Annotated in this window: 50 protein-coding genes; 21 read left to right on the forward strand and 29 right to left on the reverse strand. The window is 55.4% G+C overall.

Annotated features, from left to right (window positions below; translation table 11 throughout):
• The 3 genes from H7847_RS23875 to H7847_RS23885 all read left to right on the forward strand — a co-directional run.
• Window positions 1-185: hypothetical protein (locus H7847_RS23875; RefSeq protein ID WP_227272003.1), on the forward strand; the 185-nt coding region annotated here is incomplete at its 5' end.
• 41 nt (window positions 186-226) lie between these two features.
• A complete protein-coding gene (locus tag H7847_RS23880; protein WP_227272004.1) occupies window positions 227-448 on the forward strand; it encodes a hypothetical protein in 222 nt (73 codons plus the stop codon).
• A gap of 1,367 nt (window positions 449-1,815) precedes the next feature.
• Window positions 1,816-2,019 carry a hypothetical protein gene (locus H7847_RS23885; protein ID WP_227272005.1) on the forward strand — a complete coding sequence of 68 codons (204 nt, stop codon included), beginning with the start codon at window positions 1,816-1,818 and terminating at the stop codon, window positions 2,017-2,019.
• 272 nt (window positions 2,020-2,291) lie between these two features.
• Here the strand turns inward: H7847_RS23885 and H7847_RS23890 are convergent, their stop codons facing one another.
• The 6 genes from H7847_RS23890 to H7847_RS23915 all read right to left on the reverse strand — a co-directional run bounded on the left by H7847_RS23890 (window position 2,292) and on the right by H7847_RS23915 (window position 7,349).
• On the reverse strand, window positions 2,292-2,657 hold the full coding sequence (locus tag H7847_RS23890) for a TSCPD domain-containing protein (protein WP_227272006.1): 366 nt from the start codon (window positions 2,655-2,657) through the stop codon (window positions 2,292-2,294).
• A 56-nt stretch (window positions 2,658-2,713) separates the two neighbouring features.
• The gene (locus tag H7847_RS23895; protein WP_227272007.1) at window positions 2,714-3,058 is read right to left on the reverse strand and encodes a single-stranded DNA-binding protein; all 345 of its coding nucleotides are present in this window, start codon (window positions 3,056-3,058) and stop codon (window positions 2,714-2,716) included.
• Between the two features lie 617 nt (window positions 3,059-3,675).
• A complete protein-coding gene (locus H7847_RS23900; protein WP_227272008.1) occupies window positions 3,676-3,864 on the reverse strand; it encodes a hypothetical protein in 189 nt (62 codons plus the stop codon).
• Window positions 3,865-4,186: 322 nt separating this feature from the next.
• On the reverse strand, window positions 4,187-4,723 hold the full coding sequence (locus tag H7847_RS23905; protein WP_227272009.1) for a thermonuclease family protein: 537 nt from the start codon (window positions 4,721-4,723) through the stop codon (window positions 4,187-4,189).
• A gap of 387 nt (window positions 4,724-5,110) precedes the next feature.
• Entirely contained in the window at window positions 5,111-6,373 is a 1,263-nt protein-coding gene (gene repC, locus H7847_RS23910; RefSeq protein WP_227272010.1) for a replication initiation protein RepC, read from the reverse strand.
• A gap of 355 nt (window positions 6,374-6,728) precedes the next feature.
• Entirely contained in the window at window positions 6,729-7,349 is a 621-nt protein-coding gene (locus H7847_RS23915; RefSeq protein WP_227272011.1) for a hypothetical protein, read from the reverse strand.
• Window positions 7,350-7,771: 422 nt separating this feature from the next.
• On the opposite strand from H7847_RS23915, the gene H7847_RS23920 reads away from it, so the two are divergent.
• The 14 genes from H7847_RS23920 (at window position 7,772) to H7847_RS23985 (ending at window position 21,751) form a co-directional block, all read left to right on the forward strand.
• Entirely contained in the window at window positions 7,772-8,656 is an 885-nt protein-coding gene (locus tag H7847_RS23920) for a lytic transglycosylase domain-containing protein (protein WP_227272012.1), read from the forward strand.
• A complete protein-coding gene (locus tag H7847_RS23925; RefSeq protein ID WP_227272013.1) occupies window positions 8,656-8,958 on the forward strand; it encodes a TrbC/VirB2 family protein in 303 nt (100 codons plus the stop codon). The genes H7847_RS23920 and H7847_RS23925 overlap by 1 nt, the downstream gene beginning before the upstream one ends.
• Before the next feature lie 2 nt (window positions 8,959-8,960).
• Window positions 8,961-9,305, forward strand: a complete 345-nt coding sequence (locus tag H7847_RS23930; RefSeq protein ID WP_227272014.1) for a type IV secretion system protein VirB3 — start codon at window positions 8,961-8,963, stop codon at window positions 9,303-9,305.
• Window positions 9,305-11,683 (forward strand): VirB4 family type IV secretion/conjugal transfer ATPase, encoded by a 2,379-nt coding sequence (locus tag H7847_RS23935; protein ID WP_227272015.1) that lies wholly within the window; start codon window positions 9,305-9,307, stop codon window positions 11,681-11,683. The genes H7847_RS23930 and H7847_RS23935 overlap by 1 nt, the downstream gene beginning before the upstream one ends.
• 22 nt (window positions 11,684-11,705) lie before the next feature.
• Window positions 11,706-12,419: a type IV secretion system protein gene (locus H7847_RS23940; protein WP_227272016.1), complete on the forward strand. Its 714-nt coding sequence runs from the start codon at window positions 11,706-11,708 to the stop codon at window positions 12,417-12,419.
• On the forward strand, window positions 12,419-12,664 hold the full coding sequence (locus H7847_RS23945) for an EexN family lipoprotein (RefSeq protein WP_227272017.1): 246 nt from the start codon (window positions 12,419-12,421) through the stop codon (window positions 12,662-12,664). The genes H7847_RS23940 and H7847_RS23945 overlap by 1 nt, the downstream gene beginning before the upstream one ends.
• Before the next feature lie 24 nt (window positions 12,665-12,688).
• On the forward strand, window positions 12,689-13,582 hold the full coding sequence (locus H7847_RS23950) for a type IV secretion system protein (RefSeq protein ID WP_227272018.1): 894 nt from the start codon (window positions 12,689-12,691) through the stop codon (window positions 13,580-13,582).
• 242 nt (window positions 13,583-13,824) lie between these two features.
• Window positions 13,825-14,502, forward strand: coding sequence for a virB8 family protein (locus tag H7847_RS23955; RefSeq protein WP_227272019.1), 678 nt, complete (start codon window positions 13,825-13,827; stop codon window positions 14,500-14,502).
• A complete protein-coding gene (gene virB9, locus H7847_RS23960; RefSeq protein WP_227272020.1) occupies window positions 14,499-15,350 on the forward strand; it encodes a P-type conjugative transfer protein VirB9 in 852 nt (283 codons plus the stop codon). Before H7847_RS23955 ends, virB9 begins: the two co-directional genes overlap by 4 nt.
• Before the next feature lies 1 nt (window position 15,351).
• Window positions 15,352-16,497 (forward strand): type IV secretion system protein VirB10, encoded by a 1,146-nt coding sequence (gene virB10, locus H7847_RS23965; RefSeq protein WP_227272021.1) that lies wholly within the window; start codon window positions 15,352-15,354, stop codon window positions 16,495-16,497.
• A 9-nt stretch (window positions 16,498-16,506) separates the two neighbouring features.
• Window positions 16,507-17,556, forward strand: a complete 1,050-nt coding sequence (virB11, locus tag H7847_RS23970; RefSeq protein ID WP_227272022.1) for a P-type DNA transfer ATPase VirB11 — start codon at window positions 16,507-16,509, stop codon at window positions 17,554-17,556.
• The gene (locus H7847_RS23975) at window positions 17,553-19,676 is read left to right on the forward strand and encodes a type IV secretory system conjugative DNA transfer family protein (protein WP_227272023.1); all 2,124 of its coding nucleotides are present in this window, start codon (window positions 17,553-17,555) and stop codon (window positions 19,674-19,676) included. The genes virB11 and H7847_RS23975 overlap by 4 nt, the downstream gene beginning before the upstream one ends.
• Window positions 19,677-19,694: 18 nt before the next feature.
• Window positions 19,695-21,308: an LPD7 domain-containing protein gene (locus tag H7847_RS23980; RefSeq protein ID WP_227272024.1), complete on the forward strand. Its 1,614-nt coding sequence runs from the start codon at window positions 19,695-19,697 to the stop codon at window positions 21,306-21,308.
• A complete protein-coding gene (locus H7847_RS23985; RefSeq protein WP_227272025.1) occupies window positions 21,308-21,751 on the forward strand; it encodes a DUF192 domain-containing protein in 444 nt (147 codons plus the stop codon). Before H7847_RS23980 ends, H7847_RS23985 begins: the two co-directional genes overlap by 1 nt.
• A gap of 9 nt (window positions 21,752-21,760) precedes the next feature.
• Here H7847_RS23985 and H7847_RS23990 read toward each other — a convergent pair whose 3' ends face one another.
• The 15 genes from H7847_RS23990 to H7847_RS24060 form a co-directional block, all read right to left on the reverse strand.
• Window positions 21,761-22,528, reverse strand: coding sequence for a relaxase/mobilization nuclease domain-containing protein (locus H7847_RS23990; RefSeq protein ID WP_227272026.1), 768 nt, complete (start codon window positions 22,526-22,528; stop codon window positions 21,761-21,763).
• A gap of 418 nt (window positions 22,529-22,946) precedes the next feature.
• The gene (gene mobC / locus H7847_RS23995; RefSeq protein ID WP_227272027.1) at window positions 22,947-23,393 is read right to left on the reverse strand and encodes a plasmid mobilization relaxosome protein MobC; all 447 of its coding nucleotides are present in this window, start codon (window positions 23,391-23,393) and stop codon (window positions 22,947-22,949) included.
• 352 nt (window positions 23,394-23,745) lie between these two features.
• Window positions 23,746-24,030, reverse strand: coding sequence for a hypothetical protein (locus tag H7847_RS24000; protein ID WP_227272028.1), 285 nt, complete (start codon window positions 24,028-24,030; stop codon window positions 23,746-23,748).
• Window positions 24,031-24,043: 13 nt separating this feature from the next.
• Window positions 24,044-24,985 (reverse strand): ParB/RepB/Spo0J family partition protein, encoded by a 942-nt coding sequence (locus H7847_RS24005; protein WP_227272029.1) that lies wholly within the window; start codon window positions 24,983-24,985, stop codon window positions 24,044-24,046.
• Window positions 24,986-24,995: 10 nt separating this feature from the next.
• Window positions 24,996-25,727, reverse strand: a complete 732-nt coding sequence (locus H7847_RS24010; protein ID WP_227272030.1) for a ParA family protein — start codon at window positions 25,725-25,727, stop codon at window positions 24,996-24,998.
• On the reverse strand, window positions 25,699-25,884 hold the full coding sequence (locus tag H7847_RS24015) for a hypothetical protein (protein WP_227272031.1): 186 nt from the start codon (window positions 25,882-25,884) through the stop codon (window positions 25,699-25,701). The genes H7847_RS24010 and H7847_RS24015 overlap by 29 nt, the downstream gene beginning before the upstream one ends.
• A gap of 293 nt (window positions 25,885-26,177) precedes the next feature.
• Window positions 26,178-27,059 carry an ArdC family protein gene (locus tag H7847_RS24020; protein ID WP_227272032.1) on the reverse strand — a complete coding sequence of 294 codons (882 nt, stop codon included), beginning with the start codon at window positions 27,057-27,059 and terminating at the stop codon, window positions 26,178-26,180.
• A gap of 802 nt (window positions 27,060-27,861) precedes the next feature.
• Complete coding sequence (locus H7847_RS24025) at window positions 27,862-28,353, reverse strand: hypothetical protein (RefSeq protein ID WP_227272033.1); 492 nt, start codon at window positions 28,351-28,353, stop codon at window positions 27,862-27,864.
• Between the two features lie 375 nt (window positions 28,354-28,728).
• Entirely contained in the window at window positions 28,729-29,583 is an 855-nt protein-coding gene (locus H7847_RS24030; RefSeq protein WP_227272034.1) for a hypothetical protein, read from the reverse strand.
• Window positions 29,580-29,906 carry a hypothetical protein gene (locus H7847_RS24035; RefSeq protein WP_227272035.1) on the reverse strand — a complete coding sequence of 109 codons (327 nt, stop codon included), beginning with the start codon at window positions 29,904-29,906 and terminating at the stop codon, window positions 29,580-29,582. Before H7847_RS24035 ends, H7847_RS24030 begins: the two co-directional genes overlap by 4 nt.
• A gap of 61 nt (window positions 29,907-29,967) precedes the next feature.
• Window positions 29,968-31,875 (reverse strand): ParB/RepB/Spo0J family partition protein, encoded by a 1,908-nt coding sequence (locus tag H7847_RS24040; RefSeq protein WP_227272036.1) that lies wholly within the window; start codon window positions 31,873-31,875, stop codon window positions 29,968-29,970.
• Between the two features lie 247 nt (window positions 31,876-32,122).
• On the reverse strand, window positions 32,123-32,458 hold the full coding sequence (locus tag H7847_RS24045) for a DUF1419 domain-containing protein (protein WP_227272037.1): 336 nt from the start codon (window positions 32,456-32,458) through the stop codon (window positions 32,123-32,125).
• 607 nt (window positions 32,459-33,065) lie between these two features.
• Window positions 33,066-33,371: an addiction module antidote protein gene (locus H7847_RS24050; RefSeq protein ID WP_227272038.1), complete on the reverse strand. Its 306-nt coding sequence runs from the start codon at window positions 33,369-33,371 to the stop codon at window positions 33,066-33,068.
• Window positions 33,372-33,375: 4 nt separating this feature from the next.
• Complete coding sequence (locus H7847_RS24055; RefSeq protein ID WP_227272039.1) at window positions 33,376-33,672, reverse strand: type II toxin-antitoxin system RelE/ParE family toxin; 297 nt, start codon at window positions 33,670-33,672, stop codon at window positions 33,376-33,378.
• 85 nt (window positions 33,673-33,757) lie between these two features.
• The gene (locus H7847_RS24060) at window positions 33,758-34,225 is read right to left on the reverse strand and encodes a hypothetical protein (protein WP_227272040.1); all 468 of its coding nucleotides are present in this window, start codon (window positions 34,223-34,225) and stop codon (window positions 33,758-33,760) included.
• 94 nt (window positions 34,226-34,319) lie between these two features.
• Here H7847_RS24060 and H7847_RS24065 point away from each other — a divergent pair, with 94 nt between their 5' ends.
• Complete coding sequence (locus H7847_RS24065) at window positions 34,320-34,925, forward strand: recombinase family protein (RefSeq protein WP_227272041.1); 606 nt, start codon at window positions 34,320-34,322, stop codon at window positions 34,923-34,925.
• A 138-nt stretch (window positions 34,926-35,063) separates the two neighbouring features.
• Here the strand turns inward: H7847_RS24065 and H7847_RS24070 are convergent, their stop codons facing one another.
• The 3 genes from H7847_RS24070 to H7847_RS24080 are packed head-to-tail and all read right to left on the reverse strand — an operon-like array spanning window position 35,064 to window position 36,616.
• Window positions 35,064-35,522, reverse strand: coding sequence for a DMT family transporter (locus H7847_RS24070; RefSeq protein WP_227272042.1), 459 nt, complete (start codon window positions 35,520-35,522; stop codon window positions 35,064-35,066).
• A 3-nt stretch (window positions 35,523-35,525) separates the two neighbouring features.
• Complete coding sequence (locus H7847_RS24075; RefSeq protein WP_227272043.1) at window positions 35,526-36,059, reverse strand: GNAT family N-acetyltransferase; 534 nt, start codon at window positions 36,057-36,059, stop codon at window positions 35,526-35,528.
• Complete coding sequence (locus H7847_RS24080; protein ID WP_227272044.1) at window positions 36,056-36,616, reverse strand: helix-turn-helix domain-containing protein; 561 nt, start codon at window positions 36,614-36,616, stop codon at window positions 36,056-36,058. Before H7847_RS24080 ends, H7847_RS24075 begins: the two co-directional genes overlap by 4 nt.
• A 242-nt stretch (window positions 36,617-36,858) precedes the next feature.
• Here H7847_RS24080 and H7847_RS24085 point away from each other — a divergent pair, with 242 nt between their 5' ends.
• The 3 genes from H7847_RS24085 (at window position 36,859) to H7847_RS24095 (ending at window position 38,833) form a co-directional block, all read left to right on the forward strand.
• Window positions 36,859-37,626, forward strand: coding sequence for a helix-turn-helix transcriptional regulator (locus H7847_RS24085; protein ID WP_227272052.1), 768 nt, complete (start codon window positions 36,859-36,861; stop codon window positions 37,624-37,626).
• Between the two features lie 163 nt (window positions 37,627-37,789).
• Window positions 37,790-38,272, forward strand: coding sequence for a YbhB/YbcL family Raf kinase inhibitor-like protein (locus H7847_RS24090; RefSeq protein WP_227272045.1), 483 nt, complete (start codon window positions 37,790-37,792; stop codon window positions 38,270-38,272).
• A gap of 39 nt (window positions 38,273-38,311) precedes the next feature.
• On the forward strand, window positions 38,312-38,833 hold the full coding sequence (locus H7847_RS24095; protein WP_227272046.1) for a cupin domain-containing protein: 522 nt from the start codon (window positions 38,312-38,314) through the stop codon (window positions 38,831-38,833).
• A gap of 348 nt (window positions 38,834-39,181) precedes the next feature.
• Here the strand turns inward: H7847_RS24095 and H7847_RS24100 are convergent, their stop codons facing one another.
• From H7847_RS24100 to H7847_RS24120, 5 genes are all read right to left on the reverse strand, one after another.
• Complete coding sequence (locus H7847_RS24100; protein ID WP_227272047.1) at window positions 39,182-40,384, reverse strand: IS91 family transposase; 1,203 nt, start codon at window positions 40,382-40,384, stop codon at window positions 39,182-39,184.
• An 11-nt stretch (window positions 40,385-40,395) separates the two neighbouring features.
• Window positions 40,396-41,268: a tyrosine-type recombinase/integrase gene (locus tag H7847_RS24105; protein WP_227272048.1), complete on the reverse strand. Its 873-nt coding sequence runs from the start codon at window positions 41,266-41,268 to the stop codon at window positions 40,396-40,398.
• Window positions 41,269-41,449: 181 nt separating this feature from the next.
• The gene (locus H7847_RS24110; protein WP_227272049.1) at window positions 41,450-42,145 is read right to left on the reverse strand and encodes an N-6 DNA methylase; all 696 of its coding nucleotides are present in this window, start codon (window positions 42,143-42,145) and stop codon (window positions 41,450-41,452) included.
• A gap of 8 nt (window positions 42,146-42,153) precedes the next feature.
• A complete protein-coding gene (locus H7847_RS24115; RefSeq protein WP_227272050.1) occupies window positions 42,154-42,486 on the reverse strand; it encodes a hypothetical protein in 333 nt (110 codons plus the stop codon).
• Between the two features lie 5 nt (window positions 42,487-42,491).
• On the reverse strand, window positions 42,492-42,912 hold a 421-nt coding region (locus H7847_RS24120; RefSeq protein WP_227272051.1), incomplete at its 5' end, for a hypothetical protein.

A 42,912-nucleotide genomic window follows, 5' to 3' on the forward strand; every position in this document is an offset into this window, starting at 1 on the left:
AAAAATCGTCAGCGCCCCTAGAGCGAAGCGGCGGGGGCGATGTCCGCTGTCACATCGATCTGCGCACCCTGCGCGGATCTCATCTGATCAATGCAGAAGATGACACGTGTCGGCTGTCCATCGCCCGTTTGGCTTGGTTTGCCGCAATAGAGAGTTCTGTTCTTCGAATGATCAAGATAGCCTAAGCTTCCACTTTAGGCATCTTTTCACATGACAGGTATGACAAATGAGAGATGAGTATGCGGAAGTTCTCAAGGTGTTTTCTGATCATGGCGGCTTGCCGATCAACGACGATGATTTGGCTGCATCGACCGTGAAAAACCTTGTTTTGGATATGGGATATGATCCGATTTGGGCGTCGAAAATACTCGTCTCAGCGCTCAACAAAGTGAACGAGACCTTTGACAGAGAGCCGGTCAAAGTCGTCTCCGAGAGCGTGGCCAACTGATCGACGCAAGACACGGGTGAGGATCGATCCCGCACCCGCGTCTTATACAGCGACTTAGTCTCGTCGCTTGATCGTGATGGCGATTTTGACAACCAGTAGATTGATTGAAATCGATAGGCTCAGATCGATCTTCCGGAGCTGCTTTCTGATCGTTTTCAGGCGTCTTGCTGCTCTGCGACGAAGGGCTTTGGACTTTTTGCGAATGTATTTCATGACTGTCTCCTAAGTGATTAAACGAGCCAGCCAGACACGGCGGATAAGAGGGCCAGTCAACATGCGCGCAGCGCCCCGGAGGGCTTGGTGTTGACAGGTTCTCGCGCCGTGTAGGATTGGCTCAGGTGATCACGGAGACGGCATGGACACTTTGCATCGGGCTAATGTCACAGCACAGCGCAGCGTCTCGGACAGTCGGTCAGATAGGCAGCGGCAGTTCATCAATGTTTGCCCCAGGCGCTCACCATATCAGTCTGACGCGCCTATTGTGCCTGGCCCACAAAAGCCGACGCGTAGCGGAGGGAACGATCGTCACCCGCAAGGGCGAAGACACGCTGCCCTGGGCGACCATGAGGCCGCGGTGAAACCTGGCTCGGCCGAGACGGGTTACACCGCTTTCCGGCTGCAGGGAGAACAGGGCAGGGGGGCTTCGGGCGAAAGCCGGTCTGCCGGCTGAAGCCTAGAGCGCGGTCCTGTGCGAAAGCGCAGGATTTGCCCATATCAAATACCACTGGAACCGCCACATATGTTCTTGTTATGTTCCGTTCTTATGGGAACGAAATCACCACATCGCTATGAGATTATGGACAGGGAGTTTCCTGTTCGTTTGAGTGTGAAGTCCGATCCCGCGACGAACGAGCTGACGCGGCAATGGCTTCAACGTCATGTTGGTACAGGAAATTACGCTAGCAAGCCTCATACGCTGTGGTCTGATCGGAAGGCGCATTGTATCTATTTTCGGTCAGTTCACGCAGCGATGAATTTCCTTCTGGGATGTCCGCATATTCAATTGGCCTTCGAGCCTTATCGGGGACCATTCAGGTGAAAACGTGGCCACGAAAAACGATCTTCGAATTTGGAGCATGATGGCTGTCATTGTGCCGGCTCGTTCTATCTAACCGCGCGCCACTGATGATCGCGCAGGTTTCCTCTCAAGACGACTGATTTATGGAAAACGGTTGTGTAATGGCAGTTGGGTCTTACCTGCCTTGTTTCTGCAAAGATGAGAGGTGACGCATCGCGGGCTTGGCGTACCCTCCGCTGCGCTCCGGCAAGCAGAAAAACGGCTTCCGGGGGAGCCTCCGTTTTTCGGCCTGCACCGCACCCTCATTCGATGCGTTTTGCCACCTTCATCGAAACAAGGAGAGACCCAAATGGCGCATTACACCCTCACCGTTCCTGTCAAATTCGAAGTCGATGGCGTCGAAAAAACCGCATATCGTCGGGTCGGGGCAGTGTTCGAAAGAACAAAGAACGGCACTGATGAAACCTTTCTGGCAATCCAGCTCGACTTTCCAGTCGGTGCGACTGAGCTGGTCGCGTTCCCACCCTCAAAGAAAATCCCAGATAGGGACTGAACGCGAAGGGCCGCCTATGGCGGCCCTTCCGCATAAGGACCTTTCTTGGTCATGATTCTGATGCCGTGCTGCACAGCGATTTCATCATGTGGCCAGATCTTCGTTGCCTGGTCCTGGCACGCTGCAGCCAGATCAAAATGAGCGCACTGTGCGAGTTCCTGGATCAAATTTTCGTCTGTGTCGTATCGGACGACACGGTAAGGGTGATCGAAAGCTTTGCGCATGAAACTTCATAGATGTTCATGTAATGTTCGTGCAAGGAATTTCGAAAATCAGCCTTCCAGAAGGGATGCCGTGATCAGCTCGTCGGCTATGAGGCCGATGATGCTGCCATAGGCAACGTCGCCGGTCGGTTGTTCAACGCGGGCGAGAGACTTTGCAATCTCTGGGGGGCGATGTCCGTGTTGCAAGAGCAACGAAATCAGAACGCAGGCGTCTTGGATTTGAAATTCGAGCTGCGAGCCGGTTCTGAAGCCGCCGGAATAAAACACCTCGCGCACGCGCCCTTGATCGCGCGGATCGTAGCCAATGGTGAGATGAACTGTGTGGCCTTCGGGGGTGACGATCTTTCGGTTCTCGCTCGGGCGTCGACCTGGAAGGCTGTGGCGCGGTGTCGGGGTATCTTTGAAGTCGTCCATGGTTTCCTCCGGACAGAGAGCGGGGGCAGGCGGGCCTTTGATGGCCCGCCGGGGCTTTAGCCCTCTTGCCGCTCGATGGATCGTTTGACCGCCTGTGTCATGTTGTCGAAATCGTTCGCTGCGAGTGTGATGTCGTACACGGTTTGACCGTCCTTTTCGTAGGATGACTGGCGCATCGTGCCTCGCGCATGAACCACGTCGCCGGCGGTCACATTGTCTTTGGCCCACTTGATGACGTTCTCGTTGAAGATCGTGACCTCGTTCCAGTAGGGCTTCGATTGAAACTCGCCGTTGTTGTCCTTGCGGCCGTACTCAGAGGCGAGGCTCACCCGGAGGGTGGTGCCGACCTCTTTGACTTTTCCAACCCGGCCGATGATCTGAAATTCTGCGAAGGTTCTCATTTTCTGTCTCCTGCATTTGAGTGTTTCGATGAAAAACGGTCATGTCAGAGCCTGATGCGATCAAACCAAAAAACGGAGGGTCCGCACGGCGGAAACCGTTTTTTTGTTTGAAACGGAGTGCTTTAGCCGGAGTGCTCGCCAAGAGGGATCTGAAAAATGTTCCGTTTGAGAAACACGGTTGCAGGTGACAATGAGATCCTGGACGCTCGGTTTTTAGAGGCCGGGGGAAAAGTCAGAATGAGGCCAATCCTACAATGCCTCTACATGCGGACCGTGCAAAGACAACAACGGCAGTTTCTCGATCCTGGGATGAGTGTGGCTATCTTCAATGACGGCAAGACTGGCGACAATTTGTGACCAGCGACGTGCTTCAAGCGGGAGGTTCATTTGTGACCCCGCAACAATCCAAGTAAGGCGAGCAAACCCGCACGACCTGACACGACGAATTTATTTCATCAACATCTTAAGCGGCAAATGATTATGCTAGTGCTGAACAGCACTTAGGCGAGATTCAGCGCAATCGCCTATGGACAAGCTGGAGGATTAAAATGGACAGACTTGGGGCTGACTGCCCCAAACCCCGTGGATATTTCTAGAAGGTGAAAGCTTGAAGAAATTCAGTCGAACCGGATGCGGGCTTTCCACATCGACCAGGCCCCGAGGACAGCACCGCCCAGGACACCAATGAGTGTGACTTCATCGAGGTAGCCGCGCTCGGCCATCAACTCGATCATGATGCTTGCGATCCAGCCTGTGGCGGCGATGAGGATGACAGCGTAGACGATGTCGAAAACTTTTTGTGCCATGGTGCGAGCTTATGAGGCGACATGCCGGTTGGCAATGTTGCGCCGCTGATCTGACGATTTCTGGCATTTCTCTGCGCAGAACTTCATCGAGTCCTTTGAAAATACCGGGTTTTCGACTATCTTCTTTAGCGTGGTACAGGCGGGGACGCCGATGGCCACGAAGGTGAAGCGCTGGTGCCCAGAGGTGCCAGCGTTTTCGTTTGGCGGCATGGTTCCGGCGCGACTTTATTAGGTCAACATGGCTGACTTATTTAACATAACAGGTGTTATCAGATATTTATGTCGGCACTGATCACGAGTGGTTTTGCGATGCAAAAGACACTCATTCTTGCTGGACAATGGCACCACGCCATGCGCCCCTTCCAGAAACTTGTGCTAGTGTTTCTTCGTAGATGTATCTAGCCGCGAACAAGCCTGTCGCGTGGTCTGTAACAGTGGCCCATCCGGACATTACTGCGAAGGCACCGATGTCATTGTCTATCGAGGTATAGTCCTGACCAGCGTTCACAAAGCAGCGGGCAACAATCCTGCCGTAGCTTCGCGACCCCTGATCATGGCAGATCACGTGGTAATCCTGGATAAATCGTTCCACAAACGATTTGGCGAAAAAGCCGCAATCCAGCGGCTGTTCATATCCATCGAAGGTGATGGGCTGGCCCATTTCACAAGCGTCTACACCGACCAAGCGGAAGCGGTTTTCGCCGTCGCTTAAAGTGTCACCGTCAATGATAACGGGTATAAAAGGGCCAAACTTTTGCCCTCCGATCGCCTGAGACATGTTAGGCGCGAAGTATAGGCCAGCGACGCCAAAGGCGACTGTGAGCACCAGCACTGTTGCCAAGGATCTCATTGGTGTCATAGCTGTGCCCCTACCCTTGCGGTGACAGGATGATCGATCCACTGTCCCGCATTTCTGGTCGAGCTGGCGCATCGAACTGTTCCTCTTCGGGCTGAACCGTCCATGGTGAGGGAGGCAATCGATCTAACAGCCTGCCATAATCGTTCGCCGCTCTCTGCCCCTCGGCGCGGATGCGAGCTGATTCAGCATTCAGGCAATTCAGATAGGTCTCAACGTCATCGAAATAGGTTTCGAATGACGCCCGAAGCCCCTCTGTGTCGCCGCGGTCAAGGAAGTCCTCGGCAATAGGCGGGAACGGTCGATAACACTCTGTTTCGACAGTGGTTCCGTGTGCGAGAGCGAGGCTTGGTACAAGCCAGCACGCAACCAATACGAGGCAAAGCATGGTCATTGGTTTCCGGTTTTGAGACGTTCGGACAGTCCGATCAAGCTTCCAACAATCTGAAGGTTTCCGGCCGCCGCGCGCCGGGTCATGGCTCGCAATGCGCCTCCAGGTCGCCGGATGGGTGTTGTTGGATGATGTCTGTTTTGATCGATGACTAGGATGCATAGCGCAGCTCCTAGGGCAGTCATTTGGGTGACAGCATCCCGGTATGCCGAGGCGCTAATTCCAAGCTCAGGCACTCGCTGCGATGCTGCATTTATGAAGTCATCTTGGCTGAGTGGCCCAAGTGTACTCTTGAAGGCGTCGATGTACAAACGCATCTCGTCCGAACAAAGCGCTCTCAGGCGCTCCGGCGTCAACCTGCTGATAAATTTGCTATTGTGCGCTTCCGTTTCAGCCCGCACACTTTTTTCTAGGCAAATAACGGAGCCGTCAGGCTTCGTTTCAGAAATTTTAGTGTCCGCCTGTTTGCAGGCGGTCATTTTATCCACAGCTTGCTTACAAGGTACAAGAATTTCTTCAGTTGTATCTTGTATATAGGGGCGGAACATTGCTTCCGGTTCACCGGAAGTATTTTCCTTAAAATTAGAGATTCGGTTCACGGTCTCTAACATTGTGACCAGCTCGTCATGGTGAGCGTTAAGCTGGTCGATTGTCTTATAGCTGCCATACCCATGAGGCCATTGATCGGCCTCGGTGATCAGATCTTTGACCTGTGTGTTCGATGGGCGAGCATGGGCCAATTCACGCAAACACACCTTGATCTTGCGGCGTAATGAGCTGCAATGGCGGCGCAGTGTCAGTGTTGTGGCGCGCGCCCGCGCACGTTCATCTCTGATGGCGACAAGTGCTTGATACGCCTCGATCAGCGGTGTGAAAACGATGCCTTGGCGAAATTCGCTGCCGTCAGGGTGCCGGATGCGGCCCCTTCCCCCGTTCCCCGCCACGTTCTTTGTCGCCAACTTGAGCTTGCAAAGCGCGGCTTCATCATTCCGAACCTGACGCTCTGTCTTCTCTAGGCGTTCTGCGATTTTGGTTTGCTGCATGTAGCACACCGGCTCTACATCCGGACTGGTCCAGTCCGATGGCCGGGTGTCTTTGATCATGCGTAGCAAAGTGATCAGAAGGCTTCTTGAGAGACCTATGGCACCGCCTAGATCAAGTAGAAGGGCCTCAACATGGTGTCTCTGAATACCTTCAGGGAGCGTTGGGAAGCACACAGCGTGCGCCTCCGGACCGTGGATAGCCTGTATTGCGTTGTTCATTCTGTCCTCGCGTGTTGGCGAGACAACAGACCCAGACAAGGCAATATTCTAAGGTTCGCTCAAGAGCGTTTTTTTCTTGCCTTGCATGTCTGGGTGATGGTAAAAATCCATTGTCACATGAGATTTTTGGCAACTTGCAGGTTGTCCATCACCCCGTCGGGCCCGCGCCTCGCGGGGTTTCTCTTTATTTGTGGTTGCTACTCGCTCTGTTTTGTTTTGATTCTTGTGTGCCTAGGATACACATCCTGTGGTCATCACGTAAATCCTGCGTTTTTCGTTGTGTTTGGCACAAGACTATGTGGTCCTTGCGCTTGGATCGGTGCCCATCTGAAATGAAATGGGCACCGATCACCGCCTATCCCTCTGGGTTTGTCGTGGCTTCTTGGTGCGTCGTGAGTGGTGACCCGTTGAGGATTTGCCTCATGTACCCTGTGTTGTAGTTGATCCTGTAGGTTGGGCTAACCCACTGCTGCTCTGTGCCCGGCTCCACGGTGATCTGAATTTGGAAGTTCACCGGGGTTGCGCTTGATCGACCGTGATAGACTGTCCTTGATTGCCAATCGCCGTCGTCGCGCGTTCTGGTGGTAGTCGTGTGTGAGTAGCACCACGCCTCAATGCGATCCCGCCCATGGTCTTCGTCAATGCGCCGGAAGAACAGGCGTTTACCTTCCGGGCAATCCCAGCCGGAAGCGGATCGTGTGTTGAGCCGTGCATACGGCGCGTCGTAGTTTGTGTATTCCTCGCCGTTGCTCATGGGGCAGAAGCCAAACGGCGGCTTCGGGCGAGGTGGGCTGATGCGGTCCAGCATATAACTCAGAGCATCATTGCAGCTCGGCGATGGAAAACCACCGGCCAAGCAAAGAATCACCTTGCAATCGATGTCGCCACCGTCAGTGCCGCTTTGGGCGCTTGCGATGCTTGGCAAAGTGAAGGCGACGGCGAGACCGATGGCCCCGGCAACCCGTTGTAGCTTCATTTCTTTTTCCTTGGCGGCGGCTGCTTAAACCGCCAGACGGACAACCGTTGGTAGCAGTTCTCCGCTCACGCTCCACAGAGAGCTGTTTGACGTTCTCGATCAAACCCGCTCTAATGATTTGGCAAGCTGTTGAAATCTAAGCGATTTGTCGCTCAGAACGTATGCTGAGCGTAGAACAGGCTTCTCACAAATTCAAGTAAATCCATTTTCCTGAGTAAAATCAGTTTGCTCAGCTTTTTGGGTTTACTGGCACACACAGGTTGGTACAATGCCCTAGTTTCCAGAGAAAATCTCTGTACGAACCCTTCTGTGACACGAAAATGCGGGGTCAAAATCTCGCAACATGGGAGGGGGTTTCATGAAAAAGGGAAATGACGGGTCTCGGCCAAAGCTTCATAAGGTAGGACCCAAGGATCTGATACATGAACTCCAGCACGGAGGCTGTGTGCAGTACCTTGCTGTCGGGGTTTCAGAAGACCCCGATGCGTTGGATTATTGGGCAATCAAGGTTTGCTCAGCAGACGGTGAAGAATTTGGGGTCGGTTCCACGGAAACCCCAAGCAAGCCACGGCAATTCAAACAACTCAACGCCCTCTACAATTACCATCGACGTTTGTTTGAAGGCCAGCGCGATCAAGAACTCCATTTGCCACTTGAGTTTGGCGTTTGGAGTCGTGGCCATTACTACGATACAGGCGAAGGCTGACCGGCTTAACGCCGATCAATTCGCTATTGTCGCTGAAAACTGTGCGCCCACAGTTAGCCTCGACATTCTCTCCGGAGTGGCATCGGTCGAAAGTCGATTTCACCCGTATGCCATCGGTGTTGGTGGTTCAAACCCACGCAGCATTTTTCCGGATAGTCAAAGTGAAGCCATAAGCGTTGTACGCCAGCTCATGGCCGCTGGCGAACGTTTCGATGCCGGAATTGCTCAGATCAACGTCGAAAACTGGGATTGGCTGGAATTGTCCGCCGAAACCGTCTTCGACGTTTGCACAAATTTATCTGCCGCAGAAGTGGTTCTGCGAGATGGATATGATCGTGCGCGTCGTGCGGGTCATAGCCGCGATGACGCTCTCCAAATTGCTTTGTCAACATACAACACCGGACATAGCGAGCGTGGCGTGACCAACGGCTATGTCGGCAGGGTCATGAACGATGCAGGGCGAGACGGAGTGCGGGTTGCGGCCTCTGCCTCCCCCACAACCGCCTCCCCTGGAGAAGATGCGTCCCGCCATTGGGACGTTTACGGCAGCACGGACAGATCCTCTGCCATCGTGTTCAGCAGTCAAGGAGACACCAATTAATGAGCACAACCACCACCCCACCGACCAGATGGCAGAAGTTTGGGGCAATGCTGACGTTCTCAGCAGTGCTTTTGATCCATTCTGCGGTTCCTGCATCAGCGCAGGGCTTCACGGATTTCCTGAACAACATTCTGGATGAGTTCAACAACGTCAGGCGGCCTCTCGCACTGATTGCGATCATCCTTGTTGGCTTCGCCTTCATGTTCAACCTGATCGACCTGAGAAAAACCGGTTATGCCATCGTCGGTATCATCGTCATCTTCTCGGCCGTCGAAATCCTTGCCCTGATTACGGGGGCCTAAACATGGCTAAGAGCGCATTCACGGACGAAGAAATTCAGCAGGACAAAGTGTTCCTGGCCTTGACCAGACCAGCAATGTTCAAAGGGGTGCCGCTGGAAGCGGCGGTTCTCTGTTTGATGGTTTCCGGTCTGATCATGATCGTCTTGGACAGCATGCTTTACTTCGGCATCATCGTTCCCCTGTTTGCGCTCTGCCGTCTCATTGTCAAAAAGGACGCCAATGCGTTCCGTGTCATTTTCCGGTTTTTGGAAACGAAGGCGCGTTGTTCCAACCGCAAACTGTGGGGTGGTTCGTCCACCTCACCTCTTCGCCTCCATCGGAAATACTCTTTCGAGGATCATAACTGATGGGCGTTCAATCTCTCAGAAAACGTGAGTTGCTTGCCGAGCCATATCTTCCGTTTGTTCGGCATGCTGATGATCACACAGTGATCACCAGCTCCCGTGGTGCCTTTCGCGTCATGAAACTCCGAGGTGCGTCCTTCACCACCATCGACAACAAGACGATCAACACGCTGCACAGCCGTTTGGCGAATGCACTTAGGCAGGTCGCGGATGATAACGTGATGCTCTACAGCCACATCATCCGGCGTGAGGATAAGTCTTTGCCAGATGGGCAGTGCAAGACGGATTTTTCGAAGTGGTTGGACAAGACGTATACGGCTCAGATCACAAGCAAGCGCCTGTTTGCGAATGATCTGTATGTGACGATATACGTTCAACCAAAGGGGCTTTCTCGCTTGAACTGGAGCCGCGGTGCGAGGAAGGCCCGGAAGACTGACGTTGAAGTGGATGCCGATCTGCTTGAACAGCTCGAAGAGAATAGCGCAAATCTTATGGCGTCATTGGGTCGATACGGCCCTGAATTGCTCGGCCTTGTAAAAAATCGACGTGGTGTCATCTGTTCGGAACCGGTCAGTTTCCTCCGCGAAATCATCAGCGGTCGCCGTGAACTCATGCCATTGACCAATGGGCCGATTGCCAACGCTGTATACACTGATCGGGCGTTGTTTGGTCGGGAAGCCTTTGAAATTCGCCACCCCGGCGGGTCAACCATCGGCGGCGTCCTTGGGATGAAGGATCACACCCCAAATACACGACCTGACATGTTCGACGAGCTGTTGTCTGCCCCCTATCGCTTTGTATTGGCTCAGAGCTTCCGGTTCCTCAACAAAGGCTCCCAGCTTGACGATATGGAGTTGAAGCGTGGGCAAATGTCTAACGCCCAAGATGCTGGCGCGGATCAGGCGGACGATCTGTTGGATGCGCGAAAAAAACTTATGGCAAACGCATATGTCATGGGTGAACACAACCTGTCTCTGACGGTTTTCGCTGACACTCTGAAAGAAAAACAGAACGCCATGAATGACGCTTCCCGCGTGATGTCCGATTGCGGGATCGTTGTTGCACGCGAAGACCTTGGCATCGAAAGCGCCTTCTGGGCTCAATTGCCCGGTAACAGATCGCAGCGCCTACGGCCCGGCACTCTCAACAGCCGAAATTTTGCCGCCATGTCGCCCTTCCACAATTACCCCTCCGGGAAGCCTGACGGCAATCATTGGGGACAGGCCATGGCAAAGCTCAAAACATCATCGGGCGGTCCATTTCACATCAATCTTCATAACGGTGATCTGGGCCATACGGCGGTCTTGGGGCCGTCCGGTTCAGGTAAGACGGTGTGGCAATTGTTCATGCTGTCACAGCTTGAAAAGCTCGATGTGAAGCGCGTCTTCTTCGACAAGGATCGAGGTGGCGAGATTTTCGTTCGAGCGTGTGGCGGGGATTATCTGAACTTCGCTATCGGTAAACCTACAGGGTGTGCGCCTTTCAAGAAGATCCCTCTGAATGCTGAGACAGAGACGTTCTTTATCGCACTGATTAAGTCTCTCCTTCGGGACGATCAGCACCCGTTCACCGCAACGGACAACGCCCGGATTGAGCAAGCCGTGCGCTCTCTGAAGGACATCGAACAACCCTTGCGGTCGGTTGAAGTTGTCCGCGAGCTGTTAGGGCGTTCGTCCGATTTCGCAGAAGAAGACATTTCTACTCGGCTTCAGAAATGGTGTGAGGGCGGACGCCTTGGCTGGGTCTTCGATAACGACGAAGACAAAATTGGCTTTGATGCTGATCTGATGGGCTTCGATATTACTGCCTTCTTGGATGAACCCGAAATCCGCAGTCCGATCATGTTCTACCTGCTGTATCGCGTCCGCCAGCTCATCAACGGTCAGCGTCTCGCCATCTTCATTGATGAGTTTTGGAAAGCGCTGGACGATCCATCCTTTGTCGAGTTTGCAAAGGATCTGTTGAAGGTTCTGCGAAAACGTAACGGCTTTATGGTGATGGGCACGCAAGATCCTTCTGACGTTATTGATAGCTCCATTTCACGTACAATCATCAACCAATGTGCCAGCGCTCTCTTCTTCCCGAGCGATAAGGCACAAGAGGATGAATTGATTGGAGAGTTTGGGCTTTCACACCGTGAATACACCATCGTCCGGACAGAGCTAGAAAAAGGTCAGTTCCTCTTCAAGCAAGGTCAGGATGCAGTGGTTTGTGAGCTTGACCTGCGCGGACATGATGAAGCTCTGAACGTCCTTTCAGGAAAGGACAAAACCTTGACCATCATGGAAGAAATCATCGAACGGGAAGGCACCGATGATCCATCGGTTTGGCTTCCCATTTTCCACTCAACCATCAAGGCGCGACCAGAATTGCTCGCGTGACCACCAAAAGGAGCTAAGACCCATGAAGAACATGCTGTCCATCGCGGCTTTGAGCGCCGTTCTCAGCGCGCCCCTGACCGGGCTTCCGGTGTATGCCCAAGGTATCCCGGTCATCGACGGATCAGCGATTGCGAACGCGCGAGCCGAGTTCACCCAGGAAATTGCACAAATGGTAGCGGAACTGGAAGAAGCGCGCCGTCTCTATGACTCGGTGAATGGGTTCACCAACATGCACGAGATTGCTGACGCGCTGAACGATCCGGCTGTCCGCGAATTGCTTGGCCCAGATTTCATGGAGGTGGCCTCGTCGTTGACGACGCCACTTGATGAGCTTGGTGATCTGGCAGGCACAGCGCAAGACTTGGCTGATTTCACATCAATCACCACGGAAGAGCTGAACGCTGAAGACTTCTACCGGACAGAGCTTGATCGTATCACCGAAAATGCCGCGCGTGATGGCGCTGTTGGCGATCGCATCCTTCAATCTGCTGACGAGCGGTTGGCCGGCCTCGAAAGGCTCCGCGAAGAGCTGGGCAATGCCGAGACACAAAAAGACATGGATGCTCTGAGCGGGCGTATCCAGATCGAAACGGCCATGCTCCAGAATGATGCAAACCGCATTTCTGGTCTTGCCATGCTGCAACAAGCGCAAAACCAGCTCTCGGACTCACGGTCAACCGAAGCGACAATTCAGCGATGGGAAGAAAACCGCGCGATGTGGGAGTCTGAGTTCTAATGAAGACTCAAGTAACACTTGTCGCGTTCTGTCTCCTCGCTCTCTCTGGCTGCAAGCAAGATGAGGTTTTCACGGTTCAATACTACCAAGAAAACCCCATCAAGCGCGCTGAGCGTCTGGCTGAGTGCGAGCTGACCAATGCTGCGGATCAGGACGCAAACTGCGTCAATGCTCTCGAAGCAGAGTCGCTCGCGAAAATCGATGACACACAACAACTCTGGCGTGATCAAATCACCAACGAGTGACCTCTTTCTCTCCTAGGATTGTCAATGCTTCAGACTTTATATGACGGTTTCCTCGCCTCGATGCTGGTTACAGTGAATGCGATCACTGGTCAGATGGCGGCGGCTCTGGCCGGGCCGATTTCTGTTGCGGCGACGATCTACATCATTGGATATGGGCTTTTCTTGATGCGCGGTGGCCCGACGGGTGGTGCACTTGATTTCGCTATCCAAGCGCTGAAATTGGGCATCATTGTCACGCTCGTATCCAATGTTGGAGAATACAACACTTGGGTTGGCGACACGATCCTGACTGCGATCCCCGATTTCATATCGTCGCTGACTGCCGGACCCGGCGCGACTGCCCCATGGGACGGTGTTATCGCCCGTGCTGGGGCTGTGGCTGAGGAAATTAAGTCTCAATACGGTTCATTCAATCTGGCTGGTCAGATCTTTGCAGCCGTGATGAGCTTCGTTCTTTATTGCTTCGCCATTGGCTTTGCGTCCGTCGCGACCGTCGTCACGTTGATAGCCAATTTTGGACTGGCTCTCATGGCGGCCTTGGGACCGCTGTTTGTTGCATTTGCTCTCTTTGAGTTTACGCGAGGATGGTTTTTCAGTTGGCTGGGTCAGGTCGTGAACTTCGCGATCCTCCAGCTCCTTGTGACCATCCTGGCCATTTTCACCACCGCCTTCATTGGCGATGTGTTCACCTCCGTTGATGGCATCGAAGCAACTCAGGCCGTGATCTACATGGCGATTGGGCTGATGATTTGCACAATCTTCTTCTTTCTCCTTCCCGGCATAGCTGCGGCTTTGAGCGCGGGCGCGCAGTCATCCACTGGCGCCGCGCAGCGCGTCGCAGAGCGGGCCTTGTTCCGTCGCGGTAGCGGTGGCGGTGGCGGAGGTGGTGGCGGCTCTGGCCGCGCTACACGAGCTTAACAGACGCAGCGGACACATTCGCTTGCCAACCCATAACTAAGGTAATCCCCGATGCGTAAACAATCGTTGTTGGTCCTCTTTTGCGCGGCATTGTCGGTCTCTGCATGCGCAAACATCAACCCCCCGCAAGCACCAGATCTTAGCGGCGCACAAGTCGTTCCTCTCAACCCGAACAGATGGGATCATGAGGAAGCTGTACGTCTCCGTCAGCAAGCCTTGGCCAACCTGCCGAGGGAAGTCCAATGATGACAGACGATGAAGATCTGAAGAGATACTTCAAGGAAGCGCGTTCATTCGACTATGACATGCGCTTGCGTTCTGATCGATCACGACGCCTTGCCTGGACTATCGCCGGAATTTCGTCGGTGGTCGCGCTCGCGGCCTGTGTTGCGGTCGCATCGCTTACTCCTTTGAAAACGGTCGTCCCCTTTGTCATTCGAGTGGACAACGCTACCGGCGTTCCAGAAGTCATGACGTCCCTGAGCGATGGCGAAATGGAGTACGAAGAGGCTGTCGGGAAATACTTTCTTGCGAGGTATGTCCGCACTCGTGAAGGTTACAATTTTGCGTCTCGCGAGGCGATTTTCGAAGAAGTAATGTTGCTGTCTTCAACGGCCGAGCAACAAGAGTTCAGCGCCTTTTACAATGCAGGCAATCCAGAGTCGCCTCAGTTTATCTATGGAAGGTTCGATACCGCAGAGGTGGATATTCGATCCATCTCGTTCATAGGTGACAATCTCGCGCAAGTCCGGTTCGTCCGGACCGTTACTCAGACGCAAGACACGGTGCGCACCCAATGGGTGGCAACCGTTCAGTTTGAGTACCGCGCCGATGCAACGATCAGTGATCGAAATCGTCTGATCAATCCCCTTGGCTTCGTTGTGACAGACTATCGAGCTGATCCGGAGGTCGTAGAATGAAACACCGTTTCGCTTTTCTGATTGGCATTCTTATTTTCGCATCAACGCCTGCGCTGTCCTTGGATGAGCCAAATCCAAGCAGATACGACACTCGCATCCGTTGGGTTGAATACAATGAATGGGATGTAGTTCGTGTTGTTGGCACAATCCGAACATCGGTGCAGGTCGTCTTTGCTCAAGGCGAGGAGATTGTCGATGTAGCCGCCGGTGACACCGTTGCCTGGGAAACGCAGCCGCGCGGAAACGTTCTGTTCCTCAAAGCGCGTGAGCCTCACCCGCCCACCAACCTTCAAGTTGTAACCACGCGCGGCGATGGCACCACACGCTCATATAACTTCGAACTGCTGACACGCGAAGGCGAAATCATGGACAACGATAGAAATGTCTATTTCGCTGTTCGGTTTCGGTATCCGCAGGATGAAGCTGCTGCACGCCGAGCCGATCAAGCCGAACAACGCGCAGCGGCTGAGCAAGCTGCTATTGACCGCCGTTTGACCAACGCTGCGCTCAATGCTGGTCCGCGGAATTGGATGTACACCTACGCCGGTCCCAGCTCATTGCGTCCGCGTGAGGTCTACGACAATGGCACGACGACTGTGATTTCCATGGGAAACAGTCAGCGGATGCCGTCGGTGTATTTGGCTGATGAAAACGGCCAAGAGCGTCTTGCAAACACCACGATCAGCAACAACCGGATCATCGTTCAAGGTGTCGCCCACAGCATCATTCTAAGACGCTCTGGACAGGTCGCAGGCATCTTCAATGAAGGGTTTGGAGGTCCAGGCCATTTCTCAGAAACAGGCACTGTCTCACATGGCGTGGGTCGCGAAGTAATCGGAGGGCAATAAGATGTCAGATCAAAACACAAATGCCGATCCGGTTGTGGATGGCGAGAGAACGATCGCGTCAGTCACCAGTGAGAACAGTGGCAAAAAAGGGCTCGATACCCAAAAGCTCTTTGTCTTAGTCGGTCTGGCTGTCGGCATGGTTCTATTGGTCTTCACGTTGTGGCCAGGTAGCGAGCCTGAAGAACCTGTGCCGGACAACGTTCGCGATACACGTATCCGGCCAACCACAGAGTTCCAACCGGCGGAAATTCTGGAACCTGAGCCCGCTCCTGCGCCAGCTCAGGTTGAAGAGACCCCTGCCCCGCAAGAGCCGGTCGGTCCCATCCAGCGCATCAGGGAACAAGAACCAGCAGCCAATCAAGAACCGACTGAGGCTGAACAGCTTCTTGAAGCCAGCCGGAGAGCGCCGGTCGTTGCATTTGGCGGCGGCGGCAATCCTCAAGCTCCGCCTGTACCAGGTGCAACTGGCACGGGCGCGGGTTTCATTGATCAGACTGAGGGAGTTGTCGAGGACCTGGGGAACTCCCTTGCTGGGAACCTTACACGCACGCCGTTGGAAGGATCGCGGGCGTCGGTCATTCCTGCACCGCATCTGACTATCACGCAAGGAACCTCAATCCCATGCAACCTGAATACTGCAATGGATTCCACGCTTGGTGGCATGGTCACATGCACGGTCACAGATGACATCTACGGCACAACCGGCAGGGTGGTTCTCCTTGAGCGTGGAACACGTGTTGTTGGGGAATATCGTGGCGGGGTCCAGCGCGGCCAAAACCGTCTGTTTGTGATTTGGACCCGTGCTGAGACGCCAGAAAGCGCAATCATCTCATTGGACTCGCCAGGGACGGATGCGCTTGGTCGAACTGGTTTTGACGGGCAAATTGACACACAGTTTTGGACACGTTTCTCATCGACAATCCTGCTTTCGATCATTGACGACGCGCTGGCCATCGCAGCCCAATCTTCTGATGATGATGATCTAGAAAATACGAGAGGAGCCGCTGGTGATCTGGCAAATACTGCTCTCGAAAGCACCATCGATATCCCCGTCATTTTGAGAAAGCCGCAAGGTGAGGAAGTCTCCATCATGGTCGCAAGGGACCTTGATTTCTCAGACGTCTACCGCCTCGTGAGAACGCGATAGGAGTAACCAATGAACCATCACTCACGGAAACCAGAGAAGGCCCCAGTGGGGCTTTCTTCATTATTGGCACCTTTCGCGAGCTTCCTTGAGAGGGAAGACGTGACGGAGATTTGCATTAACGAACCGGGGCACTTTTACGTCGAGACGTATGATGGCTGGGAACTGCACGAAGAACCAAAGCTGACGTATGACTATCTTATTGGTCTATCAACGTCTGTTGGATCTTCGACCAACCAAGAAATCTCTTCCAAAAAGCCAATCCTCTCTGGGACGCTACCTTTCGGTGAGCGGATACAGATTGTTCATCCGCCTGCCGTGCCCAAGGGCACCATAAGCATCACAATAAGAAGACCATCAACACAGCGTTGGACCCTAGAAGAGCTGCGAGACAAAGGCATGTTTGATCATGTGGCTCACAAGCCACTGACGCTATCAAGTGACCTGCCTCTGACAAGCCACGAAGAACGCTTGATTGGCCTCTACAATGAATGCGCGTGGATCGACTTTTTGAAGTTGGCCGTCAAAGAAAAGAAGAACGTTCTCATATCTGGCGCTACAGGCACGGGGAAAACCACGTTCTCGAATGCCCTCATCCCCCTGATCCCGGATCACGAACGGATCGTCACAATCGAAGACACGGTAGAGCTTCAAATTCCGCACGCAAACACTGTGAGACTGATCTATTCGAAGGGCGGGCAAAGCGCCACTGAGGTTTCCGCGCGAGAGCTTCTTGAAAGCTCGCTTCGGATGCGACCGGATAGAATTTTCCTCCAAGAGCTTCGTGATGCAACAGCGTTCTACTACCTGCGCAACGTGAACACCGGCCACTCAGGATCGATCACGACCATCCATGCTGACACAGCAATGCTCGCGTTCGAACAATTGGCCCTGCTTGTGAAGGAAAGCGAGGCCGGGCGAGACCTGACCCGAAACGAGATTAAGGCCATGCTGTTCCAAATGGTCGATGTGGTCATTCAAATCCGCCGAGATGACAACAAGCGATACATTTCCGAGGTGTTTTTCGATCCGGCCCGCAAGCACCAGGAGGGCGCAGGATGATCATCGAAAAATTCCCATCGATGTCACCAGTCCAAAAAGCGCTCGTGATTGCATTCTGTCTGGTCGTTGCCATCGTCGCAGGTCTTGCCGCAGCCGGTTTCGCTCTAAGCATCGCCCTGAGCTTGCCTATATCCTTCCCTGGCCTGCTCGTCCGTTGGCCGGAGATATATTTCGCGGGATACACAGACCCCGAAGTTGTCAAATGGGTCGCCATATCCGGGTATGCTGGTCTCGTTCCCGGTCTGCTGATTGCCATTGGGTTCCTGGTCAACCGGCCCAAGCAGGATGTTCATGGTAAGGCTCGCTTCGCCAACAATCGAGAAATCAAAAAGATGGGGCTTCGCAGTAGCACCGGATTGATCGGCGGGTTCACTGGTTCTCTTCCGTCGAAACACTACGGCACGCCCGTTGGACGCTATGGCCGCCCTGCAGAACAGGGTGGAGCTGTGAAAGTCGCTGAGAAGGGCCATCTCACCCAAAAGAACCTTCTGGTCTATGGTGGGCCGGAACACATGATCCTCTACGCACCCACCCGTTCTGGTAAGGGCGTTGGTGTGGTTGTGCCCAACCTGCTGAACTGGCCTGACTCAGCGGTGGTTCTCGATGTGAAAAAGGAGAACTGGACACTCACAGCCGGTTTTCGAGCTGCTGGCGGGCAAGATGTTTACTTGTTCGATCCTTTGGAATCGAACGGCAAAACACACCGCTGGAACCCTCTGAGCAGCGTCCGAAGAAAAACCGATATGCAGGTTGATGACCTGCAACGCTTGGCTGCAAACTTCATCCCTTTGAGCGACAAAGATCCGTTTTTCGACTTGTCAGCCCGTAACGCATTCGTTGGCGTGGGCAGCTATTTGGCCGAAACGCCAGAACTGCCGTTCACGCTGGGTGAAATCTACCGCCAGCTTACCATGACTGAAAAATTCGTGGAAACGTTTCGCCAGCGTATCAAAGATCGCGACCGCTCTGGCCGCCCGTTATCGCCTCAGACCATCAGCGCGCTTAATGACTTCATGAGCAAAAGCGAAAACACCTTCGAAAGCGTCAAAAGCAGCATCACATCTCACCTTGCGCTCTATGTGAACCCGCTTGTGGACCGCGCCACCAGCGCGTCAGACTTCGAGTTTTCAGACCTTCGGAAGAAGCGGATGACCATCTATGTTGGCATCACGCCTCAAAACATCGCCCGCCTCGCTCCGCTGTTTAATCTGTTCTTCCAAACATGTGTCGATGTGAACCTGGAAGAGCTGCCCGAACAAAATCCTGAGCTGAAGCACACAGTGCTACTCTGCATGGACGAGTTCGCCGCTGCTGGAAAAATGGAGTCCTTCAAGAACGGTATCGCGTTCTTTGCCGGGTACGGTCTCAAGGTCCTAACAATCCTCCAGTCACCGTCTCAGCTTATCGACATTTACGGGCGAGATGCGGCGGACAGTTACATGGCCAATGCTGGTGTTGAGATTGTTTTCACTCCGAAACTTCTCAAAGACGCCAAGGAACTGTCTGAGCGTCTAGGGACACACGGTGTTGATGCCGTCAGCGAGACCAAGCAAAAGCTGCTCACACAGCGCCGTGGCGCATCGATCAACACAAGCGAAACGCGTCGAGACCTGATGATGCCGCAAGAATTGCGCATGATGGATCAATCCAAGGCAATCATCCTTGTCGGCGGCGAGCCTCCCGTAATAGCCAACAAACTGAGGTTCTATGCGGAGGAAGTGTTTCTTGAACGATCCCGCATTGCACCTCCCGACGTCCCCTCACTCAAAGCCAACGCCGCTGCGGCCGACATCGAACTGATCAAAGCCGAAAACGCTTCACTCAAGCGGGACATTGAAGGTCTGAAGGTCGATTATGCCAAACTCGCAGCTCTCGCCGAGATGCGGGATGAAAACGTGGCCAACGGGATGCCTGCGGAAGTCGAAATGACACCGCAAGAAATGGAGAAGCCCGAGACGATCACTCTCGAACGCCTCCACCTGAAGAAGCACAGCGCGCGTGACACGATTTCAAAGCTGAAAAAGGAGGGCCGCTTTCAGACCCAACAGGGACAACGCGAGCTCCTTCAAGCGTTCGAAATTGACGTGGCACCAGATGCCGAACTGCGCACACATCCGTAATTGAGGAAGGAGACCACCATGGCAGAAGACAACACGACCCAAACACCGGAACCCGAAAAAGCGACTTACTTCATCTACGACCCTTTTGCGGAAGTGGATTACCCTTTCACATCGCTGGATGCGGCGAAAACAAAGGCCGACGATCTTGGTGCTAGTCGCATCAGACATGAGCCAACAGATGGGAGCCGGTCCTTCATCAACAAAGTTGACGGGAAATGGCCTGCCGAAAATGCTGAAGCAGACAAGCAAGTTTCGAAACCTGACCAAGTGCTGAACGATACCGCCAGGGTAAATTCGGACGGCACACAGGTTGCTGAGCGAGACGCAAAAGACGTCGAAGGCGCAAAAGCCAAGGCAAAGGAAATGTCGTCTCAGACGACATTTTCGCGTTCTGACGATGATAGGTCATCGCTTGTCGTGGAACCGGGTGCCGACCTCAAGCTTGCCCCGGACGATAAATTCGCGCGCCCAAGAGGATTTGATGAGCGATTTGTTGTCACTCAGCGCGGTAACACCCAAGAGCTTTACCGTGGCTATGACGACAAGACACCCGCCATCCAAGATCAGGGTGACAGCCTCAAAACAAAAAATGCCGACCGTGCAACGGCCATGGATATGGTTGAGTTGGCTGCGCATCGCGGCTGGTCCCGTATGAACGTGAAAGGTCCTGAAGATTTCCGGCGTGAAATGTGGATCGAAGGCACGGCCCAGGGCATCGACGTGCGAGGCTATCGACCTAACGACAAAGACAAAGCGGAGGCAGACCGCAGGGCAGAGCTGGTAGGCTATCGCGTCATCGAGCGTGCAGACGGCCTTGAGCAATCGGCAACACAAGGCAAAGAAGCTGCATCACCAACAAATGCGCGCTCCCTGCCCTCGGATTCGAACGTTGTCGAGATTCCCAACTACGACAAGGGCGTTACGGGCAAGATCACCGACATAGGAACCGCTCCTTACAGAGACCGTGAGAAGGCAGCGGAAACCCCATATGTCGCAATGCAACTGCCTGATGGGCGCTCTCACAAGCTCTGGGGCGTTGGCCTCCCCGACATGGTGAACGACAACAACCTCAAAGTCGGTGATACCGCCACAATCGCTTCAGCAGGAACCAAACCCGTCACCGTCGAAAAGACCGATCCCAAAACCGGCGAAGTAAAGCAGATCGATACGTTTCGCCGGGAATGGGACGCCAGAGACATTCAACGCCAACAAAATGAAAGGGTCGAACCAGTGACACGCCGTGACGAAGCCCAACAGCCCTTAGCTGGCAATCCACCCGTGAACGGAGATGGCGTAAAGAAAGCTGGCGACAAAGACCGTGCGGATGCTGTTGCTGATCGTCTGCAATCGCCCGAAGCAGCGCGTGACCCACAGCTTTCGGGCGCAAAGTCCAAACTCGCCATCATGGAAGCTGAGCTGCAAGCGCAAGGCGTGGACAAAAAAGACATCAACACAGCTCTCGCCAACGCCCGCACAGAGATGGGCAAGACAATCGCAACAGGGCAGAAAATCACCAAAGAGAAGCTGCCCAACGTCACCGCAGCTCAACAGCAGCGAGCGGCCCAGATCACGACCGCTGAGCGCACAAAAACCCTTGAAAAAGACGAAGCCCAAGACAGAGGCGGTAGATAGTGCGTCAACTCGTGGCCATGACCTTCTTCGCTATGATCGGCGCTGCTTCAGTTTCAGCCGATCCACTGCCAGAACAACGGATCGTGGTCGGGCCGATGCACCGAGAATTTATGGTTGAAGTGGCCGACACAACAGAGACGCGGGCGACCGGACTTTCTGATCACGATCATCTGGCTCCAAACGAAGGTATGCTCTTCGTCTATACCGAACCTCAAAAGGTCCGGTTTTGGATGCTTGGAATGTCTTTCCCCATAGACATGGTGTTCATTGATGACACCCAACGCATCTCAAAAATTGAACCTGATGTTCAACCGAGCCAACTCTGGCCGGTATCTGGCCCCAACAACACCATCGCTGTTCTTGAAATAAACGCCGGAGCCGCAGAACGCGCCGGTTTACAAATCGGGGACACTGTAACCTGGTCTCTTCCAGACCAACCCTAGCGGCGGAGACTATCGCTCACGATCAGGACGGCCTTTCTCGTCCTCTCGCGGCCCCCTGCCCCTCTCTGACGCCCTCTCCCCTCCCTGAACGCCTGAGCGGCCTCCTGAGCGACCCTGTGACGCCTCAGAGGCCATCTGCACCCTTTCAGTCCGTGAGCTGGTCAGAGACGCCACAAAACGTTCTGTGTCGCGCGCAAGCGCCTGATCTTCTGCATCCTCGGATCGGGCCAAGGCCGTCGCGGCCCGGATGTAAGTTCCCATGACCCTATTTCGACGGTTCATCATCGCATGATCCCATGGATAATCTGGAAGACGGCCGCCATGGGCCGCCATGTCTCTTTCCACTTCCTCACGTTTGGCACGATCAGTAGCCGGAACCTGCCCTCTTTGTCGGATCTTATACATGGCCATCTGAGGCGATTTCTGCGGTACACCACGGGCGTGTCGGGGCGTCGCCTCCGCATCGATCCCGCGCTGCCGCAGTTTGGAAGCGAATTGATCCCGCAGATACTGAAGGTCTGCCTTCCGTAGATTCAGCTTGATCCCGTCCTCACCAACCGTCCGAACGGTCAGATGCACATGGGGATGCTTCGTATCGGTGTGCAACGCCATCACATAGTCATGACGACCGCCGAACTCATCCTCGGCCAATGACCGAACCGAGTCCTTCACCGCCTCTGCATTCACATGGGCTGGCATCGAGAAAACCATACTGGTCGAAATACGTGTCCGCTGTGTTGCAAATCCATTGGCCAGATCGTCGTCGTGCTTTGCCAACCAATCCCCTGTTAGAGCTGAAGCCTGTTGTTTACCCTCCATGACCTGGCCCTCGCTTGTTTCCAGCTCAAGTTTCCCGTTTCGACCGATGTATTCGATGTGCCCCGTGAGACGCACACCTTCGCTTGCTCGATTGACCTTAATCGTATTTCCCGACTTGTCCGTTTTTGACGGGCGGGTCACTCTGACCATCACTTCTGGAGCGCGCCGCACCACCCTTGCGAGTGTCGCCTTGTCGCTCGCAGACATTCCACCGGCAGAACGGCCCGCCCTGCCCTTTCCCTGGCCGCCTGTAGAAGTTGCACTATCCGCTTTTGGGCTTGGACGCGGAACGCCAAAGTACCCAGCTGCGCTGCTTCGCACTGTCCGTGCAGGCTTCGCCCGCCAGCAATCTTGGAACCCCAGCGGACGCTCGAAGTCACTCATCGTTCTTCCTCACTTCTTCCAGCGCATAAAGACCGCTCGCGAAACGACGCAAATCAGCTCTTGCCGCAGAAATACCCTCCGACACACGCACAAGCTCTAACTTGGTCGGAGCGTAGGCATCGCCTGTAAAAACCCCTCGGTTCATTTGGCGCGCCATCTGGTTCACGTTCGTAGCCAGACCGCGAACCTGCTTGAATGCTTTCTGGATCATTGCGCGATGATGCCGAACCGGTTGCGGGGCCATCCGCGCTTTCGCTGTCAAAACCTTCGCCGCCCAGGTCGAGGTAGGTACCCGCATTTTACGCGCCTCTTCGTCGAGCCGCTCCAAAGCATCCACTGGCAAACGCACCGTCACCTTCGCCTCTCGTCGGACCGCCTGCTGTTCTGCCTCTGGCTTTGTGCCGGGTACTTCTACCCCCTCTGTCACCTGATCGATCATAAGCCTCAGAAGCTCCGGAAGCTTCAGACCCTCCGAAGCAGCTAGCACCTCTAGCTTCTTTCGGACCTCGGGCGGAACGCGGGTTTGAACGAATGCGGATTTCTGGGCCATGTTCATATTGATTACAATGCTGGCGGCAAGCCTATCCTGCACTAGTCCTAATATCAACCTTACTTCTCGTCTCAGACGACATTGAGCGATGAACCGTCTTTTCGAAGAAAGGACGCGCAAGCGCGAAACAACATATTTGTGTTGGGGCTGACTGCCCCAAACCCCGTGGATATTTCTAGAAGATGAAGAACGGAAAAAGGCCCGCCGAAAAGCGGGCCTCCAACTTCACATTGATCTTCATTTAGTCTGGGAGGAACAGCTCCCGCTCTTTTGGCGTGAGACGAAAGAGCAAGCTGTCGTAGTAGTACGCTGCGGCTGACCACAGCCAGAACAACAGAACCATGACCAGGAGCGCACCGACTTGCACCATCAGCGGTTCCCCGTTGTATCCGAACACGATGGCGAAGAAGCCCGCGATTGATCCCAGAAGGAACAGCCATGCGAAAAACTTCATCATGAACCGTAGAGGAACCCGAAGGTAAACCATCGCGTTCCAAACCGTGAATTTCATCGTCTCCTTCAACATGGCGTGTTCCTTTCTAGACCTCCAATGCCTCCACCAAAGTTATCTCTTCCAGCTTCACTTCTTCGCGGCGCGCGCCGTTATCGAAACTGACAATCACCGATTTGTTCGTGGATGCAGCTTCATCGGTGATCATCCTCCCTATAACACCATTGTGTTCTACGATCAGCACCACACCTTTCGATTTTGGCTTTTGAGCTGTAGATCGCTCTGAAGTGTCTTCCTCGGGCTGGCCAGCACTTTCTTGTTGGCTCCCCTGCCCTGCCTCGTCGTCCGTCTTCTCCAGCTTGTCGCGCAAAGTGGCAATCGTCGTTCGCGTAACGTCGCTCGCAGGCGTTCCTTGAATGTAGTCCTCAACGGCTTCCTGATGGGATTTCCAGAGCGCGTTTAGGTCCGACAAGGCGCGCGATGGCACAGATGCCTTTGCCAATTCTTGCAGCTTAGGGTCCATCTTGAGGATACTGCGAAAGGCTGAGACCTGGGCCTCAGAGTATCCAAGCCGCTTGGCAATCTCTGAACGTTTGCGCCCATCCTGTGCTAACTGCTCAACAGCAAGGGCTATCTCCATCGTCGTCAAATCCGCCCGTTCGATGTTCTCCGTGATCTGGATTTCACGCAACTCTGCGGTCGGCTCCATAACCGCAGCGGGCATCTTGTCCAAGCCAGCCAGCTTCGCCGCCCTCCACCGCCGCTCGCCCATGATGATGAGATGGATACCCTCATCATTCGCCGGTTGGACAGTTATAGGCTGAAGCACACCGTATTGCTTGATGCTCCCTGCGAGCGTCTTCAACTTTGCGTCGTCAAATTCCTTTCGTGGCTGATCAGGATCAGGCTGGATCTTCGAAAGAGGGATTTGACCCGCTCCCGCATCTTGCTCCTTGTTCTTCGTTACTGCCGCATCCAGCTTTCCAGACTTTTGAAGCTTGGCCAGCGCCGATAGTGTTTTACCCGACATCGCCCACCTCCTAGTAAATCCTGCCCTTGAGCCATTCCATGAACTCTGCAAATTCCTTTGCAGCTTCTTTCCCGCTCTTGTTCTTCACCTCAGCCAACGGAATGCCATTGGCTTGCGCTTCCTCATAGGCCACACGGTTTCGGAAAGCGTGGGGAACCATCACTTCCGAGAATTGTTCGATCACCTCGGCTAGTGTCGCACGTTCCTGGGCCTTAACAGCATCAAACCTCGAAGGGACAAAACCAAGCAGCTCCAAGCCTTCGTTCACATCCTTGACTGACATGAACGCGGACAAGACACCCTCCAAGCCCTCAATGCTGTATCGCTTCATCTCAATAGGCACCAACAGGTAGTCCGCACCCAACAGGGCACCATAGACCACGACAGAAAAGCTTGGGGGTGTATCGACCACACAGAAGTCCACGCCATCGATAGACCGCATGGCAGTCGATAAGCGGGACATAACCTCTTCGTCATTCTGCTCGATCAGATCGACATGACCCTTGATCAGCCCAATTTCGCCTGATGCAAGATCAATCTCAGGAGCTTCGCCATCCGCGACAAGTGCAAGCGCGGACCCAAGCTCCTTCATGTTTTCAAGACTAGCAGACATGTTGCGCTGTCCGTCCAAATCAATACACACAACCGAGTTGCCATCTGCCGCCAAAGAATGGGCAATCTGTGTGGCAACGGTTGTCTTCCCGACACCGCCTTTATTGTTTGATACTACTATTGTTTTCACCGCTCTCGTCCTCTTGCTCGGGGATACCGATCTTGGCCAACGCTTCTTCGATTATCTCGCCCATATGCTGGTTGCGTCGTACCGATTCATATTTCAGTGCCGTTTTGACGGTCTTTCTGAGCGTTGTCGTTATTGGTTCACGGTCTTCTTTGCTCATCTCTTCTCCCATTGCCCACTGCTCCTTACACACTTACGTACGTACAAAAGTGCGTAAGGGCAACAAGTCTGCCTGTCACGTTCGATTTTGTGTCAATCTGCACGCCAACGCGGAATGTCGTCTCAGACGACATTCCGCGCGGTCTTCCAAACCTGCCTAAGTTCGGTTGGGGTGATGGTTGTCCCGTCTGCCGCGCAGCATTGACCACCAATCCTCTTACACTTGCCGAATGTGGCTCCTTTCATCCACAAATTTGATAGGGGACAATCCAGCCGAAAGCCGGATTGCCGTTGTTAGAGACCTGAACAGTCTCTTTGAGTGAACCTGTTGGACTTGCTCAGAACCAGATCAACGGCTTTCTGAGCCTGTGCCGCTGCCCTGAAAATCAGCTTCTTGTCTTCGCCAATCGCCTTCAACCAGTGGTCGAGATAGCTTGCGACTTCATCGATCATCGGCTCCACACCGATATGGCTACCCAAGAAACAAGCGCCAATTTCAGCGACAAGCTCTTCTTTGGCGTAACCACTTTTCCGCCGGTAGGGCACCAACCGATTGAGACGCGATGTGTGCCCGGTCCAGTGAATGACCTCATGGGAAAGTGTCGCATAATAGTGCCGCTCGGAAATGAATGCAGCGACCGGCGGCATCCTGATCACGTCACTTTCTGGATCATAGTACGCGCGACACCCACCATGCGTAATGCTCGCATCAATGGACCCAAAGAAGTCCTCTAGTTCGGGGATAGGACGAACACCCGTGTCAATCGCGGTATCACCTTTGAACCGATCATCCAGACCGTCAATTTGATCTGCATTGAACACACGATACGCCCGAAGGTAGGGGACTGTTTCCTCTAAACCGCTTTCCTCATTGGTTCGCTCAAATGTTCCGTATTTCACAACGGGTGACGACTTCTCGCGCTTCCGCACTTGTCCACCAAGCTCCGACGCTTGACGGTATGTCATCCAGAACGGCGAAGAATAGCCGTTTTCCTCGGCGGCGGCCCACAATGCCAGGACATTGATGCCACGATAGGCGGTTCCACACACACGCTTCGGCATAGATTGGCCATTTCCAATCCAGCGTTTGCGCCACGGTAGACTCCCACTTTCGAGAGCGGCAATGATGCTTCTTGTGATTGCAGCATAGGCGTCGAATTTAGCTGTTCGTACCATCTGTGGTTCCTCACTTTTATACGTATACATTTGCACGAATACGTATATACGTACAAACGTATAGCCTTTAGGGCGTTGACTCTTCGCGATATTTCGCTCTTTTCCGGGGAAACGTAGGCGTATAGCTGCCGGTCCCGACAAAAACCGTCGGAAAAACGCCGCATTGCAGCATTCAACTGTCCTCCTTTCTCACTCCAGCAACCGTTATGCGCCGCTCCTTCCGCCGATGGGCTGCGCCTCGGCCAATCTGATCTGCCCGGAAACGCATGTTTCCGGCGGAACAGAGTGGGAGAGGGCGAAGCCCGACCCACGGGCCTGACATGGACTGTCAACGGATCGGAGCTGGGGGGTGGTGCGGCCCGCAGGCGCAGCCGAGGACACGGCCCCCAGCGGAGACGACGCGCGGCGCGCGGTGCTTGTCTGTTGACCGGCCAGGGCAGGTCTGTTGGGCGGACAAACAAACGGAAAAATCGTCAGCGCCCCTAGAGCGAAGCGGCGGGGGCGATGTCCGCTGACACATCGATCTGCGCGCCCCGCGCGGATCTCATCTGATCAATGCAAAAGCCGACGCGCAGCGGAGGGAATGATCGTCACCCGCAAGGGCGAAGACACGCTGCCCTGGGCGACCATGTGGCCGCGATGGAACCTGGCTCGGCCGAGACGGGTTCCATCGCTTTCCGGCCGCAGCGAGAACAGGGCAGAGGAGCTTCGGGCGAAAGCCGGTCTGCCGGCTGAAGCCTAGAGCGCGGTCCCGCGCAAACGCGCGGGATTTGCCCAAGGCAATCCAAACTGGCCTAGACGACTAATTTCCACCAACCACCTGCAGAAAAGGCCGACCGCGCCTCAATGGCACCACCGCGAACAAGGGATAGTTGGCACGCAGATCATCGAGCACCAACTTGTCACGCAAATGTTGCGAGGTCCAATGCGCCTCATCATCGTTCAATGCGAAGACTTCGAGCCAGCGCCCGTCAGGTTCATCTGAAAGAGCCATCTTAATGATGCCAGGGTCAGGGGGCAGAACCTCAGATGTCATAAACCGCCAAAAACCAAAGGTTTTGCCGAAGGAATGATCGGGGTGTTCTTCAATATAGTCGAGGATTTTGAGAAGTGAGTGATGATCGGACTCTTCGGGGGCAAGGTCCAACGAGCTAGTGTCGAAGGCTTCTAAATCATCACTTTCGGTACGCGGACGTTCGAGGAGTAGAAAACGCACGTAGTGGTTCCAGACATTTGTGTTGTGTTCGCTTTCTTGTGCAAACCTGCTGTGGGCAAAGTAATAAAGGCGATACACGTGATCAACCTACACTAAAAGCTATTCCACAGGTGCGCACTCGCTACGGCGCTTTTTGGCGAGCGCGTTCGGTCGCATCTGCGAGGACCGGCGGGGCCGGTCTGGAAAAGCTGCTGAAATGTCGTCTGAGACGACATTGTTGGGGCTGACTGCCCCAAACCCCGTGGATATTTCGAGAAGATGAAGAAAAAATGACCCCGTGTGAGCGGGGCCAAGTGCTTCCTCACCACAAGGAAATGTCTAGTTCGGCTGATGGACGGCCCGCCAATTCTTCCTTTCGCGGAAGCCGTGGCTAGTCCTCATGTATCAGAGCCAACGATAGGGCTATGCAAGGAATGGACCAAAGGTGCGAAGAGCGTGGCGAATGCTTGCCTATCATGTCCCGCATACACCATCACATTCATCAAGGAAGTCGGCCCCACCGGATTCGATTTCAAAATCAATCTCGCCAAGAGGGCGACATGAGCGGTGCATGTATTCGAGCCCACGCATACCATTGGCGGGTCCGTTGCGGCGCATGGCTGCGTCTAGCGCAACAGCGTCCTGAAATGCTGCCGGATCATTACGGGTCATATCCAACCACCGCGCGTTGTTGCGAAACGGGCACCCAATGCAAGCCGATTTGGGCGGCTCTGGGTATCCGTGACGGCGGCACCACGCGAGGCAATCACCGCGAGACATACGCGCCTCGATTAAAGGCCATCGGTGCGTGATCCAGCTTTCCCGCGCATCCTTCATGCGCTCGGTTTCATCGGTGCTTATTCCGATCCACTGCTCAACCGAAAAGCCGGTCGCCCGCGCGCCCTTGGCCACGCCAAGCAAGCGCCGCACTTCGCGCCGGATCGGATCGATCTTTGCCTCTCGGGTACATTGGCGACGGTTCATCCCCCCGTGGTCCAAGAAATAAGGAATAGACACAAACCGCCCTTCAACCCCTTCCGCTCGGCCCTGCACTTGCGAACGCAGATCGACAGCTTGCACTCGGTAGATCGGGAACGGCAGGACGTTGCCGCTGCCAAGCCATGCCAAATGCTCGTACACGTCTTCCGGCTCCCACCCTGTGTCCGCAAAGATTGCGGCGTCGGGCATGGGGCCGATTTCGCCATGCGCAGCCATCAGGGCTAGGGTGGTGCTCTGGACACCAGCCCCAAGCGACAAGACGCGCAGGTCTGCCCCTTCAACCGGCTCACTTACACCGGGCCATGTTGGGTGTTTGAATTGATAGGTCATGGCTGACCTTCCAACCGGTCAGCATGAGCATCAAGACGGCCCATTAAGGCGGCAATCAGTTCTCGCAATGAAGCTTGATCCGCCAGGATCAGCGCGGCCCGCTGGCCGGGTTTCAACTGGGCCAGTTCTGGGAATTGTCGGTCTTCGGAAGGTTGATCCGATGTTGCGTCTGTGAATACGGCCAGCTCGCCGGTCAGTGGTTTTAGCATCTCGGCCAGCTCTGCATCACTGGCGCCATTCACGCCTGCGGATTTCTTGAGGTGCGCCAACAGGTCGATCATCTTTTGAACGCGACCCGTATTGGTGTCGTTCTGGAACGCCATGGTTCATTTCCTCTTGTTCTGTGGGTGATAGGGCAGGGCGCTTGCGCACCCTGCCGACTGATCAGAAGCACTCAGGAACCCAAGCGTCGATCCGCGCCTTTTGAGCGGGCGTGACCTTGTAAGCCTCCTGCACATCGGCGCTGTGAAACAGGCCGTGCATCGTCTCGTCCTTCTGGCGCTTTTTCAGCTTCTTGAACGCCAAGAATTGAGTGTCATCTGCCTCTCGATCCAAGAGCCCCATGAACAGATCGTCCAATTGCCACCCCTTGTGACGTTTGAAGCAATTCGCCGCTGTCGGCGTCCAAACCTCCCGCATGTCCGCGCCCGCCCTGTCAGCGATCAGAGCCATGAACTCCGCGTCTTGGGTCTTGAAGGCCCGTGCAAACCATCCGGTGATATGGGCGTTGCGAGACTTCTTGCCCCCTTCAACGAAGGCGTGGAATGCCTCTGCTGTGTTCGCATCCTCGGCGTCGTCCTCGTCCAATTCGATTTCATCATCTGGACGTTCGCCACCAAGATCACGGTGAAGCGTAAACGCATCATCCTCACCCTGTGGTTTGTTGCGCTGGAAATCGAAGCGCACAGCCATGGTTTCCGTGCCCCAATGGGAACCGCGAGACAAACCAAAGGCCAACAGGTCCAATACCATTTCAGGCTTGCGCAACAGAGCCGTTTGGAACGCCGCCAACCGGATTGCGGCCATGTCTTCCATAAAGCTGTTGGCATAGGGCGACTTCGCAGCCTCTTGCACCATCGCCGCTTCCTCTGCTGCCTTCTCGGCGGCCAACACCTCGTCTGATTTGAGGAACCCGGCCTCCACCGCTTTTGCGCGGTCCTCGGCCTTCACCAACCCGATGACGGCGGACAAGTCGCCGCTGCGCGTGATGTAGACAACAGCCCCGGACATGGCGCGCTGTTCGGTCGAATAGTCACCTTCAAGGATGTCCTTCAAAGCGTCTTTTTCTTCCCGCTCGTCTTCGTCAAGCTGCCACCATGGGCCATCATCCAGTTCCTCAAAACGCGCCTGCTGTTCATCTGTCAGCACGCCGGGGATTTTGGTCAGCGAACAATAGGTGCCATCACGTGTCAGATCGTGACGCATCACATGGCTGTCGTGAACAACCTCAACCCACGCAAGATCGTGTTCCTTTCGGAAAGCCTCGGCGTCCTCGGTCAGCTTCGTTTCAACCAGATCGTCAAGAATGGTCGGATCGGCAACGGTGGCGTCATCATCGAACAAGTTGGTGTCCAGCGTGCCGCCAGCGTCGGTATAGGCTTTGAGGCCGACAAACCGCATACTCCGGCAGTCGGCGTCCAGCTTGTCATCGTTCAACGCCTGCTTGATCTGATAGGCGGACCAGCCATAGCCTTCGATGCACTGTTCCAAGACGCCTAGGATTTTGGCCTCGTCGTCACAGATCGTGAAGGCTTTCGCGTCACTGATACTGATATGCCCGGCTTTTAGGGCATCAAGCACTGGCGCAGGAAGGGCACCAAGCGCAACGAAACGGTAAACATCTTGCTCTGTCACACAGTACGCGGCTGCGATCTGCGACACCGAAAGACCTCGTTCCTGCGATCCGGCATAGGCCCGGATTTTATCAACGATGTCCATCTGTTCCCGCTGTTCGTTTTCATGCAGTGCCCAACTGCGCGCGGTCATAAGATCGTCCGTCACTTGCACATCGATCATCGCCAAGTCAGGACGCACCTTGACGGCGATTTGCAGCGCGTGCCACCGGCGACGGCCTGCAACGATCCCAACCTTGCCGTCTTCATCGATCAAGCCGCATAGGTTCTGGATAAGGCCGCTTGTGATGATGGTTTCGGCAAGCTGTTGAATCGAGTCTTGGTCAATTTCTTCGTTGGCCCGTGGATTGTGTTCGGACACGTATGTGTCAGCGAGGGGAAAGCGCTGTGTACCAGTCGAAATGGCGGTCTCAGCGATCATGGTATCTTGTTTGGACATTGGGACATTCCTTGTGTGGTGAGTTGGTTTTTGGTATGGGTGCCCCACCCCATTTTGGGGTGAGGCGAGGCCGCTTAGGCGGCGTGTTGTTTCAGAAAGGCGAGGCCGATCTTGGCGGAGAGACCTCCCTTTCTCACAAGCGCGATAGCTTCACGCTTGCGCTGCTCGATAACTGCTCTGCTCATGGTTTCACCTCCTTCCGGGCGCAGGCAGCGCCTACGGCGCACCCTTTGCGGAGTGGCCGATGTCAGGCGGCTTTCAGCGGCTCGGTAGCTTTGAAAGCGCGCACGGTGTTGGTGAAATCCATCTGCCGTTCGCGATGGATGCAAAGGCAAAAGAACCGCCCCTTGATCCGCACGAATGCGTCAGTGAGATAGCCGGTCGAAAACTCCGACATGGAGAACCCGTCAGCGGTCCAATCCAGCGGAGGCAAAACCTCAAGGAAGTATGTGAAAACGTCTTCGGTCGTCTCAAACCATTGGCCTGCAAACCGTTGTTCTGGCCCGTAGCCGCGATTGATCAATTCAAACGATTGGCTGCGATCCGCCACGCCCTCGTGAATAGAAACAAACTTCATAGCCATATCTGGCCTCCTTTGTGGTGATGCGGTGGGGGCTTGGTGCCTTCCTTCCGCCGATGGGCTGCGCCTCGGCCAATCTGATCTGCCCGGAAACGCATGTTTCCGGCGGAACAGAGTGGGAGAGGGCGAAGCCCGACCCACGGGCCTGACATGGACTGTCAACGGATCGGAGCTGGGGGGTGGTGCGGCCCGCAGGCGAAGCCGAGGACACGGCCCCCAGCGGAGACGACACGCTGTGCGCGGCGCTTGTCTGTTGACCGGCCAGGGCAGGTCTGTTGGGCGGACCAATCAAACGGAAAAATCGTCAGCGCCCCTAGAGCGAAGCGGCGGGGGCGATGTCCGCTGTCACATCGATCTGCGCACCCTGCGCGGATCTCATCTGATCAATGCAAAAGCCGATGCGCAGCGGAGGGAACGATCGTCACCCGCAAGGGCGAAGACACGCTGCCCTGGGCGACCATGTGGCCGCGATGGAACCTGGCTCGGCCGAGACGGGTTCCATCGCCTTCCGGCCGCAGGGAGAACAGGGCAGGGGGGCTTCGGGCGAAAGCCGGTCTGCCGGCTGAAGCCTAGAGCGCGGTCCCGCGCTATCGCGCGGGATTTGCCAACATCAATGTGGTTGTGTTTGCGCTGTTGCGTATTTCGGGGAAAGGGTAACCCCGATAGCCCCCAGCACTTTAAGGACGGTACCGAGTTCGGGGTTACCCTTCTCGCTGAGTGCGCGATAGAGACTTTCGCGCGATAAACCGGTTTCGGTCGCGATCTTGCTCATACCTTGCGCCCGCGCGACGTTGCCAAGTGCGACAGCGATAAGCACACTGTCACCGCTCTCAAAAGCTTCTTCAAGGTATGCTTGGATGACCTCGGGTGTGTCGAGGTAATCAGCGGTATCATAAGGCGTTGTTTTGGTAGCCATCGTCTTAGTCCTCCAAGTGTTTCGCCAAGTCTTTGGCATGTTTGATGTCGCGGGTCTGGGTCTTTTTGTTCCCACCACAAAGCAGGATCACGAGCACGTCCCCGCGCGAGATGAAGTAGACCCGATAGCCCTTACCTTCATGGACACGCATCTCGCTGACACCTTCGCCTACTGGCTCAACATCGCCAGGGTTGCCAAGGCTCAGCCTATCGATGCGAAGGGCAATTTTAGCCTTTGCGCGCTTGTCTTTCAGGCGCGAGAACCATCGATTGAAGTCATCTGTTTTACGTATTTCTATCATGAAAACTTGTAGCCTGAAAGCTACACATATACAAGAGGAAGATGTCAGAACCGGGAATTTTCACCGGTTCCGACACGATGGCTTGTTATGTGTTCAGTTCCCTTAGCTTCCGCTCAACCTGCTGGCCAGCGAAGCGCGCCGCATTGGTCAACTGGCGTTGCCATGCCCCTTGGGTCGGTGCCCACTTGAAAGCATAGCTTTTCAGGATCGCGCGGACCTCTGGGTCGGGCTTCCCGTTGAAGATGAATTGCAGGCGGTTTTCCTCGGTGTTCTCTACGATGGTGCATCCATCCAAAATCTCGCGCTGGCTAGTCTCTGCCTCCGCCGCACGTTCAAGCTGTGCGATGCGTTTCTCTGTGGCCTTGATCCGGGCGTTAAGGTTGGTCAGCTCAAAGCTCTCAAACGCGACGACGCGGCCATATTTTGGCTTGAGCATTTCGCGGGCAAGGGCTGCATTGTAGTGGGGTGCGACGTCCTCCAACTCGGCGGCATAGGCGGCAAACTGATCGCCCTCAGTCTCGTGTGTGACGCCCTTTCTGTGCCACTTCCGCACAACTCTGTTGGCCCCCTTAATATTAGTCTGTTTTGGACAATATCCGCACCAACAAAATCAACAAGTTACGACGCCAAAATCGGAGGGGGTTCAATTGGGACAACGTGCAGCCATCTACGCCCGCGTTTCCACGTCGGACCAATCCTGCGAACGACAGGTTGCAGAATTGACAGCTTTTGCCGAACGCGGTGGGTATGATGTGGTCAGTACCTTCAAGGAAACCGCATCAGGTATCAAAGCAAACCGTGCTGAGCGCAGTAAGGTCATTGCTTTGGCTCAAGCGCGAAAGATTGATGTCGTACTGGTTTCCGAACTCAGCCGATGGGGGCGGTCTACACAGGACTTGCTCGACACCTTGAACAGAATGGCTGGCTGGAAGGTTTCTATTGTCGCAATGAGCGGCATGACATTCGAACTTGGCACGCCGCACGGGCGCATGATGGCGACCATGTTAGCTGGAATTGCCCAATTTGAACGCGACCTCCTCAGTGAACGTGTGAAGTCAGGGCTCGCTGCCGCACGCGCACGTGGCAAGAAACTTGGCCGCCAACCAGGGCAACGTCCTAAATCGGACAAACTGGCGCCAAAGGTAGTAGAGTTGGTCGCAGATGGTCGCTCATATCGCTGGATCGCCCGTGATCTCGGGATTTCAAAAAATACCGTCGGAGAAATCATAAAACGACATCGACAGTCCTCATGATGCCACCATGTCGCTGACGGCGACACCGGACATTCACATCGTATGCGGCGAACTCACTATGAGTCCTGAGTTCCGGTTTTCTGCGCCATGGCGAATGTCGGCTTTCCCGGAGCGAGCGTGAAAACCTGAGCGCAATGATCAGGCTCGGACGACGATCCCAACCCCCACAACTACCAAGAGTAATCCAACCGATTTCATCAGGGAGAACGAACGAACCTCAAGACCCATTGCTCCAAAATGATCGTAGATAGCTGCGCCTACCAAATTGCCGGTGACGACGATCACGAGAAAGAGCGTGACGCCGAGCGCGGGGATGCTCTGCATCGAAATGACCACGTGGATCGCACCGAACACCCCTCCGAGCCATACCCAGAGTGGCAAATGGGTGAGTGTTGTCACCGTTAGGTTTCGAAAACTGCCAGACAGAAAAGCGAGCGCGCCGGTTAGCGCCGTTGCTGTTGAAAAGGCCAGAAAAACGGCAAGCAGAAAGTCCCGATTCAGGCCAGCTGAGAGCCGCGCATAGATGGGTCCCTGTGCTGCCACGAGCATACCACCTACAAAGGCCAAGACGGCAAAGATCAGGGACGAATGTGTCATTCGTCAAAGATACCTATACATATAGGTTGTTGCGTGGCGCGTTTGTCCATCAGGGTCAAAGGCAAAATCGGGGATCACGCCAGCCTGCTCGAAACCCACGCTGCGATAGAGGGCTTCGGATACGTCACCAGTGCGCGTATCGAGCGTCACGAGTGTCTTGTTCGCGCGTTCTGCCGCAGCAAGCGCAGCGGTCATGAGCGCTTTGCCCAGACCAAGACGGCGGCTCTCAGGATGGACGACCATTTTCGAGATTTCTGCCCGATGAGGCTGGTTGGGCGGCATACTCACAACCAGCTGGACGGTGCCAACAAGTTGGCCATCAACGAAAGCCCCGAATAGAAGACGACTTCCAGACTCTACGTCGGAACGGACATCGATTTGCCAAAAACTTTGCGCTTCTGCGTCCGTCAAAGTCTCCATGAAGCTGATGGCGGCACCATCAAGGACACTATCCCTAAGTACCTTGGTCAGATCACCGAGATGCGTTTCGATATCGGACGGTGCAAGGGCAGCGATCGAAATGGTTGGTTTGATCATGAGAGAGCAATCACATACTGACAGGAGCTGGAGGTTGTTTTGAAAGCTGTCTCGCCAAAAAGGATGTAGCGAAGGCAGTCCCCCGCCTTAAGGTCGTGCGCGACGCCTTCGACAGTGATTTCCATTCTGCCAGACAAAACATAGACATGATGTTCCTGACCCGGGATCGCGGGCGCGGCGTAAGTGATCAACTGATCCTTGCCGAGCTGGCCTTCAATTAGCTCAATTGTTAGCTGGCCGTTCGAAGGTGAGATGCTTCTTCTAGAAAAGTCGTGCTCCGGGTCATCCCAAACCGCTTGATCTTTCCGCGAAACGACCGGCTGAAACACGTCATCCAGAGGTGCCAGCAATTGCGAGATGGGCAGCGCGTAAACGGTTGCAAGACGCCCAAGTGTTTCGGCGGTCGGACTCACTCCAGCATTTTCGATACGCGACAGCGTTGCGCGGCTGGTTCCGCTGCGTTCCGCGAGAGCGGCGAGGGTCATACCGTACCGCTCGCGAAGACTCCGCAAATGCTGTGCCAGTTTTGACGTTTCGGAGAGAGTGCTGATTCCCATATTCGGGATAATTCTCTTATATGAGTTTTTTGTCAATCCTTGAAAGCTGCCGTTGGCGCAGACGCAGCGAAAGAGCGGTTTTCCCGCAGACCGGTCGTCTAAAAAGCACCCGGCACTGCCGCGCTGCCGCAAGTCCGGATTGAGCCCAATCTACCGGGTTTCTGCAAAGCAGCGAATGGCGGTTAGTAGGCGCGATTGAATAGGTTTCGTTTTCTTGTGAAGCTATGATAGCCTCACGTCCCATGTCGTCCGTGCATCTTATTCGCCAGTCCTGTCATGCTGTCTTTCGGGCCATATGCGCCGAGAAATGCGCAATTGTATTGGTCCGTCAGGGACGCAAGGCCGCGCGGACGAAAGACGCGCAAACCGTGATCCGCGCAGGATACCTGGGCGTTTTGCCAGCGCGGGTGCCGCTGATTATCGAAAACCAGCCAAGTCAGGGCAGCTATATCGCATCTGCCCTGTTGTTTGACGAGACGGCTCTGCAAGAGCTGGCGGTGCCGCCCGGTGATCCCCACGCGACATCGCGGGACGACCGTCTTACCACTGCCTTCGAACGGGCCGCGACCGCGCTGGACGATCCACTCTGTCCCAAACGCTTGCGCGAGCATGCTGTGCGAGAGGTCTTGCTGTGGCTGGCAGAGGTCGGGATTGGCTTCGGCAGCCCCGTTCCCCTTGGATTTAAGGAACAGTTACGCGCACATGTCTCCGCCGAGCCTGACCACCCGTGGCGCGCCGCAGAAGCAGCCCGCGCAATGGCTGTCAGTGAAGCAACATTGCGACGGCGTCTCTCCTCGGATGGCACTACGTTTGGCGACATGCTGGCCGATGTGCGCATGACACTGGCGCTTGGTTTGCTGCAGACCACATCACTGCCGATCAACCGGATCGCGCTTGATGTCGGATACGCGTGCCCCTCTCGGTTTGCGCAGCGGTTCCGGGCGCGCTTCGGTATCACTCCATCCGCCATCCGCACAAACGATAGACGCACATTGATCGGTTCGGCATGACATTTGAACGAGGCGGCACGGCACCCTTCTGAAGGATTGGCTACCGTATCCCAAGAACATCTAACCGGAGATACATACTGTGCCCCACACCATTCTTAGCCGCCCTATCAATGCCAGCCTCGTCTCAATTGGTCTTTTGCTGTCGTCCCCGGCATTGGCCGATATGACCCTAGTTTCATCCGACATCGCAGACGGTGACAGCTTGGATTTAGATCAGGTCTTTGCCGGTTTTGGCTGCGAGGGCGGCAACCTCTCACCGCAGTTGAGCTGGAGCGGCGCGCCCGCGGGCACAAACAGTTTCGTAGTGACCGCATACGATCCTGACGCACCGACCGGCTCGGGCTGGTGGCATTGGTCGCTTGCGAATATCCCTGCCACAGTCACCAGCCTGCCGGAAGGTGTTGGTACAGTTGGTCAGCCGTTGCCGGAGGGCGCGTTCGCCGCCCGAAACGACTTTTCTCAGAACGCCTTTGGCGGAGCCTGTCCACCCGAAGGAGCAGACCCGCATCGCTATGTGTTCACAGTGTTTGCCATGCCCCAAGAGGCTTTGCCCGTAGATGAGACGGCGTCGGGCGCACTGGTCGGTTTCTTTGCCGAGAATACGAGCCTTGCAAGGGCCTCGATCACGGCAGTCTATGGCAGGTAGAATGACGCGGAAACACAGAACACGAGGAAGTCTTCGAACATGTCGAACAAGGATGAACGCACGCCCGTCGGGTCTGCCAAAGACGTCTATCTTTTAGCCGCAGATCAGATCGCAGAGATGGAGGGGCTTTCCAAGACCCACTTTCTCAACCCCAATGCCAAGCGGGTGAACAAAAGCCTGGGCGACCTGACTGGTTTGGAAGGATTCGGGTTTCATATCATCGAAGTTGCACCCGGTTGCGACACAACCGAATACCATGTCCATCACCACGAGGATGAATGTGTTTTTGTCCTTGAAGGAGAGGCAACTGCCCTCATCGGCGATGAAGAACACGCCATCGGACCTGGCGATTTCATCGGATATCGCAAGGGCGGCCTTGCCCATTCTATCTACAATAGCGGAGACCGGACCTTGCGATGCATCGTGGTGGGCGAGCGGCTTGCACACGACGTGGGCGATTATCCCCGCCAGCAAAAACGCATATTTCGCAGTGCGGGGTTGCCGTGGAACCTAGTCGATCACAAAGCACTCGAAGAACCGAAAGGGGCGGGGAAGAAGTAGGCTTGTCATGTCAAAACGGACGTTGGCGCAACAGCAGCGAACGGCAGCAAAGTCCAAGGTTTGTGGCAGCTGTCAGCGTGAGCTGCAGCGGCGATAAACCTGACAAGGAGGAAAGCGTGGGAGGATTTCGGTGCTATGGGGATAGTGTCTCAAGGCTTGGTTGGCCGATGCCCTGACATTCGAAGCTGACGACGCCGATCAGTGTCGGCTGGCTGAACTGTCTGGACCGATGTTGCGGGACAGCCCTTTTGCTGTTGCCATGGGTCTTTTGCAACGCGGGTTTCGGTGGAGTGGCCGCACCGACTGGTCCGGTGCCTGCGGATGGTGGAACCAGGTGTGACGTTTGGATCATGCGGCTTCCTCCAATGGTGGTGCTCGGGATCGCGGGAGTTGACCGCGCAGGAAGGTTTCGATGACACGCATCGGGCCGCCGCATTTCGGGCAAGGCTGAAGCTGGTCTTCTTCGTTAGCACCGGCGGACGCCTCTTCTTCGGCCATTTGATCCGGCTCTGGCTCACTGTCCAGCAAGCGTCTGATCATCGCGATCCTGTCCTGGCGGATGCCGTTGGCGAGGAAGCCCGCGTGACGGATGCGGTGGAAGCCCGACGGCAGCACATGGATCAGGAAGCGGCGGATGAACTCATCCGTGGGCAGGCGCATGATCTTCATGCGGTCCCCGCGCCTGATGCGGTAGTCCTTCCAGCGGAATGACACCGTGTCGCCATCGGTACTGATCAGCCGGTGGTTAGAGATTGCGACCCGGTGCGTGTATCGGCTGAGATAGGCCAGCACGGCCTCGGGTCCGCCGAAGGGAGGCTTGGCGTAAACCACCCATTCGGTCCTGCGCAGCGGCGCGAGATGGGCCGCGAAGACACTCGGGTCTGCCAGTCTTGCCAGATCGGCGAAGAAGCTCAGCTTGCCAGCACTGTGCAGTTTGACCAGCCCTTCGAGGAACAGGCGCCGGAACAGCCGTGACAGGACCTTCACCGGCAGGAAGAACCCTTGGCGGCAGCCGATCCAGCGGGCACCATCTGCCGACAGCCCGCCGCCCGGTACGATGACATGCACATGCGGATGATGCGTCATCGCCGAGCCCCATGTGTGCAGCACCGATGTCATGCCGATCCTTGCGCCCAGATGCTTGGGGTCGGCTGCGATGGTCAGCAGCGTCTGCGCGGCTGTTTTGAACAGCAGGCCATAGACCGCCACCTTGTTCTGGTACGCGATATCCGCGATCAGCGCGGGCAGCGTGAAGACCACATGGAAGTATTCCACCGGGAGCAGGTCTTCCATCCGCGCCAGCATCCAATCGCGCGCGGCTGCCCCCTGACACTTCGGGCAATGTCGATTGCGGCAGGAGTTGTAGGCAATGTGCCGATGATCGCACTTGGTGCAAGCGGCAACATGGCCACCGAGTGCCGCGGTCCGGCAGATCTCGATGGAGGACATCACCTTCAACTGCGGCAGGTTCAGATGCCCGGCATGCGCGTGGCGATACGCATCACCATGGGTGCGGAAGATATCCGCGACCTCCAGCTTTGGACGTGGCACCGAGACCCGGCTTAGCCGGAGCCGGCCTCCCGTCGCACCAACAGATCGAGCGGGCTCGTCACATCCCGGATCGTCTTGGTCGCCACCTTTGTGTAGACCGTGGTGGTCTCCAGCTTGGCGTGTCCGAGGAGCACCTGGATCACTCGGATATCTGTCCCGCCTTCCAGCAGATGGGTGGCAAAGCTGTGCCGCAGCGTATGGGGCGAGACTTTCTTTCTGATCTCGGCGAAGTCACAGGCGATGCCAAAGGCCCTGTTGAACTGCCGCGTCGAGATCGGATCGACCCGGTTGCGGCCAGGAAAGAGCCAGCCTGCGGGCCGGACTTCGCGGTAATAATCACGCAGAAGCTCCAGCAGGCTCGGCGACAGCATCACATGCCGATCCTTTCGGCCCTTGCCCTGGTCGATGCGGATGAGCATGCGGTCGCTGTCGATATCGCCCACCTTGAGATGGGTGACCTCGCTTGCCCTGAGCCCGCCGCCATAGGCAACGCTGAACGCCGCTCGATACCGCAGACCCGGCCCAGGTGCTGCTTCGAGAATGCGCGTGACCTCCTCCGCGCTCAGCACGACGGGGATCTTCTTGGCAGCCCGCTGGTAGCGCATATGCCGCTTCATCTCAGGCCGCGGGCACGTGGTGGCAAAGAAGAAGCTCAACACCGTCAACCGGTTGTTGAAGGTCGGGGCACCAACGCCGCGCTCCTTCATATCAAGCTGGAACGCCCGAAGCTCCTCCGGTGTCGCGCTATCGGGCGAATGGCCCAGATACCGCGTGAACTCCCGCATCGCTCGCAGATACATCGTCTGCGTCTTCGGCTGAAGCCCCTTGATCCGCATGTCTTCGAGAAAACGCTGGCGCAGCGCAGGCACATACTGGTCCGTCATCGGAACCTCCTGTCATCAGATTGAGAAGGTCCCAATCGTCAAACAGGTGCGCCAATCCACCAAATCACTGTGCCCAATCAGAGCGCAATACCCGCTACAAGCGCCAATACCGCGAGAGCGGTTTCGTCCAAGTCCCGCATCTAACCAGTTCGATCACGGCGCAGCGGATGTCTGGAATGCCTTATGATACGATTCCGCCCCCAGCCGGACTCGACCCCAACGGGTCTCCGTGTTTGCTAACAAAGGTGGGCGCAGCGGGCGTGTAGGCGGCGGAAAACACCTCTAGGGAAATGCTGTTGGCGCGCAAAACTTTGCCAGCCAGACCACGCGCTGCGCATTGGACGTAACACATGTGATAGGCGGTGATCGACAGGTCTACCGCCTCGATCCAAAGCGAGGTTTGCAAGTTGTGGCCCTTGTCCTCGATGACATCAGCCACGGCCATCAGCATTCCCCCAGCTCCGGCGGCAGGCTCTTGGACGGTGACGAAACCCTGTTCCTCAATCTGGCGTGACACGTCACCGAACGTCATTTCAGCCGACAGACGCGACACCGTGTAGGGTGTGAAAAACTGGCCAAGGCGACCGTCGAGCGCGCCAAGCTCTCCTGCGACCACGCCCAGAAAGTCAGAGCCACCTTGCGCGATTCCGACCGATGCTAGAGCCAGCAATTTGCCGAAATGCTCGTGGACGTATTCACGGCTTTCATAGCGCCGTTCCACGTCCTCATATTGCGCCTCTAGCTTCTCGCGTTGGTCCTCGAACGGGCTGGCCTGTTTGGACAGCGCGCAATAAGCCATTTCGCAGAAATCGGTGAAGACATGCCCACGGTGTTTGGACCTGTCGATATGGTTCACCAGCCCGACAAACTCTTTCATGGCCGGTGTCATGATGCGGCCTGTTGGTCTGCGAAAGCCGCATCAAGCGGTTGCAGATATAGACGGGTGATCCATGTTCCATTTTGTCGGCAAAGGTCGAACATAAGCGGCGCTTGCCGTTGACCGCGCATAGGCTCGTCATTGTTGATCTGGCATTGCTGCGAACGCCGGAAAGCTGGCCGCAAACGGACGGGCAAAACTGCCTCGATAGCCTCGCGATCTGGCACGACCGCCGCGCCGTTTTCGTCAATTCGGTGCAGGTATCCCTTGCATGGGGTTGATGGAATTTGGGCCTTGCGCATTCCGCGCACATCGCCAGACCAAAGCAGAAGAAAATCCATCAACCTTACTCCCGGCTCTGTCCGCAAAGCTGCGCCACTGCATCGTCAATTGCGCGTGCGGCCTCGGCACGCAGCGCGGCGGCGTCCTCGGACGCAATCTCGGGAAGGCTCCACAGATCGGCGCATTCTTGACGAAAAATTTGATACTGAGCGGCATCGTCACGAAAACCGGCGTTGCGGGCTGCGATGCTGACCGCATCCATCAAGTCGGCAACCCATTTTTCGTAGATCATACCTGTTGGCGTGTTGTCGAAAGCTGCCTTGGCCTCAGCCATGGCTTTTCGTCTTGCCGCCCTGCGCCGCACTTCGGGCCAGTAGTCGGGCGAATTGGCGCTGATCACGACCGGTTTTGTCATGGGATTTTCCTTTGTGGTGATGCGGTGGGGGCTTGGTGCCTTCCTTCCGCCGATGGGCTGCGCCTCGGCC

The organism is Roseobacter weihaiensis, from assembly GCF_020622345.1.
In the GTDB taxonomy this organism is placed as follows: Bacteria; Pseudomonadota; Alphaproteobacteria; order Rhodobacterales; family Rhodobacteraceae; genus Roseobacter; species Roseobacter weihaiensis.

Excerpts from the sequence above, each read along its gene's own strand:
- H7847_RS23880 (WP_227272004.1), top strand. The coding sequence starts at position 227 with ATGAGAGATGAGTATGCGGAAGTTCTCAAGGTGTTTTCTGATCATGGC.
- H7847_RS23885 (WP_227272005.1), top strand. The coding sequence starts at position 1,816 with ATGGCGCATTACACCCTCACCGTTCCTGTCAAATTCGAAGTCGATGGC.
- H7847_RS23890 (WP_227272006.1), bottom strand. The coding sequence starts at position 2,657 with ATGGACGACTTCAAAGATACCCCGACACCGCGCCACAGCCTTCCAGGT.
- H7847_RS23895 (WP_227272007.1), bottom strand. The coding sequence starts at position 3,058 with ATGAGAACCTTCGCAGAATTTCAGATCATCGGCCGGGTTGGAAAAGTC.
- H7847_RS23900 (WP_227272008.1), bottom strand. The coding sequence starts at position 3,864 with ATGGCACAAAAAGTTTTCGACATCGTCTACGCTGTCATCCTCATCGCC.
- H7847_RS23905 (WP_227272009.1), bottom strand. The coding sequence starts at position 4,723 with ATGACACCAATGAGATCCTTGGCAACAGTGCTGGTGCTCACAGTCGCC.
- repC (WP_227272010.1), bottom strand. The coding sequence starts at position 6,373 with ATGAACAACGCAATACAGGCTATCCACGGTCCGGAGGCGCACGCTGTG.
- H7847_RS23915 (WP_227272011.1), bottom strand. The coding sequence starts at position 7,349 with ATGAAGCTACAACGGGTTGCCGGGGCCATCGGTCTCGCCGTCGCCTTC.
- H7847_RS23920 (WP_227272012.1), top strand. The coding sequence starts at position 7,772 with ATGAACTCCAGCACGGAGGCTGTGTGCAGTACCTTGCTGTCGGGGTTT.
- H7847_RS23925 (WP_227272013.1), top strand. The coding sequence starts at position 8,656 with ATGAGCACAACCACCACCCCACCGACCAGATGGCAGAAGTTTGGGGCA.
- H7847_RS23930 (WP_227272014.1), top strand. The coding sequence starts at position 8,961 with ATGGCTAAGAGCGCATTCACGGACGAAGAAATTCAGCAGGACAAAGTG.
- H7847_RS23935 (WP_227272015.1), top strand. The coding sequence starts at position 9,305 with ATGGGCGTTCAATCTCTCAGAAAACGTGAGTTGCTTGCCGAGCCATAT.
- H7847_RS23940 (WP_227272016.1), top strand. The coding sequence starts at position 11,706 with ATGAAGAACATGCTGTCCATCGCGGCTTTGAGCGCCGTTCTCAGCGCG.
- H7847_RS23945 (WP_227272017.1), top strand. The coding sequence starts at position 12,419 with ATGAAGACTCAAGTAACACTTGTCGCGTTCTGTCTCCTCGCTCTCTCT.
- H7847_RS23950 (WP_227272018.1), top strand. The coding sequence starts at position 12,689 with ATGCTTCAGACTTTATATGACGGTTTCCTCGCCTCGATGCTGGTTACA.
- H7847_RS23955 (WP_227272019.1), top strand. The coding sequence starts at position 13,825 with ATGATGACAGACGATGAAGATCTGAAGAGATACTTCAAGGAAGCGCGT.
- virB9 (WP_227272020.1), top strand. The coding sequence starts at position 14,499 with ATGAAACACCGTTTCGCTTTTCTGATTGGCATTCTTATTTTCGCATCA.
- virB10 (WP_227272021.1), top strand. The coding sequence starts at position 15,352 with ATGTCAGATCAAAACACAAATGCCGATCCGGTTGTGGATGGCGAGAGA.
- virB11 (WP_227272022.1), top strand. The coding sequence starts at position 16,507 with ATGAACCATCACTCACGGAAACCAGAGAAGGCCCCAGTGGGGCTTTCT.
- H7847_RS23975 (WP_227272023.1), top strand. The coding sequence starts at position 17,553 with ATGATCATCGAAAAATTCCCATCGATGTCACCAGTCCAAAAAGCGCTC.
- H7847_RS23980 (WP_227272024.1), top strand. The coding sequence starts at position 19,695 with ATGGCAGAAGACAACACGACCCAAACACCGGAACCCGAAAAAGCGACT.
- mobC (WP_227272027.1), bottom strand. The coding sequence starts at position 23,393 with ATGATCGATCAGGTGACAGAGGGGGTAGAAGTACCCGGCACAAAGCCA.
- H7847_RS24000 (WP_227272028.1), bottom strand. The coding sequence starts at position 24,030 with ATGTTGAAGGAGACGATGAAATTCACGGTTTGGAACGCGATGGTTTAC.
- H7847_RS24005 (WP_227272029.1), bottom strand. The coding sequence starts at position 24,985 with ATGTCGGGTAAAACACTATCGGCGCTGGCCAAGCTTCAAAAGTCTGGA.
- H7847_RS24015 (WP_227272031.1), bottom strand. The coding sequence starts at position 25,884 with ATGAGCAAAGAAGACCGTGAACCAATAACGACAACGCTCAGAAAGACC.
- H7847_RS24020 (WP_227272032.1), bottom strand. The coding sequence starts at position 27,059 with ATGGTACGAACAGCTAAATTCGACGCCTATGCTGCAATCACAAGAAGC.
- H7847_RS24030 (WP_227272034.1), bottom strand. The coding sequence starts at position 29,583 with ATGACCTATCAATTCAAACACCCAACATGGCCCGGTGTAAGTGAGCCG.
- H7847_RS24035 (WP_227272035.1), bottom strand. The coding sequence starts at position 29,906 with ATGGCGTTCCAGAACGACACCAATACGGGTCGCGTTCAAAAGATGATC.
- H7847_RS24040 (WP_227272036.1), bottom strand. The coding sequence starts at position 31,875 with ATGTCCAAACAAGATACCATGATCGCTGAGACCGCCATTTCGACTGGT.
- H7847_RS24045 (WP_227272037.1), bottom strand. The coding sequence starts at position 32,458 with ATGGCTATGAAGTTTGTTTCTATTCACGAGGGCGTGGCGGATCGCAGC.
- H7847_RS24050 (WP_227272038.1), bottom strand. The coding sequence starts at position 33,371 with ATGGCTACCAAAACAACGCCTTATGATACCGCTGATTACCTCGACACA.
- H7847_RS24055 (WP_227272039.1), bottom strand. The coding sequence starts at position 33,672 with ATGATAGAAATACGTAAAACAGATGACTTCAATCGATGGTTCTCGCGC.
- H7847_RS24070 (WP_227272042.1), bottom strand. The coding sequence starts at position 35,522 with ATGACACATTCGTCCCTGATCTTTGCCGTCTTGGCCTTTGTAGGTGGT.
- H7847_RS24075 (WP_227272043.1), bottom strand. The coding sequence starts at position 36,059 with ATGATCAAACCAACCATTTCGATCGCTGCCCTTGCACCGTCCGATATC.
- H7847_RS24080 (WP_227272044.1), bottom strand. The coding sequence starts at position 36,616 with ATGGGAATCAGCACTCTCTCCGAAACGTCAAAACTGGCACAGCATTTG.
- H7847_RS24085 (WP_227272052.1), top strand. The coding sequence starts at position 36,859 with ATGTCGTCCGTGCATCTTATTCGCCAGTCCTGTCATGCTGTCTTTCGG.
- H7847_RS24090 (WP_227272045.1), top strand. The coding sequence starts at position 37,790 with ATGACCCTAGTTTCATCCGACATCGCAGACGGTGACAGCTTGGATTTA.
- H7847_RS24095 (WP_227272046.1), top strand. The coding sequence starts at position 38,312 with ATGTCGAACAAGGATGAACGCACGCCCGTCGGGTCTGCCAAAGACGTC.
- H7847_RS24105 (WP_227272048.1), bottom strand. The coding sequence starts at position 41,268 with ATGACGGACCAGTATGTGCCTGCGCTGCGCCAGCGTTTTCTCGAAGAC.
- H7847_RS24110 (WP_227272049.1), bottom strand. The coding sequence starts at position 42,145 with ATGAAAGAGTTTGTCGGGCTGGTGAACCATATCGACAGGTCCAAACAC.
- H7847_RS24115 (WP_227272050.1), bottom strand. The coding sequence starts at position 42,486 with ATGGATTTTCTTCTGCTTTGGTCTGGCGATGTGCGCGGAATGCGCAAG.